Origin of the sequence: Paludibaculum fermentans (genome assembly GCF_015277775.1) — a bacterium.
Classification (GTDB): domain Bacteria; phylum Acidobacteriota; class Terriglobia; order Bryobacterales; family Bryobacteraceae; genus Paludibaculum; species Paludibaculum fermentans.
Genome location: NZ_CP063849.1, coordinates 9,298,670 through 9,356,340 on the forward strand (window position 1 = coordinate 9,298,670; position 57,671 = coordinate 9,356,340).

At 64.4% G+C, this 57,671-nt stretch carries 47 protein-coding genes (2 of these 47 running past the window's edge); 24 read left to right on the forward strand and 23 right to left on the reverse strand.

Annotated elements, in window-relative coordinates; genetic code table 11:
* Positions 1-521 carry the 3' portion of a PEP-CTERM sorting domain-containing protein gene (locus IRI77_RS36910; RefSeq protein WP_194449919.1) on the forward strand. 307 nt of this gene lie to the left of the window's left edge, so only the last 521 of its 828 coding nucleotides appear in the window; the start codon falls outside the window, past its left edge; its stop codon occupies positions 519-521.
* On the opposite strand, the gene IRI77_RS36915 is transcribed toward IRI77_RS36910, so the two are convergent.
* Positions 438-2,792 (reverse strand): SpoIIE family protein phosphatase, encoded by a 2,355-nt coding sequence (locus tag IRI77_RS36915; RefSeq protein WP_194449920.1) that lies wholly within the window; start codon positions 2,790-2,792, stop codon positions 438-440. The genes IRI77_RS36910 and IRI77_RS36915 overlap by 84 nt on opposite strands.
* Before the next feature lie 112 nt (positions 2,793-2,904).
* Between IRI77_RS36915 and selD the strand changes: the two genes are divergently transcribed.
* The 6 genes from selD (at position 2,905) to rbsK (ending at position 9,458) form a co-directional block, all read left to right on the forward strand.
* Positions 2,905-3,891, forward strand: coding sequence for a selenide, water dikinase SelD (selD, locus tag IRI77_RS36920; RefSeq protein WP_194449921.1), 987 nt, complete (start codon positions 2,905-2,907; stop codon positions 3,889-3,891).
* The gene (pyrF, locus tag IRI77_RS36925) at positions 3,888-4,583 is read left to right on the forward strand and encodes an orotidine-5'-phosphate decarboxylase (RefSeq protein ID WP_194449922.1); all 696 of its coding nucleotides are present in this window, start codon (positions 3,888-3,890) and stop codon (positions 4,581-4,583) included. The genes selD and pyrF overlap by 4 nt, the downstream gene beginning before the upstream one ends.
* Before the next feature lie 4 nt (positions 4,584-4,587).
* Positions 4,588-5,028, forward strand: coding sequence for a DUF2203 domain-containing protein (locus tag IRI77_RS36930; protein WP_194449923.1), 441 nt, complete (start codon positions 4,588-4,590; stop codon positions 5,026-5,028).
* A 50-nt stretch (positions 5,029-5,078) separates the two neighbouring features.
* The gene (locus IRI77_RS36935) at positions 5,079-7,778 is read left to right on the forward strand and encodes an ABC transporter substrate binding protein (protein WP_194449924.1); all 2,700 of its coding nucleotides are present in this window, start codon (positions 5,079-5,081) and stop codon (positions 7,776-7,778) included.
* 65 nt (positions 7,779-7,843) lie between these two features.
* Positions 7,844-8,431, forward strand: coding sequence for a DUF507 family protein (locus IRI77_RS36940; RefSeq protein ID WP_194449925.1), 588 nt, complete (start codon positions 7,844-7,846; stop codon positions 8,429-8,431).
* An 82-nt stretch (positions 8,432-8,513) separates the two neighbouring features.
* Positions 8,514-9,458 carry a ribokinase gene (gene rbsK, locus IRI77_RS36945; RefSeq protein ID WP_228486516.1) on the forward strand — a complete coding sequence of 315 codons (945 nt, stop codon included), beginning with the start codon at positions 8,514-8,516 and terminating at the stop codon, positions 9,456-9,458.
* On the opposite strand, the gene IRI77_RS36950 is transcribed toward rbsK, so the two are convergent.
* The 9 genes from IRI77_RS36950 to IRI77_RS36990 form a co-directional block, all read right to left on the reverse strand.
* Positions 9,436-11,061 (reverse strand): hypothetical protein, encoded by a 1,626-nt coding sequence (locus tag IRI77_RS36950; protein WP_194449926.1) that lies wholly within the window; start codon positions 11,059-11,061, stop codon positions 9,436-9,438. The two genes, rbsK and IRI77_RS36950, sit on opposite strands and share 23 nt — an antisense overlap.
* Positions 11,058-11,741, reverse strand: coding sequence for a tetratricopeptide repeat protein (locus IRI77_RS36955; protein ID WP_194449927.1), 684 nt, complete (start codon positions 11,739-11,741; stop codon positions 11,058-11,060). Before IRI77_RS36955 ends, IRI77_RS36950 begins: the two co-directional genes overlap by 4 nt.
* 54 nt (positions 11,742-11,795) lie before the next feature.
* Positions 11,796-13,001: an MFS transporter gene (locus IRI77_RS36960; protein ID WP_194449928.1), complete on the reverse strand. Its 1,206-nt coding sequence runs from the start codon at positions 12,999-13,001 to the stop codon at positions 11,796-11,798.
* Positions 13,002-13,013: 12 nt separating this feature from the next.
* Positions 13,014-13,391 carry a VOC family protein gene (locus IRI77_RS36965; protein WP_194449929.1) on the reverse strand — a complete coding sequence of 126 codons (378 nt, stop codon included), beginning with the start codon at positions 13,389-13,391 and terminating at the stop codon, positions 13,014-13,016.
* Between the two features lie 54 nt (positions 13,392-13,445).
* Entirely contained in the window at positions 13,446-14,603 is a 1,158-nt protein-coding gene (gene argJ, locus IRI77_RS36970) for a bifunctional glutamate N-acetyltransferase/amino-acid acetyltransferase ArgJ (protein WP_194449930.1), read from the reverse strand.
* Positions 14,600-15,538, reverse strand: a complete 939-nt coding sequence (fmt, locus tag IRI77_RS36975) for a methionyl-tRNA formyltransferase (RefSeq protein WP_194449931.1) — start codon at positions 15,536-15,538, stop codon at positions 14,600-14,602. The genes argJ and fmt overlap by 4 nt, the downstream gene beginning before the upstream one ends.
* A gap of 40 nt (positions 15,539-15,578) precedes the next feature.
* A complete protein-coding gene (gene def, locus IRI77_RS36980; protein ID WP_194449932.1) occupies positions 15,579-16,094 on the reverse strand; it encodes a peptide deformylase in 516 nt (171 codons plus the stop codon).
* A gap of 9 nt (positions 16,095-16,103) precedes the next feature.
* The gene (gene aroC, locus IRI77_RS36985) at positions 16,104-17,276 is read right to left on the reverse strand and encodes a chorismate synthase (RefSeq protein WP_194449933.1); all 1,173 of its coding nucleotides are present in this window, start codon (positions 17,274-17,276) and stop codon (positions 16,104-16,106) included.
* 318 nt (positions 17,277-17,594) lie between these two features.
* Positions 17,595-18,302: a hypothetical protein gene (locus tag IRI77_RS36990; RefSeq protein ID WP_194449934.1), complete on the reverse strand. Its 708-nt coding sequence runs from the start codon at positions 18,300-18,302 to the stop codon at positions 17,595-17,597.
* 260 nt (positions 18,303-18,562) lie between these two features.
* Between IRI77_RS36990 and IRI77_RS36995 the strand changes: the two genes are divergently transcribed.
* The 3 genes from IRI77_RS36995 (at position 18,563) to IRI77_RS37005 (ending at position 26,531) form a co-directional block, all read left to right on the forward strand.
* Positions 18,563-23,038 (forward strand): Ig domain-containing protein, encoded by a 4,476-nt coding sequence (locus tag IRI77_RS36995; protein WP_194449935.1) that lies wholly within the window; start codon positions 18,563-18,565, stop codon positions 23,036-23,038.
* A gap of 446 nt (positions 23,039-23,484) precedes the next feature.
* The gene (locus tag IRI77_RS37000) at positions 23,485-23,823 is read left to right on the forward strand and encodes a PadR family transcriptional regulator (RefSeq protein WP_267239363.1); all 339 of its coding nucleotides are present in this window, start codon (positions 23,485-23,487) and stop codon (positions 23,821-23,823) included.
* 2 nt (positions 23,824-23,825) lie between these two features.
* Complete coding sequence (locus IRI77_RS37005; protein WP_194449937.1) at positions 23,826-26,531, forward strand: ABC transporter permease; 2,706 nt, start codon at positions 23,826-23,828, stop codon at positions 26,529-26,531.
* 72 nt (positions 26,532-26,603) lie between these two features.
* Here the strand turns inward: IRI77_RS37005 and IRI77_RS37010 are convergent, their stop codons facing one another.
* Positions 26,604-27,179, reverse strand: coding sequence for a cupin domain-containing protein (locus IRI77_RS37010; protein ID WP_194449938.1), 576 nt, complete (start codon positions 27,177-27,179; stop codon positions 26,604-26,606).
* 343 nt (positions 27,180-27,522) lie between these two features.
* A complete protein-coding gene (locus tag IRI77_RS37015; protein WP_194449939.1) occupies positions 27,523-28,101 on the reverse strand; it encodes a hypothetical protein in 579 nt (192 codons plus the stop codon).
* Positions 28,102-28,315: 214 nt separating this feature from the next.
* Here IRI77_RS37015 and IRI77_RS37020 point away from each other — a divergent pair, with 214 nt between their 5' ends.
* The 3 genes from IRI77_RS37020 (at position 28,316) to IRI77_RS37030 (ending at position 31,191) form a co-directional block, all read left to right on the forward strand.
* On the forward strand, positions 28,316-28,672 hold the full coding sequence (locus IRI77_RS37020; protein ID WP_194449940.1) for a type II toxin-antitoxin system RelE/ParE family toxin: 357 nt from the start codon (positions 28,316-28,318) through the stop codon (positions 28,670-28,672).
* A gap of 68 nt (positions 28,673-28,740) precedes the next feature.
* Positions 28,741-29,001, forward strand: coding sequence for a helix-turn-helix transcriptional regulator (locus tag IRI77_RS38815; protein WP_407674024.1), 261 nt, complete (start codon positions 28,741-28,743; stop codon positions 28,999-29,001).
* Positions 29,002-29,712: 711 nt separating this feature from the next.
* Complete coding sequence (locus IRI77_RS37030; protein WP_194449941.1) at positions 29,713-31,191, forward strand: hypothetical protein; 1,479 nt, start codon at positions 29,713-29,715, stop codon at positions 31,189-31,191.
* 100 nt (positions 31,192-31,291) lie between these two features.
* Here the strand turns inward: IRI77_RS37030 and IRI77_RS37035 are convergent, their stop codons facing one another.
* From IRI77_RS37035 to ligA, 3 genes are read right to left on the reverse strand one after another with little or no spacing between them, the layout of a single operon-like run.
* Positions 31,292-32,686: an enolase C-terminal domain-like protein gene (locus IRI77_RS37035; RefSeq protein WP_194449942.1), complete on the reverse strand. Its 1,395-nt coding sequence runs from the start codon at positions 32,684-32,686 to the stop codon at positions 31,292-31,294.
* A gap of 20 nt (positions 32,687-32,706) precedes the next feature.
* Positions 32,707-33,309, reverse strand: a complete 603-nt coding sequence (locus tag IRI77_RS37040; RefSeq protein WP_194449943.1) for a YqaA family protein — start codon at positions 33,307-33,309, stop codon at positions 32,707-32,709.
* On the reverse strand, positions 33,306-35,288 hold the full coding sequence (gene ligA, locus IRI77_RS37045; protein ID WP_194453930.1) for an NAD-dependent DNA ligase LigA: 1,983 nt from the start codon (positions 35,286-35,288) through the stop codon (positions 33,306-33,308). The genes IRI77_RS37040 and ligA overlap by 4 nt, the downstream gene beginning before the upstream one ends.
* Positions 35,289-35,352: 64 nt before the next feature.
* Between ligA and IRI77_RS37050 the strand changes: the two genes are divergently transcribed.
* Entirely contained in the window at positions 35,353-36,270 is a 918-nt protein-coding gene (locus IRI77_RS37050) for a diacylglycerol/lipid kinase family protein (protein ID WP_194449944.1), read from the forward strand.
* On the opposite strand, the gene IRI77_RS37055 is transcribed toward IRI77_RS37050, so the two are convergent.
* Both IRI77_RS37055 and IRI77_RS37060 read right to left on the reverse strand, forming a co-directional pair.
* A complete protein-coding gene (locus IRI77_RS37055) occupies positions 36,267-37,736 on the reverse strand; it encodes a sensor histidine kinase (protein ID WP_194449945.1) in 1,470 nt (489 codons plus the stop codon). The genes IRI77_RS37050 and IRI77_RS37055 overlap by 4 nt on opposite strands.
* On the reverse strand, positions 37,733-38,392 hold the full coding sequence (locus tag IRI77_RS37060) for a response regulator transcription factor (protein WP_194449946.1): 660 nt from the start codon (positions 38,390-38,392) through the stop codon (positions 37,733-37,735). The genes IRI77_RS37055 and IRI77_RS37060 overlap by 4 nt, the downstream gene beginning before the upstream one ends.
* Before the next feature lie 135 nt (positions 38,393-38,527).
* Between IRI77_RS37060 and IRI77_RS37065 the strand changes: the two genes are divergently transcribed.
* Genes IRI77_RS37065 through IRI77_RS37075 form a run of 3 tightly spaced genes read left to right on the forward strand, consistent with a single transcriptional unit; the run spans position 38,528 to position 42,051 of the window.
* Positions 38,528-40,579: a CotH kinase family protein gene (locus IRI77_RS37065; RefSeq protein ID WP_194449947.1), complete on the forward strand. Its 2,052-nt coding sequence runs from the start codon at positions 38,528-38,530 to the stop codon at positions 40,577-40,579.
* Between the two features lie 18 nt (positions 40,580-40,597).
* A complete protein-coding gene (locus tag IRI77_RS37070) occupies positions 40,598-41,380 on the forward strand; it encodes a polyphosphate polymerase domain-containing protein (protein ID WP_194449948.1) in 783 nt (260 codons plus the stop codon).
* Entirely contained in the window at positions 41,365-42,051 is a 687-nt protein-coding gene (locus IRI77_RS37075) for a DUF4956 domain-containing protein (protein ID WP_194449949.1), read from the forward strand. The genes IRI77_RS37070 and IRI77_RS37075 overlap by 16 nt, the downstream gene beginning before the upstream one ends.
* Here IRI77_RS37075 and IRI77_RS37080 read toward each other — a convergent pair.
* Entirely contained in the window at positions 42,048-43,226 is a 1,179-nt protein-coding gene (locus IRI77_RS37080) for a PAS domain-containing sensor histidine kinase (RefSeq protein WP_194449950.1), read from the reverse strand. The two genes, IRI77_RS37075 and IRI77_RS37080, sit on opposite strands and share 4 nt — an antisense overlap.
* Positions 43,227-43,875: 649 nt before the next feature.
* On the opposite strand from IRI77_RS37080, the gene IRI77_RS37085 reads away from it, so the two are divergent.
* Positions 43,876-44,763, forward strand: coding sequence for an NAD-dependent epimerase/dehydratase family protein (locus IRI77_RS37085; RefSeq protein ID WP_194449951.1), 888 nt, complete (start codon positions 43,876-43,878; stop codon positions 44,761-44,763).
* On the opposite strand, the gene IRI77_RS37090 is transcribed toward IRI77_RS37085, so the two are convergent.
* Genes IRI77_RS37090 through smpB form a run of 4 tightly spaced genes read right to left on the reverse strand, consistent with a single transcriptional unit; the run spans position 44,751 to position 48,523 of the window.
* On the reverse strand, positions 44,751-45,731 hold the full coding sequence (locus IRI77_RS37090; protein ID WP_194449952.1) for a metallophosphoesterase: 981 nt from the start codon (positions 45,729-45,731) through the stop codon (positions 44,751-44,753). The two genes, IRI77_RS37085 and IRI77_RS37090, sit on opposite strands and share 13 nt — an antisense overlap.
* Positions 45,728-46,552, reverse strand: coding sequence for a hypothetical protein (locus tag IRI77_RS37095; RefSeq protein ID WP_194449953.1), 825 nt, complete (start codon positions 46,550-46,552; stop codon positions 45,728-45,730). The genes IRI77_RS37090 and IRI77_RS37095 overlap by 4 nt, the downstream gene beginning before the upstream one ends.
* A gap of 20 nt (positions 46,553-46,572) precedes the next feature.
* On the reverse strand, positions 46,573-48,036 hold the full coding sequence (locus tag IRI77_RS37100; RefSeq protein ID WP_194449954.1) for a leucyl aminopeptidase: 1,464 nt from the start codon (positions 48,034-48,036) through the stop codon (positions 46,573-46,575).
* Positions 48,037-48,043: 7 nt separating this feature from the next.
* A complete protein-coding gene (smpB, locus tag IRI77_RS37105; protein WP_194449955.1) occupies positions 48,044-48,523 on the reverse strand; it encodes an SsrA-binding protein SmpB in 480 nt (159 codons plus the stop codon).
* 141 nt (positions 48,524-48,664) lie between these two features.
* Here smpB and IRI77_RS37110 point away from each other — a divergent pair, with 141 nt between their 5' ends.
* The 6 genes from IRI77_RS37110 (at position 48,665) to IRI77_RS37135 (ending at position 56,243) form a co-directional block, all read left to right on the forward strand.
* Positions 48,665-51,094: a cohesin domain-containing protein gene (locus IRI77_RS37110; protein ID WP_194449956.1), complete on the forward strand. Its 2,430-nt coding sequence runs from the start codon at positions 48,665-48,667 to the stop codon at positions 51,092-51,094.
* Positions 51,095-51,098: 4 nt separating this feature from the next.
* Entirely contained in the window at positions 51,099-51,566 is a 468-nt protein-coding gene (locus IRI77_RS37115) for a type II secretion system protein (RefSeq protein ID WP_194449957.1), read from the forward strand.
* Entirely contained in the window at positions 51,541-51,948 is a 408-nt protein-coding gene (locus tag IRI77_RS38510; RefSeq protein ID WP_194449958.1) for a type II secretion system protein, read from the forward strand. The genes IRI77_RS37115 and IRI77_RS38510 overlap by 26 nt, the downstream gene beginning before the upstream one ends.
* Positions 51,949-52,006: 58 nt before the next feature.
* The gene (locus IRI77_RS37125) at positions 52,007-53,071 is read left to right on the forward strand and encodes a sugar phosphate isomerase/epimerase family protein (RefSeq protein ID WP_194449959.1); all 1,065 of its coding nucleotides are present in this window, start codon (positions 52,007-52,009) and stop codon (positions 53,069-53,071) included.
* A 94-nt stretch (positions 53,072-53,165) separates the two neighbouring features.
* A complete protein-coding gene (locus IRI77_RS37130; protein WP_194449960.1) occupies positions 53,166-53,504 on the forward strand; it encodes a PadR family transcriptional regulator in 339 nt (112 codons plus the stop codon).
* A 9-nt stretch (positions 53,505-53,513) separates the two neighbouring features.
* Positions 53,514-56,243, forward strand: a complete 2,730-nt coding sequence (locus IRI77_RS37135; RefSeq protein WP_194449961.1) for an ABC transporter permease — start codon at positions 53,514-53,516, stop codon at positions 56,241-56,243.
* A gap of 178 nt (positions 56,244-56,421) precedes the next feature.
* Here the strand turns inward: IRI77_RS37135 and IRI77_RS37140 are convergent, their stop codons facing one another.
* Positions 56,422-57,671, reverse strand: the final stretch of a protein-coding gene (locus IRI77_RS37140) for a serine/threonine-protein kinase (protein ID WP_194449962.1). Its footprint extends 1,543 nt past the window's final position; 1,250 of the gene's 2,793 nt are visible here — the last part of the coding sequence; its start codon lies off the right edge, out of view; it ends in the stop codon at positions 56,422-56,424.

Here is a 57,671-nt window from a genome sequence, read left to right on the forward strand (position 1 = left end):
CTCCCTCGCTCCTCTCGGCGAGCTACACGGCGGGCGACGCGACCGGGCAGTCGATCTTCGCCGACCTGGGTGCGGGCGCCGTCTATGGCCAGTTGAATGTCGTGCCCTCCGACGCCAGGGTCGATTGCAGCACCCCCTCCTGCACCGTCCAACCAGGCCATACCCTTTCGCTCAAGTTGAATTCGGCCGGCCTTTCCGCCATCAACGCGAAACTCGGTGCGTCCTTCGTGATCGGCGGGTACGTGTCCACCACCAGCCCCAACCTTGTCGGTGATTCGGACGGCGTGCAACTGGGCACTTACTTCAACCACAGCATCGCTGAACTCCAGCTCCAATCCGTGCCGGAACCGGGCACGGCGAGCCTGTTCGTGCTGGCTGGCCTGGCCGCATTCGCCAGACAGCGCTTCCGGCGTAGATCGCCCGGTTCGCAGGCTGCGCTAGGCGCTGCGCCGGGCCACGATCAGCGTGATGTCGTCGTGTTGCGGGGCTCCGGCGGCAAAGCGCGTCAACGCCTCCAGTAGTTGATCCGCCGCCGCCTGGGCGCCCGCTCCGGGTGCGGCCCGCAGGGCGTCCAGCAGCCGGTCTTCTCCGAACTCTTCGCCCTGGGGGTTGCGGGCCTCGGTCACGCCGTCGGTGTAGAGCACCAGCATGTCTCCGGGCTGAAGGGCCGCCTCCGCCTGTTCGTACTGAGCCCGCCGCGTCATGCCCAGCCCGACGCCCGGCGTCTTTAGCCAGTGGTGCTCCCCCGTGGCTCGCAGCAGCAGGCTCGGATTATGGCCGGCACAGGAATAACGCAGGGCGCCGCCGGCTGGCTCATACACCCCGTAGAAGAACGTCGCGAAGCGGTTGGCTGGGGACGCGTCGTACACCAGCACGTTCAACTTGGCCATCAGTTCGCGCAGATCCGTCACGCCGCCCAGGATCAGGCCCCGCAGCGACGCCTGCAGCCCCGCCATCAATAGTGCGGCGGGGACGCCCTTGCCCGCGACATCGCCGATGGCCAGGCCGACGGCTCCGCCGGGTGTCGTGAGGAAGTCGTAGTAGTCGCCACCCACCGATTGGGCGGGCACGCAGCAGCCGGCGAGGTCGAGCCCCTGTATCTGTGGGGCGCGCTTGGGAAACAACCGCTGCTGGACCTGGCTGGCGATCTCGAGCTCATTGTTCAAACGTTCGCGCTGCGCGGTTTCCGTGGCGACCGTGGCCGTGAGCCGGGAGACATCCAGGGCGAGCGCGGTCTGGCTCGCGACCGATTCCAGAAGTTGCAGGTCGCGGCGCGAGTAGGGCTCCTCGGAGAGCTTGGGGCCCAGGCGCAGGGCGCCGTAATCCTGGTCGGGCGTCGTAAGCGGCAGGATGAGGTCGCCAAAATCCTGGTAGCCGCCGGCGGGCAGCAGTTCAATGCGGGTGATATGCAGTGCGGCCTGGATGCGGTCCTGCACGATCTCCAGCAGTTTCTTGGGGTCCGTAATGCGCCGGACCTGGTTGGAAAGCTCGATCAGCACCTGCTCGGTATTCACCGCCTCGCGGAAGAAACGGCGGTCCACCCAGGCTCGGACGTGATCTGTGCCATAGCTGACCACCATAATCCCGGCGAGGCAGAGCAGGGTGACAATCCAGCCGCGGCCGCTGAAGGCGACCCAGAGTAGGATGGCATTGACCAGCAACCGCAGGGCAGTCACCGTGCGGGAGGCGAGCAGTCCCTGGCGGAAGACCACGCCAAGGTCGAACAGGCGGTCAACGAGCATGCTGTAGGCCAGTGTGACCGGGATCAGGATGGGAGCCAGCACGCCGGGCATGAGCAGCCAGATCGGGTAGTCGTTCAGGTCCCGGTTGAGCAGCACGGCTGAGACCATCAGCGCGGTATTCGGCAGGATGCCCAGCATGAGCCCGGCGAGCATCCAGCGCATGCGGCGGCGTGCGGCGGGATGGGTTTCGGCTCGGAATTTCACCAGGAAGCACAGCAGGCCGAGGCCAATCAGGGCAAAGTGCCACGACTGGGTGAGTGCCTTCGGGAGATGTTCCAGAGGCCGGAGGATGGCCCAGACCTTGGGCTCGGCGAACATGCCGGCGACCAGCGCGGCGCGCGCGGCGTCATGCGGCGTATAGATGACAATCGCGGCGAGGGAGATCCACGACAGCGGCCCCCGGCGCCAGCGTCCATCGGGAAAGAGCAGCGCGACCGCGCACCAGGCGGCGGGCCAGGCGTTCGAGAATACGTCCAGCAAAATGGCGGTTCCGCTCATCCACACGCCCCAGCTATAACGCTCGTAGCCGTTGGAGCGTTGCATGAAGGCCAGGCTCAGCAGCAACCAGAGGATGGCGAGGGCGGTTGGGTCGGAGGGCCGGCGGAAGGCAACCAGGAAGCCGAGCCCGATGCAGAGGACGGGCAGGATGATGTTCAGGCCAAGGGTGAACGCAAAGTCGCCCAACTCGGTCATGGTCTGGATGGGGGTCACCAGATCGACGGTGCGGGGCGGACCGTCCCCCGTACGCACCGTAAATTGGACGTGCGTTCCACCCGGCCTGGCGAAGAACTCATGGGCGGCATCGAAGCCGGAGTGGATCGGCACCCCGTTGACCGCCAGCAGCGTGTCCCCTTCCTTGATTCCGCCGTGCGTCGCAAACTCCTTCACCTGGCCCAGGGCGAGGTTCTCGGGATCAATGACTCCCGGAATACGCGGGACTTGCTGGAAGAGTGGCGTGAGCGAAGTGTAGATGAACCGCGCCTCCACCGCTCCGCAAATCACCAGCAGGGCGGAGAGGGCAAGGCGCTGTTTCCAATGCGTCAAGTCCAAATTATAGATCCTGTCCGTCGGTGGCCGAGGATTCCTGGGCATCAGCCGGAAAACGGCGGCGTTGCATGCTGGATAATAGATCCAGGCCGCAGTGGCCTTGAGAGCCTTTGCAATGAAGAAATTGACCGCGCACGTCAAAGCCGCCGGTTGAGCGTCCAAGCTCAGTCCAAAGGTTTTGGACCAGGTGCTGCCAGGCGTTCCGCGCCTGCGCAATTCTAACGTTCTGGTGGGGTTTGATACGTCGGACGATGCCGGCGTCTACAAGCTCAGCCCGGAGTGTGCCCTGGTGCAGACAGTGGATTTCTTCACGCCAATCGTCGATGATCCTTACACTTACGGGGCCATCGCGGCGGCCAATGCGTTGAGCGATGTGTACGCGATGGGTGGGCGGCCGGTAACCGCGTTGTCGGTGCTGTGCTACCCGGGCAAGGGCGACCTGGAGGATCTGGAAGCGATCCTGAAGGGCGGCGCCGAGAAGATGATCGAGGCGGAATGCGCGGTGGTGGGCGGGCATAGCGTGAACGACGAAGAGATCAAATTCGGCTATGCGGTGACGGGCACGGTTCATCCTGACAGGATCTGGACCAATGCCGGCGCGCGGCCGGGCGATGTTCTGGTACTGACGAAGCCGCTGGGCACGGGTGTGATCTCGACGGCGCTGAAACGCGGCTTGGCCAGCGACGAGCATGTTGCGGCGTCCATCGCGTCGATGCTGAAGTTGAACAAAGTGGACACCGAGGCCCACGGCTGCACCGATGTTACTGGCTTTGGCCTGATGGGCCATGGGCGCGAGATGGCGCTGGCCAGCAACGTGACCTTGGAGATTGATTCGTCGGCACTCGAGTTCCTGGCAGGGGCATTGGAGTATGCCGCGGCGGGGGCTGTGCCCGGCGGGCTGAACAACAACCGGGCGTTTGCGTCCTCGTGCGTCCTGGTGAGCGAAGGAATCCGGCCCGAAGTGGAAGCCCTGCTCTACGATCCTCAGACCTCGGGCGGGTTGCTGTTGTCGCAATCGCCGGAGCAGGCCGAGGGGCGACCCGTGGGCCGGGTGATTGGCCGTGTCCTGGAACGGGGCGCAAAGCCCATTCAAGTCTTATGAACTACAACCCCATCATTGTTGCCCTCGACGTGCCGGACGCCGGAGAGGCGCTCAGCCTGGTCGACCGGCTGGCGACGACCGTCGATTTCTATAAGGTCGGCCTGGAGCTGTTTACCGCCGAAGGTCCGGCGGTGGTCCGGGAGATTATCGCCCGGCGCAAGCAGGTCTTCGTGGATCTGAAGATGTACGACATCCACGAGACCGTCAAGCGGGCGGCGGCGCGCGTGGCCGCCTTGGGCGGCAGCCTGTTGACCGTCCATTCCAGCCCGCAGGTGATCCGGGCGGCTCGTGAGGCGGCGGCCGGTACGAATCTGCGGATTCTGGCTGTGACCGTGCTGACGAGCTTCGACCAGGCGGATCTGGAAGACGTCGGGATCACGGGCCGCACGGTGGCCCAGCAGGTGGAATGGCTGGCCGCGAAGGCGGTGGACGCCGGGGCAGACGGGCTGGTGTGCTCGCCCCTGGAGGTGGAGCGGCTGAGGAGCCTGATCCCGCGCGAGACGCTGCTGGTGGTGCCGGGAGTCCGGTCGGCTGGCGCGGATCATGGTGACCAGAAGCGTGTCGCGACGCCCACGTCGGCCATGGAGGCCGGAGCCAGCTACCTGGTGGTGGGCCGCGAGATTACCAGGGCGGCGGAACCGGCGGCCGCGGCGGATGCGATCCTGCGCGCGCTGGGAACTCAACTACACTAAGGCCATGGCTCGCTTTTTCACGCTCGAGCAGGCGCAACAGCTGGTGCCGGAGGTGCGCCGCATGCTCAATGAAGCGGTGGAGGCGCGCGCCGAACTGGAGGAGTCGCAGCAGGAGATCGCCGAGTGCATGCGGAAAGCCCACCAGATGGGCGGCGTGGACCTCGACACCGGGCGGCTGGTGTTGCTGCGAAAACGAGTGGATGAGCTGGGAAAAAAGCTCAAGGAGATCCTCGATCAGTTCGAAGAGTTAGGGATACAGGTGAAGGATCTCAACATCGGGCTTGTGGATTTCCCCACGAAGTACCGCGGTGAGGAAGTATTGATCTGCTACCAGCTCAACGAGACAGGTGTCGGCTACTGGCACGGTCTGGATGAGGGGTTCCGAGGCCGCAAGAGGATCGACCGGGACTTCCTGGATCATCACGAAGGCGATCTCGTTCATTAATCCGGGCACCCGGGAGATGAGTTGACATGGCTTGCCGGGGAAAGCGTCGAATGATCGCTCCCTCGCATGGAATGACCATTCTGTGCCTGTTGGCGATGACGGCCGGAGTGCGGGCGGGCCAACCGTCCACGCCGGGCGCGGAGGTGTCTCCGCCCAAGCGCAATGTCCTGATCCTGAACTCCTATCACCAGAACTTCCCCTGGACGAATGATCTCGTGCTGGGCGTGGAGGACGTGCTGTCGTCGCTGCCTTTCGAGGTGGAGGTCTGGACGGAGTTCCTGGACGCGAAACGCAAGAGCGGCCCGGCCCACGAGGCCTGGATGCAGGAGACTCTGCGGGAGAAGTACCGGACCCTGCGGCTGGATCTCATTGTTTCCTCGGACGACGACGCCCTCCAGTTCCTGCTGAAGCACCGCGACAACCTGTTCGGCCCCGTGCCCGTCGTATTTTCCGGAGTTTCCAGCCCGGAGCTCATCCAGCAACTGCCGAGGGATTCGTACACGGGGGTAGTGGAGGAGTTTGATCTCCAGAGCTACCTGGACACGGCGCTGCGGCTCTTCCCGAAGGTACGGCACGTGTTTGTGGTCTCCGACGCATCGGCTTCGAACCAGGTACACCTGCGGGCGTTGCGGAACATTGCACGGCGGCGGACTCCGCTGCATTTCGAATTCCTGGACGGCTCGCTGCTGTCGTTCGGCCAGATCCTGGAGCAGTTGCGGGCGTTGCCGCCGGATTCCATGGTGATGACGACGAGCTTTACCCACGACAGTTCCGGCCTGTATGTGCCGCTGGCGGACGCGGGCGCCCAGATCGTGCGGGCCGCGGGGGCGGCGCCTGTGTTCAGTCCGAACAGCGCGCAACTGGGCCAGGGGCTTGCGGGGGGCTGCGCCAACAACGGCCGCGCGCATGGCCTGCAGGCCGGCAATCTCGCGAAGCGGGTGCTGGAAGGCGCGGCGCCCGGGGGCATGTCGCTGGTGCGGCACGGCGTGCTCCAGATGGTGCTCGACTATGCGGTGCTGGAGCGGCATGGGGTGGCCCCCGGGCTGATCCCGGCCGGCGTGCTGGTGATCAACCGGCCCGACAGGATGACCGATTTCTATGCCCGCAACCGCCGTCTGCTATGGGCCGGCGCGGCCTTTACACTGATCCAGTTCCTGATCATCGCCGCGATGGTGGCGAATGTCCTGCGGCGGCGGCTGGCGGAGCGGCAACTGCGCGCCAGCCAGGCTCACCTGGAACGGGCCCAGAAGCTGGCCCGCCTCGGCAGTTGGGAAAAGGATCCGCACACGGGGGCGCTTCGCTGGTCCGATGAGGTCTACCGGATCCATGGGCTGAATTCGGAAATCTTCGAGCCTACGTTCGACCACCTGATGGAACTTGTCCATCCGGATGACCGCGAGCGCATCCGGACCATGGCCATGACGGCCGATAAGGAGTCGCGGAACCGGGCCATGGAGTACCGGATCATGCGCCCGGACGGCCGGGTCCGCCACGTCCGGTCCTACGGCGAGTTCACCCAGTTGCGGGACGGCCGGCACATGGTGATGGGCACGGTGCAGGACGTGACGGAGATGAAGGAGATTGAGGAGCAGTTCCGCCATGTGCAGCGCGTGGAGTCGCTGGGTACCCTGGCCGGCGGGATTGCCCACGACTTCAATAACCTGCTGACGGTCATCAACGGCTACAGCCAAATGCTGCTGGGGCGCATCGGGGAAGGGGACCAGAACCGCCGGCTGCTGGTCGAAATTCAAAGGGCCGGGCAGCGCGCGGCCGACCTGACGAGGCAGCTTCTGGCGTTCAGCCGCAAGCAGGTGCTGCAGCCGCAGGTTCTGGATCTGAATGAAGTGGTTGTGTCCATGCAGGGTTTGCTCGTCCCTCTGCTGGGTGAGACCGTGGAACTTCGATTCCAGACCGCAAAGCCGCTGATGAGGGTGCGGGCCGACCGGACCCAACTGGCGCAGGTCCTGCTGAACCTGGCGGCCAATGCGCACGATGCGATGCCGGTGGGCGGCGCGTTCACGATCCGGACCGCGAATGAGGAGATCACCGAGGCGCGCTCGTCCCAGTCGATGGATCTCCAGCCGGGTTCCTATGTGGCGCTGTACGCCATGGACACGGGCTCGGGCATGGACGAGGCGACGCGGGAGCGGATTTTTGAGCCGTTCTTCACAACCAAAGAGGTAGGGAAGGGCACCGGACTGGGGCTGTCCAGCGTGTATGGAATCGTGAAGCAGAGCGGTGGGCACATCTCCGTCTTCAGCAAGCCGGGCCAGGGCGCGACGTTCCGTATCCTGCTGCCGGCGGTGGGTGACCCGGAAGCCGAGGCCGCGGTGCAGTCGTGGGGGCCCGGCAGGCAGGCCAGCCAGCACGTCATTCTGCTGGTGGAAGATCAGGGGCAGGTGCGGGAACTTGCGCGGGAGACTTTGTCCCAGTTGGGCTACCGGACGTACGCGGCGTCCAGCGGCGAGCAGGCGCTGGAACTGTTCGGCAAGGCGGATCCACCGGTGGAGCTACTCATCACCGACGTCGTGATGCCGGGCATGAGCGGACCGGAACTCGCTGAGCGGCTGCTGCAGCTCAATCCCAGGCTCGGCGTGCTCTACATCTCGGGCTATCCCGGTGATTCATTGGAATACGAGAACGGTTCCGGGACGGGTCGCATCCTGCGTAAGCCATTCCTTCCGAAAGACTTGGAAGTCATGGTGGAGGAAATGCTCGCCGCGGTGGGTGAACCTGACGGAGTGGAATGATTTGGAGCGCTTTTCCGCATGCTGCTAGACTGGAAAGTAGTCCGGTTAGCTTCTGAGTTCGCAGGATGCTCCTCGCCAAAGAATTCGTCACTTATCTAAGCCGCCAACTGGCAGCAAAGCTTGGTTCCAACATCATCGAAATCTCCAACCCCACCGCCGTGGCGGAGTTGATGGGGACGATCATTACCGATGAGTTGTCCGTGGAAGACAAGCTGAATGACGAGGTGCGCACGCTGTTGGAAGAGTACTCCGTGTACATGTCCAACAACAGCATCAGTTATTCGGAGATGTTCCGCCGCATCAAGAACCAGTTGGTTGCCCAGCGCAAAGTGGTGAAGGCCAGCGGCCGCGATACCGGCGATCCGATGAAGCTGAGCCGCGACAAGATCAACGAGATCTCGCATAAAGTGGTCACCGCGCTGCGCAAATCGCGGGATTGCCGCTTTCGCCGGGATTCCAATGACGTGCGGCTGGAACTGGTCCGGCTGATCTCCGAGATCCTGCAGAATGAAGACAAGGCGGAGAAGGCGGCACGCGCCAAGATCCGCACGATGAAGAAGGAAATTCCCGAGGGCAGCGAGGAGTGGGATCTGCTGCACAAGCGGTATTACGCCGAAGAGCTCCGGAATTTCGGTATCGACCTGGCTCACTAGTCCAAGCGTCCCCCCCAAGGCCCGTCCCTCCGCGCTCCTGGGCCTTCCCCTCGTTCGTCCCCGCCTGTGCAGTAAGATACCCATGATGCAGATCCCCTCGTTGGTCGTCACCGGTTCGTTGAACATGGACTTTGTGGTGCAGGTCGACCGTCTGCCCGCGCCCGGAGAGACCACGCTGGGCGGCAACTTCCAGATGATCCCGGGCGGCAAGGGCGCGAACCAGGCGTGCGCAGCCGGGAAGCTGGCGACGAACGGCCGGGTGCGGATGGTGGGGTGCGTCGGGCTGGATCCGTTTGCCGACCATCTGAAGGCGAGCCTGGCGGCGGCGGGCGTGGACGTTTCCACTGTGCGTGCCGCGCGGCAGACCCCCACGGGTGTGGCGCTGATCTGGGTGGAGAAGTCGGGGCAGAACTCGATCGTGGTGGCTCCGGGTGCCAATGCGATGCTGGCGCCGGGCGATATCGAGTCGGCCCACGCGGCTTATGAAGGAGCGCGTTGCGCCCTGTTCCAGCTCGAGACTCCGCTGGAGGCCGTGGCGGCGGCGATGCGCGCCGGCCACAAGGCAGGGGCGCTGACGATCCTGGATCCGGCTCCGGCGCGGCGGCTGCCGGCCGAGTTGCTGGCGCTTGTCGACATCCTAACTCCGAACGAGAGCGAGGCGTGCATCCTGCTGGATCGGGTACCGACCCGGGTGACCTTTGCCGAGGCGCCGGAGATCGCCAGGGCGTTGCGCGCTCTGGGGCCGAAGGCCGTGGTGTTGAAGTTGGGTGACCAGGGCTGCTTCTACTCGGATGACCAGCGGGAACTCGCCGTGCAAGGTTTCACGGTCGAGGTAGTGGATACAACCGCGGCGGGCGATACGTTTAACGCGGGATTGGCCGTGGCATTGGCCGAGGGCTTCGAAATCCCCACGGCATTGCGGTTTGCCAACGCGGCGGCGGCGCTCTCCGTGACACGCCTGGGCGCACAGGCCTCGGCGCCATCGAGGGAAGAAGTCGACGCGTTTATTGCCCGGTCGGACGGGTAGCGAGCACGGCCCAGTCGGAGTTCGAATAGACCGGCGTGGCGGCCGGGGGCCGATTGGCGGTGCGGACTACGATGTAGTCGACGCCCATGGCGCGATAGTCTTCCAGCGGCAGCAGCGGCAGTTTCGCCTCGTGCACAGCGTTCCAGCGTTGCCACCACAGGCGGGCAAAATCCTCCAGCAGATTGGCCTGCCCGCCGCCCTTCCAATCGACATAGATGCTGCGCTTGGCATCGTTACGGAAGACGCCGGGCTGCAGGCCGTGGCCGACATCGGCGAACAGGAACATGGCGTCCTGCGGCGTGGACTCGTGTGCCCAGGCAGAGAGTGCCCGCAGTGGAGCGGTGTGGAGCACAGGATAGTTCCGGACCCCGCCGAAGCCGGGGATCAGGAAGATCGCGGCGGCGGGTACCAGGACGGCCGTGCGCGGCCACTTTACAGCCATGACCGCGACAGCGGCCAGGGCAAGAACGAGCGTCAGTTTCCGGGCGTCCGGCACCGTGAAGAGCTGAATCACGAGGCCGTTCGTGGGAATTGCGAAGACCACGACGAACCAGGCGAACGCTTCCAGGCGGCGGCCCGCCGTGGCGGCGTGCCATCCGGCAGCCACGCCGAGCAGCAGGGCCATGGCAGTGATGAAGAGCACGGCGCGGGCCGGCTGGAACTGCGGCATGAGGATCCACTTGCCGACATCCAGCAGCAGGTATTGCAGCGGCACCATCAACATGCCGTAGACGGCCACGGCGAGTGAGAAGAAGCGGGCCTCCGGCGACAAGCGCGTCCGGATGCGCCACCAGGCGCCCGCGCTGAAGAGCAGCAGGGCCGGATATTGCCAGAACCAGGGGCTCGGCCAGAACTGGATCCAGTTGTACATCGCCCGGAACTTCTGCACGGTTTCGAGCTGGGTGGGGATGACACCGAACCAGACCTGCCGTTCCGTCTCCCCATGCTGCAGGGTTGCGCAGAGGAGCACCGTGCCGATGGCGGCGGCGCAGCCGACGGCCAGCGGCCAAAGCTCCCTGCGCGATTTGGAGACCAGGAAGTAGAGGGCGGCGCAGGCCCAGAAGGGAGCGGTGGAGGTGGGGTGGTAGATGGTGGCCAGGAAGGCCAGGACAGCGGACACGCGCCAGTAGCGGTTGGCGGCGCAGCCGAAGGCGCCCATTAAGAGGAGGATGGCGAAGGCGCGCGGTACGGGCTCGTACTCCAGGGTGAGGACCGCCGGGCCGTTGATCACGGCGCCGAGTCCGAAGCAGGCGGCGGCAAAAAGGGCGGCGGGCAGGCCGAGTCCCATTGCCTGGGCGAGCAGGAAGGCGCCGGCCAGGCCTATGAAGCGGAAGACGAGCTGCTGGCCGCCCAGGACCTGTTCCAGGTCCGCTCCGGTGAGGTGGCGCAGACCGAAGGCGATCTCGTCATACAGGGTCCAGGTAACATGCGGGCGAAGGGCGAGTTCGTCCTTGGGAACCAACGCCGGATCCAGCATGCGATCCAGCATGGGCGCGTAGATCTGGGTATCGGACTGGAGCCAGGTGTGGCCCGGAAACACGAAGAAACCCAGCAGCGTCAGCACCAGGAGAACGAACGCGATGGCCGGGTACTGCTGCTTCACTTCTCGGGCGTCTTTTCCAGTTGTTGCTTGGTCCAGAGGCGCTCAGGGTGGAGTTCCTGGCTCTTGGCGAGGGCCTTGCGGGCATCGGCGTTGCGCGCCAGTTTGCGCAGGATGATGCCCTTCCACAACCAGGCGTCGGCATCCTTGGGATCGAGTTCCAGCGCCTTGTCGACATCCTTGAGAGCGAGTTCGGGGCCGCCGCCGAAGGAGGCCGGCAGATAGTAGTTGCCGACGGCGCGGCTGAGGTAGCCGGAGGCGGCCTTGGGCGCCAGCTCGACGGCCTTGTTCACTTCGTCGAGGGCGCACTTGCCGTACTTCATCCCGGCGAGCACGTTGGCGGGGATCACCTGGCCGCAGAGCGTGCCCAGGATCCTGTGGTACTCGCCCATGTTGGGCTTGAGGGCGACGGCCTTTTCGGCCACGCGGATGCCGGCCTCGGCGGCGCCGCGGGCGGCGTTCTTGTCGCGCAGCTCCATCGAGACTTCCGCGCGGATCAACTGGGCCTGGGCGGCTTTATAGAGGACCGCGGCGTCATTCGATTTGGCCTGGGCCTCGGAGTCGGCAGCGGCGGCGATTTTGTCGAGGGCCGCACGGTCCTGGGCGTCGCGCGCCTTGAGGAGATCGGCCGGCAGATCGGCCGCGAAACAGGATGCCATCAGAAGGGGAAGCAGGATCCGCATGGAACAATTCACCATTCTATCCAGACGCGTCTCGCAGGGCGCGTGGTTACCAGATCATAGGGCGGCGATCTTGCGCTGAACCAGCAGTAGGTAGAGGGCCAGACATGCCAGCACTACGCCATACACCGTGACAACAATGGGCGCACCCAAGTGGGGCACCAGGGAGCCGGTGATGAGGCTGCCGATGGGCATGCCGCCGCGGAAAGCAACGTTGTAGATGCTCATTACGCGGCCTCGCATTTCATCGGTCGCCACCATTTGCACCAGCGAGCTGAGGAGTGAAAAACAGGCGATCAGCCCCATGCCGGCCAGGAAGAGGAAGACCAGGGCCACGTATAGATTGCGGCTCAGGGCAAAGGCCGCCTCGAAGACGCCGAGCCCGATGAGGGCCAGAATCGCATCGCGGCCCACGCCCGCGCCCTTGCCGCGCGCGGCCACCATCAGCCCGCCGCAGATGGCGCCGGCCGCTTCCACCGAAAGCAGAAGAGTATAGGTGGCGGCCGTGCCCCCGAAGACTTCCTTGGCGAAGACGGGCAGAAAGACGATGATGGGGATGCCCAGGAACGTACAGACGAAGGCAACCCAGATGAGCGGCAGCATTTCGGGCTTCTGGCGGATGAAGGCGATGCCGCCCTTCATGCTCTCCATTACGGTCTCTTTGGTCTTGCCCGGGGTGAAGTCGATGGTGATGAGCAGCAGCGAGATGATCACCGCCACGAAGCTGAGGCCATTCAAGCCGAAGCACCAGGCGGCGCCCAGGCTGGTCAGGGCAAAGCCGCCGATCACCGGGCCGATGACGCGCGCCAGGTTGAACTGGATGGAGTTCAGGGCGATGGCGTTGGGCAGGTTCTCGCGGGGGACCAGGGAGGGAATCAGCGACTGATAGGCGGGTGCTCCAAAAGCCTGAGCGACGCCCACGACGAAGCTGAGGGTGAGGATCTGCCAGACGCTGGCGTGGTTGGTGGCGAAGAGGATGGCCAGCAGGAAGGCGCAGCTCATCTGCACGAACTGTGAGACGAGCAACACCCGGCGGCGGTCGAAACGATCGGCCGCGACGCCGGCGAACATAGCCAGCACGAAGATGGGCGTCCCGCCGAGGAACGAATCCAGCCCGAGATAGAAGGGCGATCCGGACAGCTTCAGCACCATCCAGCTTTGAGCCAGACTCTGCATCCAGGTCCCAATGCTGGAGGTGCAGGCGCCTGCCCACATCAACCGGAAGTTTCGGGATTCGAAGGCGGTAAAGATCCGGCTTAGCAATGGGCGGTACCGTTACGGCAGAGGCTGGGGACGCGAGATGAGATGCAGAATGTTGCCATCCGCGTCAGCGAAGAAGAGCAGGCGGTTGCCTTTGAGGTTGAGCGGTTCCCCGAGGAACTTGACGCCCTTGCCTTTCAGGTCTTCCTGGCCGGCGTCGAAGTCGCTGACCGAGACCGCGATATGGCGGATGCCCGGGGTGCGCATGGCGGTTTCGGGCGCATTGCCCTGTGATGGAATGATCTCCAGCATGGCGCCGTCGGGGGCTTTCACGAAGAAGTTGCCGTCGTATTCGTGATTGATCCGGAAACCCAGCGTGTCGACGTACCACTGTGCGAGCCGCTTTGGTTCAGGGGAGGCCAGGGCCGTATGCTCCAGTCCAGTGAACAACATTATCTAAGTCTAGCAAGCGCACCCGCGTTTCGCGCCGCCGAGGGACGAGAGTTTTCAGGTGCGGTAGCTGGCGTTGATGTCGATATAGCCATGGGTGAGGTCGCAGGTCCAGAAGCGGCAGGAGCCCTTGCCCTCGCCAGCAATGAGGAAGCGGATGCTGCAGTCCTTCTCGTCGAGCCTGGTCTTCAGGGCTGCCTCGTCAAACGGGGCGGCGAGTCCCCTGCGGCAAACTTTTACACCTTGCAGGAAGATGTCGACCTGTTCGGGTTCAAAAGTCGCGCCGGAGTAGCCGGCCGCGCACAGGATGCGGCCCCAGTTGGCATCGCTGCCGGCGATGGCGGTCTTGACGAGTGGGGAGTTGGCGATGGCGCGGGCGATGCGGGTGGCGGAGGCCTCGTCCTTCGCCCCTGAGACTTCGATCTCGACGAACTTCTGGGCGCCTTCGCCATCGCGGGCGATCTGTTTGGCGAGGGACTGGCAGACCTCGTCGAGCGCGGCCTGGAACTCTTCCCGTTTGGGCCTGATGCCGCTGGCGCCGTTGGCCAGGACCAGCAGGGTGTCGTTGGTGCTCATGTCGCCGTCGACGCTGAGCCGGTTGTAGCTGCGGCCGACGGCCACTTTCAGGCAGGACTGGAGGACGGTGGGCGAGACGACGGCGTCGGTGACGACGTAAGCGAGGGTGGTCGCCATGCCGGGATGGATCATGCCGGAACCCTTGGTCATGCCGGCCAGGCGCGCTCCGCCGGCTTCGGCGTAGGCCACTTTGCGGACCAGGTCCGTGGTGAGGATGGCGTCGGCGCAATCGAGGAACTTGCCGGCGGTGAGCCCTTCAGCGAGGGCGGGCAGGGCATTGGTGATGAGGTTGGGATCGAGTTCCATGCCGATGACTCCGGTGGAGGAGGGCAGGATCTCGGCGGCCTTGCAGCCCAGGGTTTTGGCGGCGGCCCGAGTGGTGGCCAGGGCGACCTTGGCTCCGGTGCGGGTGGCGCAGTTCGCGTTGCCAGCGTTGACCAGCACGGCGCGGGCGACGCCGCCGGTCTGGACCAGGTTCTCGCGGGATAGTTTGACGGGCGCGGCCTGCACGCGGTTCGTCGTGAAGACGGCGGCGGCGGACGCCGGAGTGTCCGACACAATCAGCGCCAGATCAGGTTTGGCGGCCTTGCGGATGCCCGCATACAGAGCGGAATAACGGAAGCCGAGGGGCAGGTTCACTTCGAGGACTCTCCCAAAATATCGGTGTCGGACAGGCGCTGTCCGTTCAGGAAGGCTGAGGCGTCGACCCGCTTGCGGCCTTCCACTTGAATCTCCAGCAGTTCCAGGGCGGTGGAGGCGCCGCAGGCGGCGAAGAGCTTGCGGCCGGAGGTGTAGAGGGCTCCGGGTGCCCGATCGCCCGCCGGTTCAGCGGCTACACGGCATCGCCATATGTTGAAGCGTACACCACGAAACGTCGTCCATGCTCCGGGCCAGGGCAGGAAACCGCGGGCGCGATTGTGGATGACGGCGGCGGGCTGGTTCCAGTCGATGAGCCCGTCTTCGCGCTTCAGGATGGGGGCGAGGGTGGCCTCGGCATCGTTCTGCGGGCTGCGGGTGATCGTTCCGGCGAGCAGGCCGATGAGTGTTTCGACCAGCAGGCCAGCGCCAAGCGCGGCGAGCCGGGGTCCGACTTCCAGGGCGGTCTCTTCCGGGCCGATGGGCGTTTCAGCCTTCAGCAGCATGTCGCCGGTGTCGAGGCCGGCGTTGATCATCATGGTGGTGACGCCGGTGAGGGTTTCGCCGTTGGCGATGGACCACTGGATGGGGCCGGCTCCGCGATATTTGGGGAGCAGGGAAGCGTGGACGTTGATGATGCCGTAGGGCGGCAGGTCAATGATTGCCTGCGGGATGATCTGCCCATAGCCGACGACGACCATGGCGTCCGAGTGGAGCGCGGCTAGTTCGTCGACGCAGCGCCGGACGCGTTCCGGCTGCCGGACTTCGAGTCCCAGGCGCAGGGCGGCCTCTTTGACGGGGGATAGAGCAAGTTCCTGGCCGCGGCCCTTGGGCCGGTCAGGCTGGGTGTACACCGCCACTACCTCGTGACCGGCCTGGACGATTGCCTCCAGCGTCGGCACGGCAAATTGCGGCGTTCCTAGAAAGACCAGTTTCATCGGCTACCCTGGTGGCGCGGGCTTGTGGCCCGTGGGGCCGTTACTCCCACTCGCCGGCTTTCGCCAGTTTGCGGATCTTGCGGCGGATGAGGTCGCGCTTCAGCAGGCTGAGGTGGCTGAGGAACAGGACGCCGTTCAGGTGGTCGATCTCGTGCTGCATGGCGCGGGCCAGCAGTTCCTCGCCGTCGATGTCGAAGCTTTCGCCGTCGACGTTCCGGGCGCGGACCGTCACCTTATTGAACCGCTTGACGTCCTCGCGGAAGCCGGGGATGGAGAGGCAACCCTCTTCGCCAATCTGGCTGCCCTGTTTCGAGACAATCTCCGGATTGATCAATACGATCCGGGCATTGGGGTCTTCGCCCGCCGACGGATCGATGACCGTCAGGCGTTGAGAGAGCGCGACTTGGGGGGCGGCCAGACCGATACCCTTGTTCGCGTACATCGTCTCAAACATGTCTTCCACCAGCTGTTTCAGCTCCGGGGTGCCGAACTCCGCGATCGGCTGGGCCACCTGTTCCAGGACAGGGTCGCCATACTTAACTATCCGCAGAACCATCGTAGTACTTCAAAACTCCCTGACTTGTTGGATGTAGCCGTCATAGTTTCGACGCGACTCCTTCAGGGAATCGCCGCCAAATTTTTCAAGAAACGCCTGGGCCAGGACGATGGCGACCATGGCTTCGCCGATGACGCCCGCGGCGGGGACGACGCAGACATCGCTGCGCTCGTAGGCCGCGGCCGCCGGATCCTTTGTCGTCATGTCCACTGATTCCAAAGGCCTGCGGAGGGTGGAGATGGGCTTGAGCAGTCCGCGGACGACCAGATCCTGGCCGTTCGTGATGCCGCCTTCGAGCCCGCCGGCCTTGTTCGCGCCGCGGTGGAAGCGCCGCTCCGCCTTGTCGTAGTGGATGGTGTCCTGGACCTTTGAGCCGAAGACGGTGGCGGCTTCCTCGGCCTCGCCGATTTCGACGCCCTTCACGGCCTGGATCGACAGGATCGCCTGTGCCAGGCGGCCATCGAGACGGGTGTCCCAGGTGATGTGCGAGCCGAGCCCAATGGGCAGGTTGTGGGCGCGAACCTCGAACACGCCGCCGACGGTATCGCCAGTGCGATAGGCCTCGTCTACAACGGCTTTCATGCGGGTCTCGGCTTCGGGATCGACGCAGCCCAGCAGGACTTCTTCCTTCTGAGAGAGGGTAACGAGCTCATCCCAGTCGACCAGGCGTTCCAGTTGGGCGGTGCCGACCTGGATGACGTGGCTGAGCACCTGGACGCCGAACTGTGCGAGGTACTGCTTGGCGAGGGCCCCGACGGCGACGCGGGCAGTGGTTTCGCGGGCGGAGGCGCGTTCGAGGATATAGCGGGCGTCGGTGAAGCTGTACTTGATCGCGCCGGCGAGATCGGCATGGCCGGGCCGGGGGCGGGTGAGTGGCTTCTTCTTTTCTTCGCTATTCTCGGCCGATTCGACGGGCAGGACCTCGGTCCAGTTCTGCCAATCGCGGTTCCTGATAATGATGGCGATGGGCGAACCGATGGTCTGGGAGTGGCGCACTCCGGTCACGAGTTCGGCGGTATCGGTCTCGATTTTCATGCGTCCGCCACGGCCGAAGCCCTGCTGGCGGCGCCAAAGTTCATGATTCACCTGGGCGACGGAGATAGGGACACCGGCGGGCAGACCGGTCAAAGTCGCCACCAGACACTCCCCGTGCGACTCGCCGGCGGTCTCAAAGCGTAGCATGTGGTTGAATTTCTTATGGTATCCAACCCGTCCGTGTTCCATCAAGCACGGTATAGATTCAGGCGGTGGCCGTGGAGGCCTTTGGCTTCGTTTCGGCGCCGCGCTGGATGGGGCGCAGGATGGGTCTTCCGGTTGTTTTGAAGGGAGAAGGGGGCCGGCCGGGGGGCCAGCCGCGGACGCGGGCGTCCGCCCTCCCAACGGATTGCCTGGACATTGAAGTTTTCAAAGAGCTCGGCCGGAGCGGACTCCGGCTGTGGGGCGCGACCGGCAGCGGAATTGCCCGGCGGCTTCGTTTCGTCAAAGTGTGGCGACGCAGGTTCAACGCTTGGTTACGTTGTAGAACATGCGGGGCAGACCGTCCGCGCCGGCCGGGTTGGCTTCGTTTCGTGGAACCCGGATCGGCTGGAGGTCGGCGAGGGGGTCCTGGTTGTCGGAGTGGTCCGTATCGATGCCGGTGGTGAGGTGTTCGAGCGCACGCCGGGGGCGGCCAAACCCTTCATAGAAGAAGAGTTCATCGGTGTTGCTGGTCAGGCGGGTGACTTCAGCCAAGGGGACGTTTTCGCGGACGCCTTTGACGACATCGGGGTGCTGTTGGGCGAGGGCGGCGCGCTCGGTTTGGAGTTTGCTGAGCTCCTTGATCGCTCGATAGAGGCCGCGTTCGAGGTCGCGGCGGTAGCGAGCGAAACGGTCGAGCTGGCCGCCATGGGTGTCTGTTTCGGCCAATGGGTCCGTTTCGGCAAGGATCAGGCACTCGAACGATTCGATGCGGCGGAGATTCCAGGTATGCGTGAGGATGCGGTGAAAGATCTCTTCCTCGAGGCAGTTCGCGGGCCGGGTGTCGAGGCGCAGGGCGGCCTCGAGGGCTGTGAACGAGGCGCGGTCTTCGGGCGTGATGATGAGGTGCTGGGCGGTGAAGCCGTGGCTGCGGGCGTTCTGGGATGAGCGGGCCTTACCTTCGAGGGTGACGGGTCCGGTGGACTTCCTGGCGTTGGCCTGGTTGGCGTTGATCTGAGCTGCGGTAGCCATGATGAGGATCTCCTTGTAAATGAAAATGGCCGGCTTCGGTGCCGGCGCGATTCCAGGGTAAGGGGGGCGTCAAGGGAAAAGGGCTGATTTTGAGAGGGGCGTGTTGAAACTAAACGGAAAAAAGAGTTTCGGATGCGGTGATGAAATATCCTCAATGTTGGAATTGGGGGGGCTGGGCGCGCGGCCAGTTGCCCGGCGTCCTTCCGGCTTCCGTCAGATTCCCTTCATGCTCCCGTGATTCGTACCGATGAGGGGGCTGAATGCGACTCGCAGCCCTCTTCGTGCTTTTGACCGCCCTTGTTCAAGCGGCTGGTCCGGGTGTTTGGGTGGATGGCCCGACAATGACGGTTTACTACACTCCATCGACTAATCTCGGGGTGCTCTACATCCCTACGACTGTCGCCTACGTTCCGAGCGATTCGGTGGAGATTGTATCGGGCACGCCTCCGCCCGGCGTGAGTTGGGCTGGCTCTGGGTCGTGCCCCTCTGGTGTCCTGTGTTCCGCCTACACCGGGGGGCCGAGTGCGGGCGCCACCGGCGTCTACACACAGGTGTTGCGGGCTCATGTGGGAGCGAACACGGCAGACTTGACGGTGGAGTTCCGGCCGAATTTCTCGATTTCGGGTACGGCGGCCGCCGGTGTGGTGGGGGCGAGTTACGAGAGTGATTTTTCCCTGGCGGGCGGGGTGGCGCCTTTGGCGTGGGACGCGCCCACGGGGACAGTCCCTCCGGGGCTGAGTTTTGACGTGAATACGGGGCGGCTTTCGGGTACGCCCACGGCGGCGGGCGGCTACACCTTCACCCTGGCGGCGCACGATTCGAGCTCCGCCCCGAGCACGAAGAGCGTGACGATGAACATCTATGCGGCGCTAGCGGTTTCGACGGCCAATCTGGCGGCGACGACTGTCTCGCGCCCCTACTCGCAAACCCTGTCGTCCACGGGCGGCACGACACCGAAGAGCTGGTCGATCGAGAGCGGAGCCTTGCCGGGTGGAATCGTATTGGGTACGGCGACGGGCGTGCTGTCGGGCGCGGCCACCACGCCTGGGGCATACAGCTTCACGGTGCGGGTGGCGTGTTGCGGGACCGCCGCGGCGACCGCCGCATTGAGCATAGTGGTGAACCCGGCGCCGTCGATCCAGACGTCGACGCTACCGGGTGGCGTGGCGGGCGTGGCCTATTCGCAGCAATTGTCCGGCAGCGGCGGCACCGGGACTCTCACCTGGTCGCTGGCCGCCGGGACGCTGCCGGCCGGATTGGGGCTTTCCGCCGCGGGCCTGATTTCGGGCACTCCGCTGACGATGGGGCCGGCGTCCTTCACCGCACAGGTAACGGATTCAGTGGGAGCCACGGCGACGGCCGTGCTCGCGATAGCCGTCATCGATCCGCCGGAGATCACGCCGCCCACGCTGACGGCACTCACGGTGGGGCAGACGGTTCAGTCCGGGGTGACGGCGACGAAGGGCACCGCGCCGTACACCTGGGATCTGGCGGGCGGCGCCCTACCCTCGGGTGTGGCGCTAAACCCGTCGACCGGGGTGTTGGGGGGCCAGCCTACGCAGCCGGGCCTATTCTCCTTCACCTTGCGGGTAACGGACGCGCAGAGCCAGCAGGGGACGCTGGTGCAATCGTGGCGGGTGAATGCGGCGCCCACGATTCTGGCTACGTCGATTCCGGCGGCGACGATCACGATGCCGCTGACGGCGACGGTGCTTTCCGCGACAGGCGGAACCGGTAGCCTGGCCTGGTCGGCCACGGGTCTGCCCGTCGGGCTGGTTTTGACCGCCCAGGGGGCGCTGAGCGGGGTGCCCGCGGGGCTGGGCGTAAGTGAAGTCGTTTTCACGGTGAGGGATGACAATCAGGTGCAGGCTTCGCGGACGCTCAGCGTGACGGTGAACCCTCTGCCGATGATCGCGACGAGTTCGCTGCCCCTGGGTGTGCTGCACACGGCTTACCTGCAGGTGTTGGCCACGACGGGCGGCACGGGGGCGCTGACGTACACATTGCCCGGAGGCGCGCTGCCGCCGGGCGTTGGGCTGGCGGCGGATGGGACCTTGAGTGGGACGCCGACGGCGAAGGGCACGTACTCGATCACCGTGAAGGTGGAGGATTCGCTGGGCGGCTGCTCGTCGAGCGCTTTCACGCTGCAGGTGGTGGACTCGCCGGAGATCCTGACGGCGACGGTGCCGGAATGGACCGTGGGGCAGAAAGTGAACCTGACGCTGGCGGCTCAACGGGGGACTGCCCCGTACCGGTGGGCTTTGGTGGGTGGCACGGCTCCGGCCGACGCGCAGCTGGACACCGATTCCGGAGTGCTGTCCGGCACGTTGGCCGCGGCAGGTTCGGGTGCGATGCAGGTGCGGGCGACCGATGGCAACGAACTCAGTGCGACGAGGACCTTGCTATGGAAGGTGAATGCGGCTCCGGCGCTGGAGGTGCCGGCGGCGCCGCAACTGGTGGCCGGGCGGCCGGCCGGGCCCTGGCAACTGAATTTTCAGGGCGGGACAGGTACGCTCTCAGGCTATGCCGAGGGTCTACCTTCCGGGCTGCGGCTGGACGCACACAGTGGCGTGATTACCGGCACGCCCCTGGCCGCCGGCCAGTATGAAGTCCAGTTCACGCTGGTGGACGGCAACTCGATCCAGGCCGGCGCCAGCGCCAGCCTGCGAGTCTATCCGGGCTTGTCGATCGAGACGGAGGGTTTGAGTCCAGTGACGTCGGGCCGTTACGCGGCGCGGGCGATTGCGGCCCGCGGCGGCACGGCGCCCTTTGTGTGGTCGATCGCCAGCGGCAAGCTGCCGGCGGGGCTGCTGGTGCGGATAGCGGATGGCACGCTGGAAGGGACCGCCACGTCGGCAGAGGTTGCGCAATTCACTTTGCGGGTATTGGACGCCAATGGCGTGGAGGCCTCGAGGAGCTACTCGCTGGCGGTGAACGAAGCGCTTTCGGTGCTGCCGTTGGCGCTGCCGGTGATGCAAGTGGGGCAGACCGTGGCGCGCGCCGTGCAGGCGGCGGGCGGCATGAGTCCGGTGGTGTTCAGCCTGGCTTCGGGACTCTTGCCTCCGGGCGTGACTCTGGCGGCGGACGGCCACCTGAGTGGGACCGTGACGACAACCGGTGTCTTCAGTTTCAGTGTGAAGGCGACCGATGCGAACGGGGCCGAGAGTACGCGGCCATTCAGCCTGGAGGTGACGGTGGCGGAGCGGTTGAAGGCGACACCGTGGGTGCTGAGTTTTGAAGGGTATGCGGGCGGCGCGGCGCCGGCTCCGCAGCAGGTGGCCCTTTCGACCGCGCCGGCCGGCCAGACGGTGCAGATCAGCAGCGACTCGGCGTGGCTGAGTGCTTCGCTGTCGACGGCGGTGACGCCGGCGGTGGTGAACGTCTCTGTGGCGGCGGGCGAGCTGACGCCGGGCGACTATACGGGGGCGGTCCTGCTGCGGCAGGGCTCCGAGGCCCGCAACGTGGCGGTGACCCTGCACTACGCCGCAGCGCCGGGCGTACAACTGACCGCCTCGCCCGAGAAGATGGTGGTCGCGGCCGGGACGGGCGCCGGTGCGGTGGAGCGGTTGTTGCTGCTGAGGACGACGTCGGGGGCCGAGCCTTGGACGGTGAGTACCGACGATGCATGGTTGAGTGTGGATCGCGCTACGGACTCGTTCGACGGCTCGTTGGAGAGCGTGGTGCGGGTGAGCCTGCGCCGCGGCAATCTGCGGGCGGGCGCCTATGCGGGCAAGCTGGTCTTCCGGCAGGGGCCGGCGATGGCGGAAGTGACGGTGCGGATGGAGTTGGACGAGCAGTCCGACTTCGAACTCTCGCAGAGTGGACTCAGTTTGCGAGCGGCTCCGGGCGGGACCTCGGCGGCGGTACCGCTCCGGATCCTGAATCACGGTGCGGGAGCCCTGGATTGGCAGGCGCAGGCGTCAGCGCCCTGGATCGTGCTGGAGCCGGCCAGTGGAAGCGCGCAGGCGAGTTCCACCGTGCAGGTGAAGGCGGAAGCGGCGAACCTGGCAGCCGGCCACTATGCGGGTATGGTGACGGTGACCCCATCGTCCGGCGGAGTGGCGCGCGCGGCGGAGGTCCAGTTGTGGGTGAGCCCGGAGGCCCTGGGGCCGCAGGTGCAGCCTGCAGGGTTGTCGTTCCAGGGTGCGGCTGCCGCGGCGCGGACACTGGTACTGAGCAATCCGAGCAGGGTCGAGATGGGCTACACGGCATCGATCGCGCCGGTGGAGGCGCAAGGCTGGCTCACGTTGGGCGTGGTGTCGGGCAGGGTGCCGGCGGAGGGTTCCCTCGAGCTGACGGTGCATGCCGTGCCGGGTCCGGCGGGCGAAGGGACGCACCGGGCGCAGATCGCCTTGGAGTTCTCCGACGGGACTGTATCCGTGGTGGACGTGCTACTGGTGGTACCGACGACCGGTTGCGCAGCCACCAGCCTGCGAGCGAGTTGGGTGCGGTTTGGCGACCACTTCTCCGTCGCGGCGGGCGTGCCTGCCGAGTTGGAGATGCTGGTGACCGACAACTGCGGGCAGCCGGTCTCGACCGGTTTGGGCCTGGTGAGCTTCTCTACCCCCGGCGAGCCGGCGCTGGCGCTGATCCCGGGTCCGCATGGGCTTTGGACGGCGACCTGGATTCCCGGCTCGGCGGTGGGTAGTTTGACGGTCACTGTCAGGTTGCATGGCAGCGCCGGCCAGACGGGAGGGCTGTCGGCCACGGGGGTGGTGACGGCTCCGCTGGAGTAAGGCTGGAAGGGGGGGCGCGGCGCTGCCCGTCGGGGTGGCGCCGCCTAGCTCCAGGCCAGTGCTGTGAACCAGAGGGGAACGCAGGCGATTCCGGGGAGCCTGCCGGTTGCGGCGGAGAATGAAGCGCTGCGGGCCTGCTGATTCCAGCATTCCGGGAGCCGGGTCCGAAGCAGGTCCGGAGAGCGAGAGACGGGGGCCGTCCGGCCCACTGGGGATTCCTGCATAGGCGCTGACACGATAGGCAGCAAAAGCGCAACGCATCCGGCCCTCCGGGCGGAGGAACTTGCGAGTGCCTGCCTTCGGGGGGAACGCACCAAGTGACGCCGCGCCGAACGTTTGTCTGCGATTACAGCCCGCTTCGGCTCGACACAGGTTCGGATGTGAGGAGTCCGTATTGACTTTGATCCTATTCGGGGTTATATCTAGTCCAGAAAGGTATTCTCTACTTGGGCGAACTCTCCTCGAATCCGGATCTCCTACCTGGCACCTTATACATGATGATTCTCAGGACCCTTAACCAGGGGCCGCTGCACGGCTACGGCATAGCCAAGCGTATTCACGAATGGTCGAATGGGGATCTCGCCATTGAAGACGGCTCCCTGTATCCCGCGTTGAACCGGATGTTGCACAAGGGGTGGCTGGACGCAGATTGGGGTGTCACGGAGACCAACCGGAAGGCCCGTTTCTACCGGTTGACGGTGGAGGGGAAGAAGCAACTGGAAGCCGAATCGAGCGCTTTCAACAAGATGGTGAACGCGATTCAGTTGGTCATGCGGACGTCGTAATCATGTTCTGGCGAGATTTTCTGCGGCGCGATCAAGTCGATCAGGAATGGCGCGAGGAGATGGAATCGCATCTCCAGATGGTGACGGATGCCCTACTGGAGCAGGGCCTGACGCCGGAGGAGGCGCGCAGCGCGGCGTTGAAGCAAGTGGGCAATCTGACGGCCCGGCGAGAGGAGATCTACCGGATGAACGGCTTTCAGTGGCTGGATTCCATCAGCGGCGATGTGCGCTATGCCGTGCGCGGGCTGAGAAATCACCCGTCGTTTACCGTGGTGGCCGTCCTGACGCTGGCCTTGGGCATCGGAGCGAATACGGCGATCTTCAGCGTTATCAATAGTGTCCTGCTCAAACCGCTGGCGTATCCCCATTCCGAGGCCCTGGTGGACCTGGCTTTGGCCGCTCCGGGTGCGGGCGGCATTGTCAGCAGCCGCGGCAGCCTGGGCCTTTCGACGTCGATGTATTTCACTTTCGCCGAGCAGAATCGTTCGTTTGAAGCCATGGGTGTGTGGATTCCCCGGCCTGTGACGGTGACCGGACTGGCCGAGCCGGAGCAGGTGATCGCCAGCCTGGTCAGCGATGGAATGCTGCAGGCGCTGGGGGTGGAGCCGGAGATCGGGCGCCCGCTGGGGGCCGCGGATCAGGTGCCCGGGTCGAATGAGGTGGCGCTGCTGAGCCATGGCTACTGGCAACGGCGATTTGGCGGAGACCGGTCAGTGATTGGGCGGAAGATCGTGGTGGACGCGCGTCCGCGCGAGATTGCCGGAGTCCTGCCGGCCGGTTTTCGCATTGCGGACACGCAGACCGACCTGGTGCTGCCCCTGCGGCTGGAGCGCAGCGGTGCGACATTGGCCGGGTTCGGTCTGTACTCCCTCGCCCGGCTGAAGCCCGGCGTGACAATGGAGCAGGCAAACGCGGACATTGGGCGGCTGATCCCGGTCTGGATGCGTTCCTGGCCCTCGATCGACAACGAGAAGCCGGGCGACGCGTTGGCGGAGTCGGTTTATCGAGCCTGGCGGATTACCCCGAACATCCGGCCCTTGCGCGAGAGCGTGGTGGGCAATGTGCGCGGTGTGCTGTGGGTGGTGATGGGCACGCTCGGCCTGGTGATGCTGATCGCCTGCGCGAATGTCGCCAACCTTCTGTTGGTGCGGATGGAGGCACGGCAACAGGAGCTTGCGGTGCGGGCGGCCCTGGGCGCGGGGTGGGGCCGGATTGTCCGGCAGTTGCTGATTGAGAGCCTGGTGTTGTGCGGTGTGGGTGGGGCGCTGGGGCTCGGAATTGCGTCGATGGCCTTGGAGCTGCTGGTGCGGCATGGTCCCTCGAACCTGCCGCGGTTGAGTGAGGTGGGGCTCGATGCGCGCGCAATGGCATTCACCGCGACGGTGGCGGTTGTGTCTGGATTGATCTTCGGGCTGATCCCGGCATTGCGCTATGCGGGTCCGCGGGTTGCCTACGGCCTGCGGGACGGCGGCCGGACGATGAGCCACGGCCGGAATCGCTATCGAGTCAGGAACACGCTGGTGGTGGTGCAGGTATCGCTTGCATTGGTATTGCTGATCTCTTCGGGTCTGATGATCCGGACGTTCCAGGCGATGCGGCGGGTGGATTTGGGCTTCACGCGGCCAGATGGTGTGCAAACCTTCCGGGTGTATGTCCCGCGCGAGCTGGTCCCGGCGGAGGAGGAAGCAACGCGGCTGGAACAGGCAATAGCCGAGAAGGTGGCGGCGATACCGGGCGTAACTTCCGTCGGCTTTGCGAGCGCGCTGCCGCTGGATGGTGCGCCTCCGAACTGGAACGGGGTTTTGAAGCAGGGCCAGAGCTACGCGCAGGGCAGCAGTCCGCCGATGCGTCTGTTTCTGAACGTGTCGCCGGGTTTTTTCCGGTCGCTGGGCACGCGGCTGAAGGCGGGGCGCGACTTCACGTGGGCCGACATTTACGGGGCCCGTCAGGTTGTGCTGGTTTCCGAAGGGTTGGCGCGAGAGATGTGGGGTTCGGTGGAAGGGGCGATCGGGCAACGTGTGCGCTCGACCGATATCCGGCCATGGCGAGAGGTGATTGGGGTGGTGGAGGACGTGCGCCATCGAGGAGTGCAGGAGCCGGCCCCGACGGTGGTTTACTGGCCGATATTTGGGGAGCTTGCCTATGCTCCGATCACGGCCGCGACCAGATCTGCGAGCTTCTCAGTCCGGACGGAGCGTGCCGGCACGGGCGCCCTGTTGAATGACATCCGTCAGGTTGTGTCGTCGGTGAACGCGGCGCTGGCGGTGGCGAATCCGGAGACGATGCGGGAGACGGTCGATCTATCGATGGCGCGCACCTCGTTCACCCTGGTGATGCTGGGGATCGCGGGGGCGATGGCGCTGCTGCTGGGGCTGATCGGGATCTATGGTGTGATCGCCTACGCCGTCTCGCAGAGGAATCGCGAGATCGGGATCCGGCTGGCGCTGGGGGCGCAGGCGCGCGATGTGCGGCGGATGTTCGTGAGCCAGGGCGTGGGGCTGTGCGGGATCGGGATTGCGATTGGGCTGGTGGCCGCGGCGGCATTGACCCGGGTGATGAAGTCGTTGTTGTTTGGGGTGGCGCCGGTGGATCCGGTGACGTTTGCGGCGATGCCGGCTGCGCTATTGCTGGCGGCCTTGGCGGCTTGCTATGTGCCGGCGAGGAGAGCATCGCGCGTGGATCCGGTGGAGTGTATCCGGGCGGAGTAGGAGGGTGAAGGTCAGGAAGAGGCCGGTCCGAAGTCTTCGCTGCCAAGCGGCGCTCGCGAAGAGGGTATTGCTCTATTGGGGCCCGAGACAAAGCCCCTTGGATTTCCAATGCGCGACCACGGTGGTCGCCGGCTTGGCCGACGAATGGAGTACCAGAATGAGGCCCCGGCGGGTTTCAGATCCTGTGGCCGACAGTTCCATCGGGACTCCTTCCGGAATGATGAGGTCCGTGCCTTTCCGTCCGACCTGCTTGCCGTCCGGAGTTTCCAGGCAGGATTCTCCCGTCTCGGTATAGAAGGCTTCCGGGCCGGAATGAACGTGTGTACGGCTCACCGAACCAGGCTCGAGAATGCCTTCCATGAACTGTGCGGTGTAAACCTCATCCGATTTGACCGGCAAGGGCCCGATTTGCGTGACCCTGCCGCCTTGCGACGGGGGTGCCGGTTTTTCTCCCACGGTGAACAGCCAGATCTTGCCGAGCGCCTCGACCACAGCGGCATGGTTCGTGCCCGCCTTGGCGACGCTCTCTCGCGTTGGATAGACATCGAGAGTCCAGAACACTTCGGCGGGCAGCTTGCCTAGAGCCTTGTCCGCGACGATCCAGCAGCCTTCGGTTTGCGTTCGTTCCGCGGCCGGTTTGCAGCTCACGAGTTTCTGTTGGGTGGCTGAAATTCCGGCTCCCACGCAGACGGTGAGTTGAAGGATTAGGGCACAATTCAGCCAGGTGCACCCAAACGAACGTCGATTCCGTTGCGGCATGTTCATCACCTCGTCTGGGTCGAATCAAAAATGGCCGTCCATTTGAGTGTAAATGACGGGCCGCCCGCTCCGAACGCTTTGGCCGAAAGCGCGGGTTTCCCCTGCAGCACTCAGCGCGCCTCATGCCCGGTGAGGGCTGTCAGTGAATCGGCAGAGCGGTCCGCGGATCGGCAGAGAAGGCTGCGCAGCCCAAGCCGGTGAGACAGACCGGCGATTTGAGGCGCAGGAATGCTCACTTCTTCTTGAGAATGCTGACCAACTCAGCGCCGCCGAACGATGTCTTGGCCACCGTCATGCCCACCAGGGCAAACCCCGCGTCGCCCGCCTCGCGCAGTTCCTTTTGCATGGTCGACGTCTTCGAGGTCGACAACAACCGGTACTGGATTCTGCCCGACTCTCCCGACTGGATGCGTTCCATGATGACGACAACTTCCCTGCCTGCCAATCCGGTTTCGAAGACGGTCTGATCTTTGTACTCGAAACCTTCGTCTCCGAGTGCCTGCATCTCCTTCTGCATCGTCGAGGTCTTGCTGGTCGCCAGCAGCCTGTAAAGGCGTTTTGGGGATGGGGTGGCTTTGTCATCCTTGGCCATCACGACCACGACCTCCTTGCCGCCGACCGCGGTTTCGCCACCCATCGAGCTCGAAAAGGAATACCCGGCCTCAGCCGCCTGATTCATCTCCTTTTCCATGGTCGATGTTTTGGTGGTGGAGAGAACCCGGTAGTCAAACTTGACCTCGTCCGCTGCCCAGGCAGATGGCGCGATGACGAACAGGCAGGCATAAATACAGTTTGTGAAGGGGTGGAGCATGGTTTCCTAACGAGACCTGACCATAGCATAGGCGGGTTGGGCGAGCAACGAAATGGAAGGGAAGACAGGGTGGGCTGACGGTCTCCTGTTGCCGTGTTTTGACGAGAAGTGAGCCTTCCGGGGCAGGCTCGATGTGGAGCAGGCTCGGTCCGAGTGGATGTGCGAACAGGTCCCACCGTCATGATGAGATATGTCATATTGGGCATATTGAGCCGTGCGGCAACAACCTGACACGCCGATTGTGTGGCTGAAGCGAGAGGTGAAGACTCCGCCTTTCAGCCGGACGGCGCGGTTGGAGGCCGGGCTGTTGCTTCGCAGCCTTCAGCAGGGCGACGTCCTGGGACTGCCGCCGTCAAGGCCGATGCCCGCCATCGGCGTTCACTGTCATGCGTTGCGGATTCCGGATCGTGAACAATCGTGGCGAATTGTCTACCATGTCGCGGAAGATGCGATCGCGATTCTGGAGGTCTTCAGCAAGAAGACACAATCGACTCCACCGCGGGTGATCGAAGTGTGCACAAAGCGTTCGGCTGCCTTCCTGAAAGCGGCGGCTATGAGGGAGAGGCCATGAACACCGAATAGAAGCGGCGTCTTGGGAGTTCCCGCTGGACGGTCGGCGATGCGGCCGATTTCCTGGAATTGAGCACGGAGGAGGCCCAGTTCATCGAGATGAAGTTGGCCCTCGCCGCCGGAGTGAAGGAAGTGAGAGAGAAGCGGGGGCTCACACAAACGGCGCTGGCCCATTTGCCAGGGTCGAGCCAGTCGCGAATAGCGAAGATGGAGGCTGGGGATCGCTCGGTTTCTCTGGATCTACTGGTGCGGTCTCTGTTGAGTATCGGCGCGAGTTCGGCGGAGATTGCAAAGTGGATTAGGAGAGCGGAAACGAGGCGGGCGGCGTAGCAACCCCCGGACGTAGTCTCGCGGTTTCGTTCACGCCACCACGCACATTGGTTTTGAGCTGATTCATCGTGGATACCGAACTGAGAAAGACAATTCCCGCTGAGGCTCTCGCGGCAATGAGTGGCCTGATTTCCGAGGTCCTGCCCGAGTGCGGAATTTGCGGGTGCCCGGTCCGCGGACACCTTTTCAAGCATGTAGCTCGCACGCCAGTCACGGAAGCGAATCTTGAGCGCTGGAAGGGACTCCTCCAGGCAGTCAGGTCTGGTGACTGGGCGGCGCTACGTCATTTCCAGGAGTGGGATGGCCTATCCAGCAGCATGGATGTTGTTGGGTTGCAGTGTGATGACGGACGATGCAGCCTCGCGGTTTTACTCTGTCCATTTGGGCTGGGCGAGCCCTACGTACTTCTCCTGCAAACACTGGCACCGTGTGACGCTGCCCCATTCTCGGATGGCTTCTGGGGCGAAGTTGAGTGAGCTGGCTCCCGTATGGGAGCGAGGGGCCCCTCGCTCTTGTACTGAGCCGGGGTGCGCCAGCCCCTTCGGGAGGAGGCAGGGTGGATCGCGCTTAGCCCGTCGCTTACGCTCGGGGACTGGGCTGGGGGCTTCGGCGACGTCCACAGCCCGCTTCCACACCATTTCTCCCTCCCTGCGTCTATCCCAGCGGGCGCCCATTGAGACTTGGGCCCCTGTCATAATAAGAATCAACCCATTGACTAACACCGCTGCCATCTCCAAACTCATCCTCCAGGCCCGCCGCCGCACCGTGTGGCAGATCCTGCTTGAGCACTTCGGATGGGGGCTGGTGGTGGGCCTCGGCGCGCTGCTTGTCCTGTTGCTGGTGGGTACCCAGATCCTGAACTGGTATTGGCCTCTGATCCTGGTCTGCCTGACCGTCGCCATCGGTTGGTGGCGCAGCCGGAACAAGCTGCCCGGTGAGTATGAGGTTGCCTGCAATGTGGACCGCGAGTTGGGTTTGCGGGATTTGATTTCCACTGCCCATCACTTCGCGGCTCCGGGCAAAGCCCAGTCTGAGTTTGTTGAGGCAGTGCAGGCGGAGGCAGAGTCTACCGCCGCCGGGGTCGATCCGAGCATGGCTGTGCCGATCCGCGCTCCTCGCAATACCTGGCCGGTGGCCGCGCTGCTGCTGGCTTCGCTGGCCATGTTTTTTGTGCGCTATGGGGTACTGCATACCTTTGATCTGCGGGCTCCGATCGCGGAGGTGCGGTTCGATACGCTGACCGGGGTGCCCGCTCCGGTGAAGAGCGCTCCCAAGGAATTCGCCCAGAAGGGGATGCCGGCGGAGCCGTTCTCCCTCACGCTGCCCGAGAGCGAGCGCGTGGAAGTGATGGAACGGGACAACATGACGCAGGAGTCGCTGCGTTCCGTGGATGTGAAGGATCCGGACAAAGCCACCTCGCAGGGCCAGAAGGGCGACAAGCAGTCGGCCGGGCAGAACAACGAGGACCAGAATTCGGAGGAGGGCGAGAACGCCAGCGGCGATAAGAATCAGTCGCCGTCCGGCGCGCAGGACTCGCGGAAGCCCGGGGATCCCAATGCCGCCCAGCCGAAGCAGGGCGACCAGCAGAAGAAGGATTCAAGCCTGATGGACAAGATGCGCGACGCGATGGCGAACCTGATGGACAAGCTCAAGATGGAGAACAAGGGCGACAACCAGCAGAGCGCGTCGAACAAAGGGAACCAGAAGTCGCAGGGTCAGCAGAAGGGCGAGAAGGGCCAGCCGCAGCAGGGCAAGTCGAACCAGCCGGGTGAGCCGGATGCTTCGCAGCCGGGGGAGCAGCCTGGGGATGCCGACAATGCGCAGCAGGCGAAGTCGAACCAGGCGGGCAGCAACCAGGACGTTCCGAACAACCAGGAAAAGAGCGGCATCGGCAAGCAGGACGGCAAGAAGGATACGGAGCTGGCGGAGCAGAAAGACGCCATGGGCAAGCTCAGCGAACTGCTGGGGAAGCGGGCGTTGAACCTGCAGGGCGAGGTGATGGTGGAAGTCACCAATTCGAAGAACCAGCAGTTGAAGACGCCGTATGTGAACCGGTCAGCGAACCATGCCGAGGCCGGCGGCGATATCAGCCGGGACGAAGTGCCGCTGCATCTGCAGGACTTCGTGCAGCGGTATTACGAGAAGGTTCGGAAGCCGGGGCAGCCAGCTCCGGCGGCGGCTAAGCAGTAGGCCCTGTTTTTCCCGCAAGAGGGCCGACCAGGGGGGCGGCTGCGGACGAGGGCGCCCGCCCTTCCCAACGGACTGACGGGCGGCTTCGTAGACCGGGCGGCTAGCTTACGGCTCCCAGTCCGGCGCCGGTCAGGGTGCCCGTTTTTACGTAGCCATCCTTCACCACGAAGATGCCCGGGAATTTGCTCTCCCAGGCCTTATTGGCTACCGGGACATACTGCCTCGCGTTGGCTTCGATGGCCGCGACTCCGGGGACATGGGCCGCCAGGCCGGCGGAGTGGATGAGCGAGGCTCCGGGGCAGGTGAGGTCCTGGACGCACAGGAACATCTTCCACTTCTGCGCCGCCGCGGCCATCAGGAGCGCCTGGGCCTGGCCCTTGCAAGCTTTCAGGGCGGCTCCGGTGTAGCCCATCTCTCGGGCCAGCATGAGGTTTTCCAGGTCCGTGAGGGATTCGTCGATGACCACCGGCCGCAGCTTCGAGGCCTCGTGCATCACGTTGGTGCGGTGGGTCTTCAGGTCGCGCGCGGTGGGCTGCTCCACATACTGGATGCGGGCGAAGCCGGCGGGCGATTTCTCTTCCACCTGGCGGAGCACCGCCATCAGGTAGGCCACGTTGGGGCACTTCTCGTTGAAGTCCAAAGAGTAGAACCACTGCTTCGTGCCGCGCTTGACCATGCTTTCGGTGGCGACCCGGTCGACTTTCAGGATGCGGTCCCGATCCCAGGTTTCGTTGTCGCCGTTCAGTTTGATCTTGATGTGGGTGAGGCCGTTGAAGGCGATCCACTCGGGCAGGGTTTCGGGCAGGCCGTCGCCGATTTTCTTCGTGATGTCCGATTCGACGATGGGGTCGACGGCGCCCACCAGGTGATAGAGCGGCATGCGCGGCTTGGGGTCGGGCAGGACGTACTTCTCGAGGTACTCGCCCTGGAACTCCTTGCCGAGGTAGCGGCCCAGGTCTTCCGAGAGGAATTCGCGGGTGTAACAGTGATAGGTGGAGCGGCCGTTCAGCTTGCCGTAGGCGTCGTGGATGGCGGCGTCGAACGGGCTGCAGGTGACCAGGGCGCAGAGTTTGGGGACCGACGTGCCGGCCGCTTTGAGCCACTCGGGCTCCATGAGGTAGTTCAGCTCGACGGGATGGCCGTACTCCTTGCAGTCCGCTGTGACCTGGCGGGCTTTCACGGCCAGGTCGCGCATGGCGGCGAGGGTCTGGTCGTAGGTGAGGGTCTTGGACGGGAAGCTCCAGACGTTGCCGAGCGGCATGGAGCCGAAGCCCTGGGCCGTTTTGCCGGCGCGGTTGCGTACGGTCACTTTGACGTTGAGCAGGGTGACGCGGTCGACCACGGTGCCGCCGAACTTCAGCGGGGTGCGGTAGATGTAGCTCTCCTCCTCTGTGCTGACGCTCTCCACGCGGATGTCGTTGGGGTTCTGCTTGGCGATCGACGGGGCCGCGAGCAGGGCTGCGACGAAGGAGCGACGGCTGAGAGGAGTGTGCATGGCTGAGTGCTCGTGTACTGCTACTGTACTTGAGTCACGGCGCGGCGTGCCCGCAGCACGTCCGAGATCTTCACCAGGACAAAGAGGAACGCAAACAGGGCGAGCGTGGCCAGGGCGAAGTGCCAGCGGTGGTCCTTCAGCCAGCGGGTGGAGTGCTCGCCGAGCTCCTTGCCAAGGTAAGCCAGGCCGAGATAGCGCGGGAACTTGCCGGCGGCCATGACGAGCAGGAAGACCCAGGGGCGGACTCCGAGGGCTCCGGCGCACAGGACAAAGACCTTCATGGGCAGCGGGACCACGGGGACCAGGGCCGGGATGAAGACGGTCACCAGGCCGTAGTGGGCGAACCAGCGTCGGAACTTCATGGCGCGGCGGCCGCTGGCCTTCTCGTCGAGGTAGCGTTCGCCACCTTTGCGGGCGGCCCAGAAGAGGGCGAGGCTGCCGATCAAGGCGCCCAGGACGGCCAGCAGGCCGCTGCTGTAGGCCGAGTCGGGCCGGGTCCAGGCCAGGAAGATCACCAGATAGTCGGGGCCGCCGGGATTCGGCAGGCCAATGCCGTCTATCAGCGCGACCAGAAACGCACCCATCGGGCCCAGGGCCTTTAGGAACTCAAGAAATCCACTCATTCGTTTGTTGCCGATCCGATCCTGCCGAGTAGTGTGGCTTCGTCCCACACCTCGATATTCAATTCGCGCGCCTTGTCGAGTTTGGAGCCGGCCTCTTCGCCCGCCACCACGACGCTGGTCTTCTTGCTGACGGAGCCGGTGACTTTGCCGCCCGCGGCTTCAATGCGCGCCTTGGCCTCTTCGCGGGAGAGGTTCGGCAGCGTGCCGGTGAGGACGAACACCATGCCCAGGAAGGGGCCGGACGCCGGACGGACGGCGGCCTCGTGGGTGAACTTCAATTCGTAGCCGCGCAGGCGGCGCACCAGTTCCTGATTGTGCGATTCGGCGAAGAAGCGGCGGATGCTCTCGGCGATCTTGGGGCCGACCTCTTCGATGGCCTGCAGCCGCGCTTCGCTGGCTTCCATCAGCGCGTCCATGCTCTCCAGGCTATCGGCCAGGAACTGCGCGGTGCGTTCGCCGACAAAGGGGATGCCCAGGCCGGCGATGAGGCGCGGCAGGGGCCGCTGCTTGGAGGTCTGTATGTTGTCCCAGATCTTCTTGGCGGACTTTTCGCCCATGCGCTCGAGGTCGCGGAGCTGCTCGACGGTGAGTTCGTAGAGATCGGCCACGCTACGGACCAGGCCCTTGGCGACGAGTTGATCGACCAGGGCGTCGCCCATCCCGTCGATGTCCATGACGGTCCGGGCGGCAAAGTGGAGGATGCTCTCGCGCAGGCGGGCAGGGCAGTTGGTGTTGACGCAGCGGCTGGCCACTTCGCCCTCGGCCCGCATGACGGGCGACTGGCAGACCGGGCAGGTCTTGGGCATGACGAAGGCGCGGCGGCCGTCGGGGCGTTTCGTCACGGCCACGACTTTGGGGATGACGTCGCCGCTGCGTTCGATGAGAACGGTGTCGCCGATGGCGAGGTCGAGCCGGGCGATCTCCTCTTCGTTGTGGAGCGTGGCGTTGGAGACGGTGACGCCGCTGACGGTGACCGGCTTCAGGCGGGCGACGGGGGTGAGGGCTCCGGTGCGGCCCACCTGGACATCGACGCCTTCCAGGACGGTTTCGGCCTGGCGGGCGGTGAATTTGTAGGCGATGGCCCAGCGGGGGAACTTGGCGGTCCAGCCGAGCTGGCGCTGCTGCGGGATGGAGTCGACTTTGGCCACGACGCCGTCGATCTCGTAGGGCAGGTTGTCGCGCAGTTCGCCCACTTCGTTGCAGAAGGTGGTGAGTTCCTCGAGGTTGGCGCAGAGGCGGCGGCGCGGATTCACCCGGAAGCCCATCGACTTCATGGCGTCGAGCGAGGCCCAATGGCTATCTTTGGCCGGTTGCCCGTCGACCAGGAGGAAATAGGCGTGGTATTCCAATTGGCGGTTCGAGGTAATGGTGGGGTCCAGGACCCGCAGTGACCCGGCGGCGGAGTTGCGCGGATTGGCGTAAAGGGGCAATTCCTGGGCGGCGCGCTCCTTGTTCAGTTTCTCGAACGAGGCCTTCGGCATGATGACTTCGCCGCGCACTTCGAACTTGGGCCATTCGGCTTCGACGCGCAGGGGCAGGGAACGGATGGTGCGGGCGTTCTCCGTCACGTCTTCGCCCACGGTGCCGTCGCCGCGGGTGATGGCCTGGGTCAAGATGCCGTTCTCGTAGTGGACTGCCATGGACAGGCCGTCGAGCTTGAGCTCGGCCGCGTACTGATACTCCTGGCCGGCGAGCAGCTCGCGGACGCGGCTGTCGAACGCCTGCAACTCCTCTGGATTCAAGGCGTTGTCCAGGCTGAGCATGGGCGCGCTGTGGCGCACTTTGACGAAGCCCTCGCGCACGGCGCCGCCCACCCGGCGGGTGGGGGAATCGGGCGGCACGGGGATGTCCTTGTGCTCCTGCTCCAGGGCCTGGAGCTGGCGCATCAGCCCGTCGTATTGGGCGTCGGAGATCTCCGGAGCGTCCAGCACGTAGTACAGGTATTCGTGCCGCCTCAACTGGGCGCGCAAGTCATCCATCTGTTGCCGGGCAGTCACTATCTATAATCGTAACTACGTGTCCGATCCCAACGCATCTCGAACCTTGGCCTCTTTGGTCTACAATCCCGTCGCCGGAAAGCTTTTTCGCCGTCCCCAGATGATCGCCGAGGCCCAGCGCCTGCTGGAACCGCATGTCGGAACCATCCGGCTGTGTCCCACGACCGGGCCGGATACCGCGGGCCCGATCGCCCGGAAAGCGATCGATGAGGGCTCGAACCTCGTGTTTGTCGCGGGGGGCGACGGAACGATCAATGAAGTGATCGCCGGAATGGCGGGTTTGCAGGTGCCGCTGGGGATCCTGCCGGCCGGGACGGCCAACGTCCTGGGCATGGAGACAGGGATCGGCGGGAACCTGGTGCGGGCCGCGACCAGATTCCAGGACTTGGAGCCGGCGACGATCTCGTTGGGGCGGATGACGGCTCCGGGGAAGCCGGCGCGGTATTTCGCCTGCATGGCGGGTGTCGGGCTGGATGCGCGGATTGTGCGGATGGTGAGTCCGGAGTTCAAGCGGCGCTGGGGCAAGCTGAGCTATTGGGAGGGCGGCTTCGCCCAGGTGGGCAAAAAGCTGCCGGAGTTCGATGTGGTGATGGATGGGAAGCGGTCGCGCTGCAGTTTTGCGCTGGTCAGCCGGGTGCGGAACTACGGCGGCGATCTGGAGATCGCACGGCATGCCAACCTGCTCAGCGATCAGTTCGCCGTGGTGTTGTTCGAGGGGCCGAGTTCATTCCGCTACCTGAAGTACTTCAGCGGAGTACTGTTCAACAGCCTGAAGGGGATGAAGGGCGTAACCGTGGCCCATGCCCGCAGCCTGCAACTGGAAGCGAACGGGTCGACGCCGATCGACGTTCAGGTGGATGGCGAGTATGCGGGGGTGGCTCCGGTGAGTTTGGATATCGCTCCGGAGCGGGTCCGGCTGCTGCTGCCGCGCGGCTTTATCCAGAAGATGTCTTCCGGCCGTTAGCCGTGGGCCAGCGGTAGCCGTACGGTGAACGTGCTGCCCACCCCGGGCTTGCTTTCCAGTTCGATGGAGCCGCCATGGGCGTCGACGATCGCCTTGCAGATGGCGAGGCCGAGGCCGGTGCGTCCTTCGGCGCGGGCCCTGGACTTGTCGGCGCGGTAGAAGCGCTCGAAGATGTGCGGCTGGTCTTCCGCGGCGATGCCGCTGCCGGAGTCCGAGACGCGCAGGATGCCCCATTCGCCTTCCGTGCGGGCGGCCACGTTGACGGCGCCGGACTCGCGGTTGTAGTGGATGGCGTTCGAAAGCAGGTTCGTCACCACCTGGCCTATGTGTTCGGCGTCGCCGGCGCATTCGGCCAGGGCGAGGTCGGTTTGAATGAGTACCTTGCGCTGCTCGGCGAGGGGCTGGATGAGTTCCGCGCTCTCGCGGGCCACACGCCCCAGGTCGAAGCGTTCACGCCGCATGGGTTCCTCTCCGGCGTCGATCCGGGCGAGTTCCAGTAGCGACTCAGTCAGGCGGCGCATGCGCTGGGCGGCGCGTTGGCAGGCCTGGAGCGTCTCTTTGTACTCGGCCGAGCCGCGCTCGCGGGCGAGGCAGGTCTGTGTCTGGGTGAGGATCACGGTGACCGGGGTCCGGAGTTCGTGGGAGGCATCGGCGGTAAAGCGCGCCTGTTGCGTGAACGAGGCTTCCAGGCGGGCGAAGGTGGCATTCAGCACTCCGGCGAGGCGCCCGAGTTCACTTTCCGTGTCGGCGACGTCGATGCGTTGGGAGAGGTCGCCGGCGGAGATGCGCTGCGCGGTCGCGCTGATGTCTTCAATGGGCCGGATGGCGCGGGCCGCCACCCAGCCGCCGCCGGCGAGGCCCAGCAGGAAGATGCCGGCGCCCGCGGCCAGGAGCAGGAGGGCGAGGCGCTGCATGGCCGCCTGATCGTCGGCTATGGAACGGCCGGCCACGACCACGAAGCCGCGCGGCAGGGGAATGGAGATCTCCCTGAATTGCCCACGAGTCCGGGCCAGGACGGGTCCTCGCGGGCCAGGGCGGAAGCCTCGCTGGCCGGGTCCGACTTCCGGTGGAGCCTGCGCCAAGGCCTCCTTCGGCTCCGGCACCTCCGGCGGTGCGCCGGGCGAGCGGGCGATCGCGCCCTGGTTCATGCGCCAAAGCACGAGATAAGGGCCGCCGGCCGCGCCGAACTCGCTCACGGCCTGGCGCAGGTTGGTCTCGAATTCGGAAGATTCGAAGGGGAAAGGCCGGCCGCGATCGCCGCGCGGCGGGCGGTCGTCCGGGGGCCTGGCCTCGGGCGGACGGGGCCGGAACAGTCCATCCAACTGCTGGCCCAGATCCTGGTCGATGGAGCGCATCTGGTTGTCGTGGGCGACTTTGTAGGCGGCGACGCCAAAGCCCGTCAGGACTGCGGCGAGGATGACGCCATGCCACGCCTGCAGACGCCAGCGGATGGAGTTGAAGATCATGGTTGGGCGCCGATGGAGTAGCCATGGCCGCGGCGGGTGGTGATGAAGTCGTGGCCCAGTTTTTTGCGGACGTTGGAGACATGGACGTCGAGCAGGTTGGAGAGGGTCGTGTCGTTCTCGTCGAAGAGATGCTCGTAGAGCATGGTGCGGGTGACGACGGATCCCTGGTGGAGCGCGAGGTATTCGACCAGCGAGTATTCGCGGGCAGTGAGGACGACTTCCTGGCCCTGCTTGGTCACCGTGCGGGCCGCCATGTCGATGGCCACGTCGCCGAGTTCCAGGATGGGTTGCGACTGGCTGGCGGCGCGGCGGATGAGGGCGCGCAGGCGGGCCAGCAGTTCGTCGAGGTCGAAGGGCTTGACGAGATAGTCGTCGGCGCCGGAATCGAGGCCGCGGACGCGGTCGCGTACGGCATCGCGCGCGGTGAGCATGAGTACTGGGGTCTTCTTGGTGAGACGCAGCCGCCGCAGCAGTTCCCAGCCGTCCATGCCGGGTAGCATGACATCCAGCATCAGGGCGTCGTAGTCGTTGTTTTCCGCCTTGAACAGACCCTCGATGCCGTCGGCCGCGCCATCGGCGGCGTAGCCTTCGTCCCGCACCGCGCGGAGCAGGCTCATGAGCAGGTCAGGTTCATCTTCCACGATGAGGACGCGCATTGAAGTCCAAGTCCGCACTCTAGCAGACCGAACCCTAAGAGAACATGAAGAACGTTAAGTTTTCAATTTGTTGCGGGCGGGCGGCACTTCACTTTCTCTTAAGGTCGGTTCCGTTACAGTGGCCTTACAAACGCCATGAGTCACGAACGAAATCCGAAGCGCAACGCCAGCTTGAAAAGGCTAGGGGCCGCCGCCGCAGTGCTGGGCCTGGCCGGCCTGGCCGTTGCGGCGACCCCCGCGAAACCGGCAGATGTTTTCCAGAATGCCAGGATCTGGACCATCCATTTGAAGTTCACGGCGGACCAGTGGGCTGCGATTGAACCCAAGGGCGGCGGAGGGTTTCCCGGCGGGCCGGGCGGACCTGGAGGTCCTGGTGGACCGGGAGGACCGGGCGGCCCTGGCGGCTTTGGTCCCGCGATGATCGTTGCGCCGGCATTCATGAAGGCCGATGCCAATAAGGACGGGAAGCTCAGCGCGGCGGAGTTCAATGGACTCGGCAATGCCTGGTTCACTGCCTGGGACAAGCAGAAGTCCGGCAAATTGACGACAGAGCAGTTGCGGGCGGGTTTGAACACGCTGGTCAGCATGCCTGGACCGGGCGGGCCGGGCGGCTTTGGCGGGCCCGGTGGACCGGGCGGCGAGGGTCCGGGGATGGCTCCGCGCAATGGCTCCAGCAAGCGCAACGGCATCTCGGCGATGTCGGGGATCGACTTCCAATATGTACACGCCGATCTGGATTTCGACGGCGCGCAGTTTCGCGATGTGGCGGTGCGCTACAAGGGCAACAACTCGTATATGGAGTCGCGCAACTCCATCAAGAAGTCGCTGAAGATCGACCTGAATAAATACGTCAAAGGGCAGAAGCTGGCCGGCCTCACCAAGATCAATCTGCACAACAATGTCACCGATGCGAGCTGGATGAACGAGCCGCTGTCTTACGGGCTGTTCCGCGATGCGGGTGTGCCCTCGCCGCGGACGTCGTATGCCCGCGTCTTCGTGACCGTGCCGGGCAAGTATGACCGCAAGTACTTCGGGCTGTACTCCGTGGTGGAAGACATCGACAAGCACTTCGCCGAGGAGCGGTTCGGCACCCGGGACGGAGCAATCTTCAAGCCGGTGGGCCAGAACCTGTTCACCGATATGGGTGACGACTGGTCCAGGTACGAGCGGATGTATGACCCGAAGGAAGACCTCACGGAGGCGCAGAAGAAGCGGGTGATTGAGTTTGCGCGGTTTGTGAGCTCGGCCAGCGATGGTGCTTTTGCCTCGGGCCTGAAGAACTACCTGGATCTGGACGAGTTTGCGCGGTTTATGGCGGCGACGGTGTGGCTCTCCAACATGGACAGCCTGCTGTCGATGGGGCAGAACTACTATGTCTACCTGCATCCACAGTCGAACAAGTTCCAGTTCCTGCCCTGGGATCTGGACCACTCGTTCGGGCAGTTCCCGATGGGCGGTGGCACGGAATTGAGCATCCAGCGGCCGTGGCAGGGCCAGAACCGGTTCCTGGAGCGCGTGTTCCAGGTGGACGAATTCAAGAAACTGTACCTGGCCAAGCTGGCGGAGATGAACAAGACGGTTGGCGACCCGGCGCGCATCTCGAAGCAGGTGGATGAGACGGCGGCGTTGATCCGGCCGGCGGTCAAAGAGGAGTCGGCCGAGAAGCTGGCGCGGTTTGAGAAGGCGGTTTCGGGCCAGCAGGTGGAGCCGTCTGGGTTTCCCGGCGGCGAGATGGTTCCGGGCGGCCCGGGTGACGGGCCGGGAGGAGGTCCGGGCGGCAGGATGGGGCCGCGAATGGGCGGCATGAAGCCGATCAAGGGATTCGTTGGGCCGCGGTCGCAATCCGTGGCGGCTCAACTGGCCGGGAAATCGCAGGGCCAGGCCACTAACGGCAACGGACCGGGTGGACGCGGCGGGTTTGGTGGACCGGGTGGTCCTGGCGGCATGGGACCCGGAATGATGCTGGCGCCCGCCTTCCAGCAGGCCATGGGCGCAGCCCAGAACGCGCCCATCACGCGCGAGCAGTTCACGCGCGCTTTCACCAAGTGGTTCGAGAGCTGGGGCGGAGCGAAGACCGGCTATCTGACAGAGGAGCAGTTGCGGTCGGGCATCAACCGGGATCTGGCTCCGCGCGGCATGCCTGGGGGCTTTGGACCTCCCGGCGGCCGTCCGCCCATGCAGCAGTAGCGGTTACAGGAGTTATCCATGGAAACCATGCAGTCCCCTTCCATCGATCCGGGGCAGTTCCGCAGGTTTGCCTCCGAGATCAAGTTCGTGATTGGACGGCCGCTGGCCGAGGAGGTGCGCTCCTGGGCGCGGCGCAACCTGATGGCCGACCCGCACGGCTGTGGAGCCGATCAGGATGCTTACACCATCACGACGCTGTACCTGGATACTGAGGAGTTCGATGTACTGAGCCGAACGGGTTCCTTTGCACGGGGAAAGTACAGGATCCGGCGGTATGGTTCCGGCCGCACCGTGTTTCTCGAGAGAAAGATGAAGAGCCGCGGGCTCGTGTGCAAGAAACGCTCGCAGATCGAGATGGCGGAAATGTCCAGGCTGGTGGAGCCCGAGGCCGAGCGAGGCTGGGACGGCTACTGGTTCCACCGGCGGATTCTGGCCCGCGGCCTCCGGCCGGTCTGCCAGATCGCTTACTCCCGCACGGCGCGCATGGGGATGACGGAAACCGGACCGATCCGCCTGACCCTGGACGATGCCGTGCGGGCCTTGCCGGCGCACGGGTTCGCATTCGATTCGCGCCGCCAGGCCGTGCCGCTTTCCGAGGACCGTGTTGTTTTGGAGCTGAAGTACCGCGGTGAGGTCCCGGAGCTGTTCCAGCGTTTCATGGCGGACTTTTCGCTGAACCCGCGGAACTCCTCGAAGTATCGCTCGGCCGGCAAGGCATTGAGCCTGGGGCATTTCGCCGCCCAGGTGGAGGAGGAGGCCATCGGCTTCACGGCCGGAGGTGCGCAATGCCTGACTTTCTGATCGGGCCGTTCGCCAACGGTCCGCACGTCGAGCCCTTTGACGTTTTCATCCGGTTGCTCTCGGCCTTGTTCTTCGGCGCAGTGATCGGCGGCATCTACAAGTTCACCCGCCGGGAACTTCATACCGGGTTGCAGTTTCCCACGACCCTGCTGCTGCTGTGCGTGCTGATCGCGATGGTGACGCAGGTGATTGGCGACAGTGTCGCGCGGGCGTTCAGCCTGGTGGGCGCGCTGTCGATTGTCCGGTTTCGCACGGTGGTGCGCGATACGCAGGATACGGCGTATGTGATCTTCGCGGTAATTGTCGGCATGGCTGTGGGGGCAAAGAGCCTCTGGGTGGCTTCGATCGGCCTGGGTGTGATGGCGCTGGCGGAAGGACTGCTGCTACTGAGGGCCAAGGCGATCACCAGTCCGGAACCGGAGTACATCCTGAAGGTTCGCACCGGCCTGGATTGCGATCTGGACGGAATCGTGAGCTCTGCCATCGGCAGCCTGCTCAGCGAGCAGGAGCTGGTTTCGATGGGCACGGGGAAACAGGGTGCGTCGCTCGACGGCGCCTATCGCGTTCGGCCGCTCGCCGGGCAAACGCCGCCCAATCTGATCAAGACATTACAGGCGGTGGAGGGGGTCTTGAGCGTTCAGATGCTGCGCCGCGGCTTTGATCTCGACTAGCGGGTGGTCTCAGCGGTGTCTGTCGCCTGGCGTGGCCTGGCGATGAGGGGGAGCCGGACCTGGAAAGTGGTTCCAGCGGCTGGCGCGGATTGGAACGAAACCTCGCCGCCCAGATACTCCTCAGTGAGCAGGCGAACGCTGTAAGTGCCCAGGCCGCGGCTGTGGCCTTTTGTGGAATAGGACCGCTGGAAGACGCGAGCCGCCACAGCGGGTTTCATGGCGCCTTCATTGTGAACGAAGAAGCAGACTTCCTCGCGGTCCCGGTGGCAGCCGGTGACGACCGTTTGGCCGGGCTCGGAGGATTCGATCGCATTCTTCAGCAGGTTGACCAGGATCCGGCCGAGCAGCGCCGGGTCCGATTCAAAGTCGACGGATTGGGAACCCAGTTCAATCTCCAGTCGCGCATCTTCGTCCAGCCAGAAAGCCGCGCCGGTTCTTACGGCGTCGCGCAGGACATCCAGGCTGTTCAATTGGACCGGGTCGACGGCCAATTCTCCTGATTCGGCGGCGAGCAGGACGCGCTGGCTCTTGATCTCTTCCACCAGGCCGCGTACGGCGACTCCCAACATGGATGTGAGATCTTCCCGGTCTGTGGACGAGATGGATTCATCCACCAGGGCGTCGGCGACCCCTTCCACGGCGAAAGCGCGGTTCATGATGTCGTGAAAGAAGGTTCTTTCGAGAGCGCGGCGGCGGCTTTCCCGGCTGATGTCCGTCATGGAGTAGCAGACCCAGCCTGGTCCGGCTTCGGGGATTGGGGTGACCCGCACCTGGTAATCGGTGCCCGCCGCACTGGCGGTGAGGCTGCCTTCGATCAAGCACCGGCCTGCCGTGGCGTGCCCCTCCTGGCCCTTCACCAAAGCTTGGGCCAAGTCGCAAAACTGGCAGTTTTCCGTGGTGCCGCAACCGCCGGGCCTCTCGGCAACATTGACGCAGTGCAGCAAGTCGCCGGGTCTCAACCCGATGGCTTCGTCCTGGCTAGAGAGACCGGCGAGGCGCCAACAGGCCTCGTTGCAGTAGACAATCTGGCGTTCGGGGTTCAGGATCGCGAGCGGCTCACTTGTCGTGTTTACGAGTTTCAGCAGCACTTCCGGCCGAAGAGCGATTTTGAGTTGTTCCCTCACGGCGGAGCGGGGCAGGCGGGCTGAAGGCAGATAGTGAGTGTCATCGGTCATGGGCGGGCAAGCTCACCATACTCAATCGTACAGGCAGAAGTAAGTCTGAGGAGAACACTGGATCATGAAGATTTGATAATACAAAAAAGACTTGCGGAGCTTTATGTCCGTAATGCATACTTGGATTAACATAAGTCGTCATCGACTTAATTGCATCCCCGCAAGGAGGCCCAGCTCCTTGCAAGCCCCTCTGACAGAGGCCGTGCGGTCCCCAGCCACACGGCCTCTACGCTTTTCAGGGCGCCTTTCTCCTCCCGCTTCCCCACACTAGGTTGGCCTGCCTCACGCCGGGACGACGGCGCGGGTTGGGGCTATCCCCACATTAAGATATTGAGATGCGAAATATAACCCAGTTGGTTTATGCACCTGTTAAGATTCACCCACCCCTGCCCCACTCTCCCGGGTGCAAACCAACAAGGTTCGCCGTAAGTGCTTGATTTGTGGTGTTGCCGACTTTGGCACGCGATGTGCAGTATACAAAGACAATTAAAGTCGTCATCGACTATAAACATCCCGTGAGGGGACCCAGCCCCTCACAAGCCCCTCTGAAGAAGGCTCTGCGGCTCCCCGCCACAGGGCCTTCCCTCCTTTTGGGGCCCCTTTTTTCCCCTCGTCACGCTACACTCCATAACTGGGAGAATTTTGCTCGATGAAAGTTCTGGTGACTGGCGCGACCGGCTATATCGGCTCCGCTGTTTGCGAAGCCCTGAAGGCAGCAGGGCACCAGCCCCAGGGGTTGGCGCGGTCAGAAGAAAAGGCCCATCTTCTGGAGTCGAAGGGCTTTGTGTCGCGGCGCGGCGATCTCGCTGATCTGAACAGCTTGCGCGCGGCCGTTGCCGATGTGGACGCCGTCATTCACGCTGCCGATGCCGAAGGCCCCACGATGGGCGCCATCGCGAAGGCGGCTGTGGAGACCATGCTCTCTGCCCTGGCGGGCTCCAAGCGGCCCTTCCTCTATACCAGCGGGGTCTGGGTGGTGGGGGACACGGATGGGCGGATGGTTGGAGAGGTCTGCGCGCTGCATCCTCCGGAACTGGTGGCCTGGCGCCCGGCGGTGGAGGAGATGGTGCTGGCGTCGAAGAGTTCAGGTGTGCGTCCCGTCGTATTGCGGCCGGGTGTGGTGTACGGCCGGGGCGGTGGTATCGTGGCCAGTCTATTCGCGGATGCCCGGGCCCATGGCGCGGTCCGGATCATCGGGAAGGGCGCCAACTGCTGGTCGAGTGTCCATATCGACGACTTGGCCGATCTTTACGTGCGCGCCGTGGCGGAGCCTGCTTCCGGAGAGGTGTTTTTCGCCTGCGGCGGCATGCCGCAACCTGTGGAGAAGATTGGCCGGGCCGTGGCGAAGGCCTGCGGAATCGAGGGCAAGATTGAGTCGATCCCGCTGGAGGCTGCGCGCCGGCACATCGGGCTGGTGGCCGACTGCCTGGCCATGGATTGCCGGGCCGGCAGCACCAAAGCGGCGCGCTTCTTTGGTTGGACCGTCACCAAACCATTGATCTTCGACGAGATTCTCTCGGGTTCCTACTTGAGCTGAAGTTTGCGTCCGCGATCCAGGGCGTGGGCTCCGCCGTTTTCGATCACGACGCAGGCGCGACGCGCTGTAAAGGCGGTAGACAAGCCGACATCGGCCAGGATCAGCTTGCCGCCCAGGCGGCTTACCACCCCATTTGCAGTGGGGGTATGGCCCACGATGATGCGCTGCACCTGATGTTTCGCGAGCAATGCTTCGACATGTGGGGCGAGTTCGGACTCCGAGTCGGTGGAAAAGCCGCGCCACCACAGCGGGCCCTGGGTGTCCTTGCAGAGAGACTCGTCGTCCAACCTCTCGCCTGTCTGGAGTTCCTCGATCGCGCGCGAATTCAGACGTGTTTCGGACCACTCAGCGTACTTAGGCGAGATGCCTGCGTGGACAAAGAGCGTCCCGCCCAGCCGCAAGGTGGCACGCTGGGTGAGAATCCACTTGCCATAGGCGCCTTTGGGTGAAAAGGCGCGGGCCAGTTCGGCTTGTCCCAACGGGTGCTCTTTCTCCCATTTGGTGCGGTACCCCAGAGACAGATCGCTGCGGTCGCCCAGGCTGGATGAGCCGGCAAGCTTGGCCAAGTCCCGTTCAAACAGCCGGTCCCGCTCGCGGTCGCTCTTTGAGGTGGCCAGGCTCTGGAACTCGGCGGCGGCAACGTAGCGGAAGTCGCCGTACATGCGCATGGCCTCGTGGTTGCCGATGAGGCAGTGAACGGCTCCACCGGCACGGGCGGCCTGCTTCCTCAGGACGGTCAGGAAGTCGATGACCTCACGGGACTTGCTGCCGCGGTCCACCACATCCCCGAGCTGGACTAGCGTGGCCGCGCCCCCAGACCAGGCCGCGGCATCGTCCACCAGGCCGGCCATGGAGAGCACGTCGACGAAGCGGTCGAGGTCGCCATGAACGTCGCCGACGGCCACCAGCCGCGCGGGCGAAGGTATCTGGACGGCGGCGGCCAGTCTTATGAAGTCACGGCGTCTCATGGGTTCTTTTCGAGGTACTCATAATAGACGCCGGCTTCGCCCTTTTGGACGGCGAGCTCCTCAAAATGGCGGACGATCAAGTCGCGGCGGGCCATCATCGAATCGATCTGCTGCGGCGTCAGCCAGGGTGAGAGCCGCGACCGGACTTCGGCCGGGTCCAGTTTGCGCAGCCTTTCGAGCAGTGCCCGGTCGCAGCGGACCAATTCTTCCTCGTTCATGAGGTCGATCCGGACCCGGAAGGCCCGGGTATGGTCGATCATCCAAAGCTTCCAGCTCTTGTCGATGACGATGTTGCCTGTATTGCGATCCACGTTATAGATCAGCTGGTCGAACACCTTCATGATGTAGACCTGATCGTTCCAGATTGTCCCGCTGGGCGGGCGGATCCCTTTGGCCTGGCGTACTCGCTCAGTCATCCACTCGTCGTCGACCCACCAGGTATAGGAGGCGGGTTGCTTGCGGTACTCCCGGGCAACCGTGATGGGAATGCGTTCCAGTCCGAGCATCTGGTTCAGCTCGAAGGCCGCGAGGTTGTGCCGGTAACTGTCTGAAAAGCCGCGCTCGAAGTTGAGCGAGCTGGCGATGACGCCGGACTCATTGACGGTCTGGATATGGGCGTCGTGGGTGCGGCCGTTCCTGCGCAGGGTGGCGCGATGCGAGCTGGTGACGCCCTCTTTCAGGATCTTGATGGCGATTACGGGGGCCTGGCGCAGGAAGTCCGACTTCTCCGCGTCGGTCCACGGCGGAGATTGAGGCTCGGCGAGGGCCGGCAGAGCGGCCCAGGCCAGCGAGACCAGGCAGAGCGAGCGGAGTGAAATCATCTCCTCAAGCCCTTAGATGCCTACCAATTGAGAGCGAGACGCACGAAAGTACGGACCGGAGTGCCGGTAGGGCCCTTGGCCAGGAACGGCTTGCCTTCGTCGAGCCAGGCGACGCCGGCGATGTCCAGGTGGACCCACGGCTTGCTCTCGACGAACTCTTCCAGGAACTTGGCCGCGGTGATGGAGCCGCCCCAGCGTCCGCCGATGTTGCCGATGTCGGCGAAGGCGGACTTGAGGTACTCTTTGTAGTCTTCGTCCATCGGGAAAGGCCACATCCGCTCGCCTTCCGCTTTGCTGGCATTCAGCACCTTGTTCTGAAGCTCCTCGTTATTGGAGAAGACCCCGGAATAGAGATGGCCGAGCGCAACAGCGATGGCTCCGGTCAAGGTGGCGGCGTTCACCAGGTGGGTGCAACCATGGCGGGCGGCATAGGTGAGGGCGTCGGCCAGGATCAGGCGGCCTTCAGCGTCGGTATTGAGGACTTCCACCGTCTTCCCCTGGTAGGTGGTGACGATGTCGCCCGGACGCTGGGCTTTGGAGCCCGGCATGTTTTCGACGCAGGGCGCGATGGCGGTGACGGGGATGGCGGGTTTCAACTGGGCGATGGCGCGCATGGCGCCGAAGACGGCCGCCGCACCGCCCATGTCGTACTTCATCTTCTCCATGCCGTCGGACGGTTTGATGGAGATGCCGCCGGTGTCGAAGGTGACGCCCTTGCCGACGATGGCGAGGTGGTCTTCCGTTTTGGGCGGTTCCGGGGGCGTGTAGCGGAGGATGACGAAGGCGGGCGGTTCAGCCGAACCCATGGACACACCCAGCAGCGCACCCATGCCGAGCTGGCGCATCTGGGCTTCGTCCAGGATCTCGCACCCCAACCCGAACTCTTCGGCCATGGTCTTGGCTTCGGCCGCCAACTTCAGCGGGGTGAGCAGGTTGCCGGGCTGGTTGACGAGCGTGCGGGCGAAGTTCTGGGCCTCGCCGATGGCGCGTCCGCTACGCAGGGCGTTCACCAGCTCTACCGTTTCGTCCGGTACGGAGATGCGGAACTGCTCGATCTTCTTGTCCGCGTTCTTCTTGTCGGTTTTGAGCTGATCGGGTTCGAAGTCGCCCAGGATGGCGCCTTCGACGAGCGCTTCGAGCAGGGCCGGGCTGAGGGTATCCCCGCTCAGCGCGATGGCGATGTTCTTGATTCCCTTGGGTTTCAGCGAGCGGACGGCGAGACCGCCCAACTTGCGCATGTCATTGGGGCCGAACTTCGCCTTGTCACCGCCACCGAGTAGGACGAGGCGGCTGGCGCGCACGGGACCGGGCCGGTGGATGATGGCGGTTTCCAGCGCCTTGCCGGTAAACTCGCCACGGTCATAGAGTTCGGAGACGAGGCCTTCCGCGAGGTCGTTGCCGGCCCGTTCGCCGGTAAAGCTGATCACCAGAAGCGCGTCGGCCTCAATGGCGGCGGCAGGAGTACGGCTGAGTATCAATTCCATGGCTGGACTAAAAGCTCCTCGAATTCTTCAGGTTCATGGCCTTCTTGGCTTCCATCTCCTGGTCACGGGTCTGCTCGGCTTCGCGTTTGTCGTGCAGTTTCTTGCCTTTGCAGACTCCGAGCTCACACTTGAGCAGGCCGTCCTTGAGATAGAGCTTGAGCGGGATGATGGCCAGGCCTTTTTCCCGCACCTTGGCAAACAGTTTCAGGATTTCCTGCTTGTGGAGCAACAGCTTACGCTTCTTGGTGGGATCGTGGTTCCAGATGTTGCCGTGGGAGTAGGGGCTGAAATGGGCATTGAGGATCCACGCCTCACCCCCGACGATGTCGGCGTAGCTGTCGCGGAGTTGAACTTTCCCTTCGCGCGCCGATTTGATCTCTGTCCCCGTGAGCACCAGGCCAGCCTCGAGCTTCTCCAGAACGAAGAAGTCGTGGTAGGCCTTGCGGTTCTCGGAGACGAGTTTGATGCCAGTTTTGTCCGCGGCCATTAGATTCGCCTCCACGCGCGGGCGGTCTGAAACGTCAATCAGTTGAGAAGAAGTGCCAGGAACGCGTAGCGCCTTTTCCTTGAGTTTAGCATGGCGCGGCGAGGTGGCCGATGGAGCAACATTGGGTCTAACATGCGGAAGATGAATCGTTTAGCGGTCCTTGCGGCCGCCTGCGGGCTGGTTTTCCTGGCCATCACCGTGCCGCTGGCGATTGCCGGCAACAGGAAAGGCGACAGCCTTTTGGAGCAGGGCCGAGCGGCTGAAACGGCGCGGGAGTATGACAAGGCGCTCGAGCTTTACGAAAAAGCGGTGGCTGCCGACCCACGGGACACGGGCTACATCCTGGCCCTGCGACGGGTCCGGTTTGCCGCCGGCCAGGCGCACGTCGACGCCGGACAGAAGATGCGCAAGGAAGGGAAGCTGCAGGAAGCCCTGTCGGAGTTCCAGCGGGCCTTCGCCATCGATCCGGCTTCGACCATCGCGGAGCAGGAGTTGCGCCGGACGAATGCCATGATCGAGCGGGAGAAGGCGAAGAAAGAGGATCCCAACTCAGCCGCCGTTACTCCGGGCAACGAAGCAGGCATGACGCCCGCTGAGACGGCGCGCAAGGATGCGGAGCAGCGCGCGTCCCGCATTCTGCCAGTTCCTGAACTGAAACCGATTTCGCAGGAACTGCTGGGTCTCAAGATGTCGAATCAGGGGACGAAGGTGCTGTATGAGACCCTGGGCAAGGTCGCAGGCATTAATGTCCTGTTTGATTCCGAGTTCCAGGACCAGCAGAAGAAGTTCTCGGTGGACCTCTCGAATACTACACTCGACGAAGCCCTCGACTACCTGGCCCTGCTGACCAAGACCTTTGTGAAGCCGCTCTCGGGCAACACGATCTTCGTCACCCAGGACAATGTCACGAAACGCCGTGACTATGAAGAGCAGGTGACTCGAATCTTCTATCTGCAAAACCTGACTTCGCCGCAGGAATTGCAGGAAGTGATGACCGGCATGCGCACGGTGACGGATGTGCGCAAGGTGTTCCCGGTGAACTCGCAATCGGCGATTGTGGTGCGCGGCACGGCGGATCAGGTCGCGCTGGCGGAAAAGGTCCTGCTGGACCTGGACAAGGCGAAGCCCGAAGTAGTGGTGGATGTCATCGTCATGGAGTCGAACAAAGACAGGACGCGGGACATTGGCATGTCACTGGTTTCCGGCGGCAAGAATGGATTCTCTTCCACGATCACTCCGACGCCCGGCGGTTCGAGTTCGAGTTCGGTCAGCCTGAAGGGGCTGAGCAGCCTGGGACTGGGCGACTGGTCGGCGACCGTGCCCGGCGCGTTTCTCGAAGCGCTGGCGAAGGACAGTTCGTCGAAAGTCATCACGACGCCCCAGGTGCGAGCCACGGATGGGCAGAAGGCTACCCTGCGGCTGGGCGACCGGTATCCATACGCCACGGGTTCGTTTCAGTCGGGCGCCGGGGCGGTGGGCGTCAGCCCCCTGGTTTCCACCCAGTTTCAGTTCGCCGAAGTGGGCGTGAATCTGGACCTCACTCCTCGCATCCACTCTAATGATGAAGTGTCGATGCAGGTGGAGTTCGAGATTTCGAACATTCGCGACAAGGTGGACGTGGGCGGCCTGTCGCAGCCGGTGATCGGCCAGCGCAAAGTGAGTCACATTATCCGCGTGAGGGAAGGCGAAGTGACCTTGATCGGCGGGCTGATGCAGGCGACGCAGACCAAGGTCCGGAGCGGACTTCCCGGCCTGATGAACCTGCCGTTTTTCGGCCGCTTCTTCTCCACCGACAGCATTGAGAACATCAACTCGGACCTGTTGGTCGCCCTGGTGCCGCACATCGTGCGTGGACCGGAGGTGACGGCGGAGAATGTGCGCGCCATCGCGACGGGTACGGAATCCATCTACAAGTTGAGCTATTCCCCAAAGAAGGAAGATAAGAAGGCGACGCCTGCCGCCGCGCCCAAACCGCCAACGGGACCTTCCGGCCTGCCGATGGCGCCTTCCTCCAGGGTGACGGTGCCGACTCCGGTTGTGCCGGGCACGGAGACTCCGCGTTCCCAGGTGGACAACCAGCCAGTCCCCGCCGTGCAGTCGAATCCGGGCATCAGTCCTGACAATCCGGGCCTGGGCCGGCCGACCGCCGGTCCGGGAACGCCGACGCTGCTGCTGAGGCCCTCGGCCTCGCAGGTGAGCCCGGCGGAAGCGTTCACGGTGACGCTGCAGGTGGACAATGTGACCGACCTGTTCACGGCGCCCATGCGCGTGACCTATGACAATAAGGTGTTGAAGCTGGTGGAAGTGACGAAGGGCGACTTCATGGGCGGTGACGGGCAGCAGGTGACGTTCTCCGAGTCGAAGGTGGACGCGCAGGGCATGGCCATCGTCAACATGAACCGTCTGCCGGGCGCCGGCGGGATCTCGGGCTCGGGTACGCTAGTGAATCTGAAATTCACGGCGGTGGCCGCTGGCACGTCGCAGATCACCCTGGCCGATCTGACGATGCGCGACGCGCGGCTGCAGAGCATTCCGGTGACCGCGCCGGTGACATCGATCACAGTGAAATAGAGCAATGAGCAGGAGGCGGAACCAACGCGGGATGACGCTGATTGAGCTGATCGTGGCGTTCACGATCATGGCCCTGCTCACATCAATGGCACTGCCGCTCGCCCGATTCAAGGTGCGGCGTGAGAAGGAACGGGAGCTGCGGTATGCGTTGGTGGAACTCCGTAAGGCCATCGACAAATACAAGGACGCCTGCGACGGGAATAAGATCGCCCAGAAGATGGGGACGGACTGCTATCCCGAGACGCTGGACCAACTGGTGGAAGGCGTGAAGATGGCCAACGACGCCAACGGGAAGAAGATCCGGTTCCTGCGCCGGATGCCGCGCGATCCGTTCACGAAGTCGACGGATTGGGGCATGCGTTCGACGCAGGACGACCCGAAGTCGACGGGTTGGGGCGGGCAGAATGTGTTTGATGTGTACACGAAATCAATGGAGAAGGCACCGGATGGCACGATGTACTCCGAGTGGTAGCAAATCCCGCGGCTTCACCCTGATCGAGCTGATGATCGTGATGGCGATCATTGCGATCATGGTGGCCGTTGCGGTGCCGATGTACCAGAAGTCAGTCATCCGCGCCAAGGAGAGTGTCCTGCGGCAGAACCTCTTCACTCTGCGTACTGTGATCGACGAGTTCACCTACGACAAGGCGAAGGCTCCGCAGTCGTTGCAGGACCTGGTGCAGGAGGGCTACCTGCGGCAGATTCCGGCCGATCCGATGACGGGCGAATCGGAGTGGACGACGATCCAGGAAGACGCCGTGACCAGCGTGAATCAAACCGAGCCCGGCATTTTCGACGTACGGTCGAAGTCGGACAAGAAGTCGCTCGAGGGGAATCCTTACAACGAGTGGTGACGGCCGCAACTCGTGGCCGGGCGATGGGTGCCCCCCTTGATAAGATGAGGCGGTACCCATGCTATCCCGCCGCACTTTCTTCCTCTCTTCCTTTGCCTCGACCGTAGCCGGCCTGCGCGCGCAGAATCCCAAGCTGAGACTCGGCTTCGACACTTACTCGATGCGTGCCTGGGGGATGAAGTCGCTGCAGCACCTCGACTTCGCGGCCAAGCATGGCTGCAACGCCATCCAGATCTCGTCGCTGGATGATTTTGAGTCGCTCGACCCCGCGCACCTGGCCAAGGTGAAGGCCAAGGGTAAGGAGTTGGACATCGCCATTGATGCCGGTACGGGTTGTATTTGCCCCACGGCCAAGGCGTGGAAGCCGTCGTTCGGCGATCCAGTCGAGAACCTGACCAAGGCGCTACAGATTGCCCATCTGGTGGGCGCGCGCAGCCTCCGGTGCTACCTGGGCGATACGGTGGACCGCTACGACGGCAAGGGCATCGAGTACCACATGGAGAGCACGATCAAGGTGTTCAAAGGCGCACGGAGCGTGGCGCTGGATACGGGCGTCAAGATCGCGCTCGAGAACCATTCTGGGGACATGCAGGCGTGGGAGGCGAAGACCGTGATCGAGGAGTCCGGCAAGGATTATGTCGCGGCCTGCCTGGATACCGGGAATCCCATCTGGTGCGCCGAGCACCCGGAGGTCACGATGGAGGTGCTGGGTCCGTTGACGATGACCACGCACATTCGCGATACCGCGCTGTTCGAGCATCCGCGCGGGTGTGCGGCCCACTGGACCGTGTGCGGGGAAGGCTGCGTGGACATGCGCCGCATCGGTGAACTCCAGAAGCAGTTATGCCCGGAATCATCGCTGCATTTAGAGGTAATCACCGGACGCCCGCCGCGCATCGTGCCGTATCTGGAGGACTCGTTCTGGAAGGGCTTCCCGAAGGTGCGCGCGTCGGAGTTTGCGCGGTTTGTGTCGCTGGTGAAGAAGGGCCATCCGCTGATGACGCCGATGGTGATTGAGGATGCTCCGGGGCCGAAGGTGCCGGCATTCCAGGAGGCGCTCAAGGTGCAGCAGATGCTGGATCTGGAGAAGAGCCTGGAGTATGCGAAGAAGAACATGATCTAGCGAACGGCCCTTGTTACATTAGTCACGGTCGTTACCTGATGCCTTGACGGTCTACCTATCAGCCGCTACTGTATAGGTAGACCGTCAAGGCATCATGCAGGAACCACGCAAATCCGACCTTCTCCAGGGCACTCTGGACATGCTCATTCTCAAGATTGTCCAGTTCGGGCCCATTCATGGCTATGGGATCGCCCAACGAATCCAGCAGATCTCGAAGGAGGCGCTGCAGGTGCAGCAGGGTTCCCTCTATCCGGCCCTCCATCGGCTGGAGAACAAGGGGCTGCTGGCCTCGGACTGGCGGGCGTCCGATAGCGGACGCGAGGCCAAGTTCTACACCCTGACCCCCCAGGGGCGCCACCAGTTGGAGGCGGAGACCGCGCATTGGGCGCGGATGAGCGAGGCGGTGGGCCTCATTCTGCGGACCGTGGAATAGAGGAGCACGATGACCTGGATCAACCGTCTGTTGCGGCATCGCGAAGTGGAGCGGCACCTGGACAAGGAGCTCCGTTTCCACTTTGACGAGATGGTGAACGAGTTGTGCGCCAAGGGGGCCACGCGGGCTGAGGCGCTGCGCGTGGCGCGGCTGCAGTTTGGCGGTATGGAGCAGGTGAAGGAAGACTGCCGCGACGCTCGCGGGACGCGCTGGGTGGAGGATCTGGGCGCCGACCTGCGGTATGCGACGCGCGGGCTGCGGAAGAGCCCCGGCTTCGCGCTGGTGGCCGTGGCTTCCCTGGCTCTCGGCATTGGCGCCAATACGGCTGTCTTCAGTGTTCTCGATTACCTGATGCTGCAGTTGCTGCCTGGCGTGCAGGCGCCGCGGGAGCTGTCGGCGCTGGCGCGCGATGGCGGCAAGGAGCCGGATCTCCGGTTCTCGTGGCCGTTGTACGAGAAGATGCGGGCGCGGCTGCCGGCGGGCACGAGCGCTGCTGCGATGACGCCCATGACGACTTTGAATCTGGCGGTGGGCGCGGCGCCGGAGTCCGTGCGCGGCCAGTTGGTTTCGGGCGAGTATTTCCAGCTGTTTGGCGTGAAGCCCGCGGTCGGGCGCGTGTTTGGGCCGGAAGACAGCAAGCGGCTGGGCGGGCATCCGGTGGCGGTGATCAGCCATGGCTACTGGCTGCGGCGGTTCTCGGGCGACGCCAGCGTCGTGGGCCGGGCAGTGACCATCAACGGCGCGGCGATGACGATTGCCGGAGTGGCGCAGGAGGGCTTCGTGGGCCCGCATCCCGGAGACAACGCGGAGGTGTGGGTGCCGCTGCAGATGCAGCAGGAGCTGCACTACGCCCAGAACGCGAACATGAACGACGCGGACCCGAAAAAGCCCTGGCCGCCGCAACGCGGCATCAGCTGGCTGATGGTGTTTGTGCGCGTACCCGGCGGGACCTCGATCCAGCCGCTGCTGGACAGCTGCTCGGCGGTGCTGCATGCGGACAACGAACTCCTGGGCGGATTGGACAGTGATCCGGCGTGGCGGGAGGAGATGCGGAAGCAGCGGGTGATGGCCGAGCCGGCGGGCAAGGGTCTTTCCGATATGCGTGAGGCCGTCAGTGCCCCGTTGAGCGTGCTGATGATCACGGTGGGGTTAGTATTGCTGATCGCCTGCGCGAACATTGCCAATCTGCTGCTGTCGCGGGCGGCCAGCCGCCGCCGGGAGTTCGCCGTGCGGTTGTCCATCGGCGCCGGCCGCGGACGGCTCATCCGGCAGATGCTGACGGAGAGCGCACTATTGGCCCTGTTGGGTGGGACGGCAGGCCTCCTCGCCGGTGTCTGGCTGAAGGACGTTCTGGTGCGTATGGCCGGCAGCGGACAGACGACCATCGGACCAGGCCTGGAGGTGCCGATGAACTGGCACGTCCTGGCCTTCACCGCGCTGCTATGCCTGGGGGCGGGCCTGCTGTTCGGACTCGCGCCGGCACTGCGTTCGACGCGCGCCGATCTCGGGACGGACCTGAAATCGGGCTCGCGCACGGCTGGCCATGAGGGCGGCGCCCACGGAAGGCGTTGGACGCTGGGGAAGCTGCTGGTGGTGGGGCAGGTCGCGGTTTGCCTGGTGCTGCTGGTGGGCGCCACATTGTTTGCCCTCACCCTGCGGAACCTCTCCACGGTGGATCCGGGCTTCCAGCGCGAGCATGTACTGACGGCGCGCATCGATCCGCGGACGGCGGGTATTCCGGCGGAGCGGCTGCCCGCGCTCTACCAGGAACTGCTGCGCCAGGTGGAGGCTGTACCCGGGGTCCGGACAGCGGCGTTGTCGTTGTACAGCCCGTTGAGCGGCGCGGCCCGTGCCAGCGGTTTCTACATCCCCGGCCTGCCCGCGGCGCCTGGGGAGTCACGCGTCATGCAGGTGAACATTGCGACCCCGGGGCTGTTTGCCGCCTATGGCATCCAATTTGTACAGGGCCGCGGTTTCACACCGGCCGACACGGAGAAAGCGCCCCTGGTCGCCGTCATCAACCAGGCAATGGCTAAGAAGTACTTCGGCGGCAGCGCCGCCCTGGGCCGCCAGTTCCAGGAGGGGGCGGCCACGCCTCCGTTTACGATTGTCGGCGTCGTGCGTGATGTGCGGATGAACGATCTGCGGGAAGAGGTCACGCCGATGGCCTGGTTCCCGTTGAGCCAGAACCCGGATGAGTACCTGCGAAGCCTGGATGTCCGCACGGCCGGCGATCCGGAGGCAATGGCGTCCACGATCCGGACCGTGGTGAACCGGGCCGCACCGGCGTTGCCCGTGCGCAATGTGACGGCGTTATCGAGGCAGTTTGAGAGCGCGCTGCGCCAGGAGTCGTTCGTGGCGCGGCTGACGGCGGTTTTCGCGGGGATCGCGCTGCTGTTGGCCTGCCTGGGCCTTTATGGAGTGATGGCTTATGCCGTTTCGCGGCGCACTGCGGAACTGGGGCTGCGGTCGGCCTTGGGGGCGACACGGGGTCATGTGCTCTGGCTGGTGATGCGCGAGACGCTGGGCATGGCGGTGGTGGGGGCGGTGATCGGCTTGGGGTTGACGATCGCCTCAATGCGGCTGGCCGCGAAGCTGCTGTACGGGCTTTCGCCCGAGGATCCGCTCACCCTGGCCTGCTCAGCCCTGGTGCTGATTGCGACCGCGCTGTTCGCCGGATACTTGCCGGCGCGCCGTGCGTCGCGAGTGGATCCGGTGGTGGCGCTGCGCTGCGAGTGAAACCACACCGCTGAGCTCCAGCCATGGACTGGCTGGAGCCGCTCCTCCGAGCAGGTGTGTATAGCGTTGCCGCGAGTGAGGGCAGACCCTGTTGTAATCGGCTCTCAATTGGTAAGGCGTGAACTGAGGGCCAAACCTACCACGGTCCTGAGAGATATTTCCGGCTATCGTTCGATTGTTACCGGAGCGACGCCAATTCCTGCTCGAGTTGGACCGCGGCCTGCCGGTTGCGGTCGACGAACGCGTTCCTGGGGTGGCGGCTGCTCCAGTGGTCCCAAACCGCCCGGCACTGGCTGGCGGCTTCCTGGGCCGAGGCCCGCAGCGCGGTACGGCGAGCGGGCGGCGCGCCAGGGTCTTTCGCCAGTTGCTGCTGGCAGCGGGCCAGCAGCAGGTAGGCATCGGCGTGCATCCAGACCAGGCTGAGGTCATTGGCGTAGCGCGTGCCGAAGGCGGCGGCGGGCTGCACCTGTGATCGTGTCAGTTGGCAGGCCGCCTCGAACTGTTTGGCGGAGTACAGCACGTGGGCGCGCCGCAACGCATCTTCCACGGTGTTCTCTTCGAAGTCCTCGCGCGATTTGGATTCCGCCTCGGTCGCAACGCGTTTGGCGGTGACCTGGTCCTGCATCTCCAATGCTTCCTTATACTGCCCCAGCCGTTCTAAGGCGAGAACCATCGACATGCCGATTTGCAGGTCAAAGGACTGGCGCGACAGCTTGTCGGCCAACTCGGCGTTGGCGGCCAGCGCCTGGCGCAGCCGGGCCAGGGAGCGGACCGGATCGATGGGCCCCAGGGTGTCGCCGGTCGAGAGCAGGTAAGCGATCTCGGACCGCAGGGCGAACTCGTCCTTAGGGTCGTAGGCGCGCATTGCGCGGGCAAACTGGCCAGCCTGTTCGTAGTAGACCATGGCCTCTTCCGGACGGCCCAGGTTCGGTACGCGCGGATTGCCGAGGAACCGGCCGCACTCGACATAGTTGAGGATCAGGTTGCGTTGGATGGAGGCGCGGTTGGGGTACTTCTGCAGCATCTCGCGACCCAGCGCGACGGCGCGCCGGAAGCCGGCCATGGCGCCTTCCAGGTCGCCGCGCATGGCTTCGGCCTTGGAGACGCGCTGCTGGCAGCGCAGCACTGCCTCTTCCGCCCGGGCATTCAGCTCGCCGGTCTGGTTCAAGGCCGCCAACCGTTCAGCGCTCTCCAGGCTAGCGCGGAACTCAGTGCGGGCCGCCTCCCAGTCGAGTTGCTGGGTGTAGGCGTCGCCCAGGACACGATGGCTCTCCAGCATCAGCTCGTCGTCCGGGCGGCCGGCCAGCTTCGCGAGTTCGCCGGAGAGCTGCACCGCGGTGCGCAGCAGCGAGATAGCTTCCGGCAGATTGTCCGACCGCCGGCCGGAGCCGTTTTTGACATGCGCCCACGCCAGGGTGCGCAGCGACT

Excerpts from the sequence above, each read along its gene's own strand:
- IRI77_RS37080 (WP_194449950.1), bottom strand. The coding sequence starts at position 43,226 with ATGACCGATGACACTCACTATCTGCCTTCAGCCCGCCTGCCCCGCTCC.
- IRI77_RS37085 (WP_194449951.1), top strand. The coding sequence starts at position 43,876 with ATGAAAGTTCTGGTGACTGGCGCGACCGGCTATATCGGCTCCGCTGTT.
- IRI77_RS37040 (WP_194449943.1), bottom strand. The coding sequence starts at position 33,309 with ATGAGTGGATTTCTTGAGTTCCTAAAGGCCCTGGGCCCGATGGGTGCG.
- IRI77_RS37005 (WP_194449937.1), top strand. The coding sequence starts at position 23,826 with ATGTTCTGGCGAGATTTTCTGCGGCGCGATCAAGTCGATCAGGAATGG.
- IRI77_RS37115 (WP_194449957.1), top strand. The coding sequence starts at position 51,099 with ATGAGCAGGAGGCGGAACCAACGCGGGATGACGCTGATTGAGCTGATC.
- IRI77_RS37060 (WP_194449946.1), bottom strand. The coding sequence starts at position 38,392 with ATGCGCGTCCTCATCGTGGAAGATGAACCTGACCTGCTCATGAGCCTG.
- rbsK (WP_228486516.1), top strand. The coding sequence starts at position 8,514 with ATGATGCAGATCCCCTCGTTGGTCGTCACCGGTTCGTTGAACATGGAC.
- IRI77_RS37055 (WP_194449945.1), bottom strand. The coding sequence starts at position 37,736 with ATGATCTTCAACTCCATCCGCTGGCGTCTGCAGGCGTGGCATGGCGTC.
- IRI77_RS37130 (WP_194449960.1), top strand. The coding sequence starts at position 53,166 with ATGCAGGAACCACGCAAATCCGACCTTCTCCAGGGCACTCTGGACATG.
- IRI77_RS36955 (WP_194449927.1), bottom strand. The coding sequence starts at position 11,741 with ATGCGGATCCTGCTTCCCCTTCTGATGGCATCCTGTTTCGCGGCCGAT.
- IRI77_RS36940 (WP_194449925.1), top strand. The coding sequence starts at position 7,844 with ATGCTCCTCGCCAAAGAATTCGTCACTTATCTAAGCCGCCAACTGGCA.
- IRI77_RS37095 (WP_194449953.1), bottom strand. The coding sequence starts at position 46,552 with ATGATTTCACTCCGCTCGCTCTGCCTGGTCTCGCTGGCCTGGGCCGCT.
- IRI77_RS37065 (WP_194449947.1), top strand. The coding sequence starts at position 38,528 with ATGAGTCACGAACGAAATCCGAAGCGCAACGCCAGCTTGAAAAGGCTA.
- def (WP_194449932.1), bottom strand. The coding sequence starts at position 16,094 with ATGGTTCTGCGGATAGTTAAGTATGGCGACCCTGTCCTGGAACAGGTG.
- IRI77_RS37075 (WP_194449949.1), top strand. The coding sequence starts at position 41,365 with ATGCCTGACTTTCTGATCGGGCCGTTCGCCAACGGTCCGCACGTCGAG.
- aroC (WP_194449933.1), bottom strand. The coding sequence starts at position 17,276 with ATGCTACGCTTTGAGACCGCCGGCGAGTCGCACGGGGAGTGTCTGGTG.
- smpB (WP_194449955.1), bottom strand. The coding sequence starts at position 48,523 with ATGGCCGCGGACAAAACTGGCATCAAACTCGTCTCCGAGAACCGCAAG.
- ligA (WP_194453930.1), bottom strand. The coding sequence starts at position 35,288 with ATGGATGACTTGCGCGCCCAGTTGAGGCGGCACGAATACCTGTACTAC.
- IRI77_RS36965 (WP_194449929.1), bottom strand. The coding sequence starts at position 13,391 with ATGTTGTTCACTGGACTGGAGCATACGGCCCTGGCCTCCCCTGAACCA.
- IRI77_RS36930 (WP_194449923.1), top strand. The coding sequence starts at position 4,588 with ATGGCTCGCTTTTTCACGCTCGAGCAGGCGCAACAGCTGGTGCCGGAG.
- pyrF (WP_194449922.1), top strand. The coding sequence starts at position 3,888 with ATGAACTACAACCCCATCATTGTTGCCCTCGACGTGCCGGACGCCGGA.
- IRI77_RS37110 (WP_194449956.1), top strand. The coding sequence starts at position 48,665 with ATGAATCGTTTAGCGGTCCTTGCGGCCGCCTGCGGGCTGGTTTTCCTG.
- IRI77_RS37125 (WP_194449959.1), top strand. The coding sequence starts at position 52,007 with ATGCTATCCCGCCGCACTTTCTTCCTCTCTTCCTTTGCCTCGACCGTA.
- IRI77_RS37070 (WP_194449948.1), top strand. The coding sequence starts at position 40,598 with ATGGAAACCATGCAGTCCCCTTCCATCGATCCGGGGCAGTTCCGCAGG.
- IRI77_RS36935 (WP_194449924.1), top strand. The coding sequence starts at position 5,079 with ATGATCGCTCCCTCGCATGGAATGACCATTCTGTGCCTGTTGGCGATG.
- IRI77_RS37135 (WP_194449961.1), top strand. The coding sequence starts at position 53,514 with ATGACCTGGATCAACCGTCTGTTGCGGCATCGCGAAGTGGAGCGGCAC.
- IRI77_RS38510 (WP_194449958.1), top strand. The coding sequence starts at position 51,541 with ATGGCACGATGTACTCCGAGTGGTAGCAAATCCCGCGGCTTCACCCTG.
- IRI77_RS36990 (WP_194449934.1), bottom strand. The coding sequence starts at position 18,302 with ATGGCTACCGCAGCTCAGATCAACGCCAACCAGGCCAACGCCAGGAAG.
- fmt (WP_194449931.1), bottom strand. The coding sequence starts at position 15,538 with ATGAAACTGGTCTTTCTAGGAACGCCGCAATTTGCCGTGCCGACGCTG.
- IRI77_RS37090 (WP_194449952.1), bottom strand. The coding sequence starts at position 45,731 with ATGAGACGCCGTGACTTCATAAGACTGGCCGCCGCCGTCCAGATACCT.
- IRI77_RS37035 (WP_194449942.1), bottom strand. The coding sequence starts at position 32,686 with ATGCACACTCCTCTCAGCCGTCGCTCCTTCGTCGCAGCCCTGCTCGCG.
- IRI77_RS37100 (WP_194449954.1), bottom strand. The coding sequence starts at position 48,036 with ATGGAATTGATACTCAGCCGTACTCCTGCCGCCGCCATTGAGGCCGAC.
- IRI77_RS37015 (WP_194449939.1), bottom strand. The coding sequence starts at position 28,101 with ATGCTCCACCCCTTCACAAACTGTATTTATGCCTGCCTGTTCGTCATC.
- IRI77_RS36995 (WP_194449935.1), top strand. The coding sequence starts at position 18,563 with ATGCGACTCGCAGCCCTCTTCGTGCTTTTGACCGCCCTTGTTCAAGCG.